The sequence below is a fragment of the Actinorugispora endophytica genome (assembly GCF_004363075.1).
In the GTDB taxonomy this organism is placed as follows: domain Bacteria; phylum Actinomycetota; class Actinomycetes; order Streptosporangiales; family Streptosporangiaceae; genus Actinorugispora; species Actinorugispora endophytica.
This window is the reverse complement of the sequence record NZ_SNYN01000003.1, coordinates 1-57,671: the sequence shown is the minus strand read 5'-3', so window position 1 is coordinate 57,671 and position 57,671 is coordinate 1. Positions and strand designations below refer to the sequence as shown.

Genomic DNA, 57,671 nt, shown 5'->3' with positions numbered 1-57,671 from the left:
TCGACGTCGCGCCCGCGGTCGAATCCGGAACGGCCATAGCCGTTGTCGGCGAGACCTTCCCGGTGAGCGCGACCGTGTTCCGCGAAGGGCACGACGCGCTCGGCGCGGGCGTGGTCCTCTACGATCCCGACGGCCGCCGACAACCCCTCGTCCTCCTGCGCGAACTCGCTCCGGGCACCGACCGCTACGGCGCGGACGTCACCGTCGTCTCCGAAGGGCGCTGGTCCTTCGCCATCGAGGCGTGGAGCGACCCGTACGCGACCTGGCGGCACAACGCCGAGATCAAGATCCCGATCGGCCAGGACGTCGACCTGGTGATGGAGGAGGGCGCCCGCCTCCTGGAGCGCGTCGCCCGCCGCGTCCCGCGCCGCCCCGCCATGGCCGAGATCGCCGCGGTCCTGCGGGACGAGTCCCGTCCGGCCATGGAGCGGCTGGACCTGGCCGTCTCCGCCGCGGTCACCGAGGAACTGGCCGCCCGGCCGCTGCGCGAGCTCGTCACCAAGTCCCGGCGCTTCCCCGTCACGGTCAGCCGCAAGCGCGCGCTTTTCGGCTCCTGGTACGAGTTCTTCCCGCGCTCCGAGGGCGCGGTGCTCGACACCGAGGACGGCGAACCCCGCTCGGGCACCTTCGCCACCGCGGCCGAGCGCCTGCCCGCGATCGCCGCGATGGGCTTCGACGTCGTCTACCTGCCGCCCGTGCACCCCGTCGGGCACTCCTTCCGCAAGGGCCGCAACAACGCCCCCACCGCGCAGCCCGGCGACCCCGGCTCGGTCTGGGCGATCGGCTCCTACGAGGGCGGACACGACGCCGTCCACCCGGACCTGGGCACCATCGAGGACTTCGACGCGTTCGTGGCCCGGACCCGCGAACTCGGCATGGAGGTCGCCCTCGACCTGGCCCTCCAGGCGTCCCCCGACCACCCGTGGGTCAAGGAGCACCCCGAGTGGTTCACGGTGCGCGTCGACGGCACGATCGCGTACGCGGAGAACCCACCGAAGAAGTACCAGGACATCTACCCGCTCAACTTCGACAAGGACCCCGAGGGGATCTTCGCCGAGGTGAACCGGATCGTGCGGCACTGGATGGCGCACGGCGTGCGCGTCTTCCGGGTGGACAACCCGCACACCAAGCCGGTGGCGTTCTGGGAGCGGCTGCTGGCCGACGTCGCCCGCACCGACCCGGACGTGCTCTTCCTCGCCGAGGCGTTCACCCGGCCGGCCATGATGCACACGCTGGCCAAGGCGGGCTTCCACCAGTCCTACACCTACTTCACCTGGCGCAACGAGAAGGAGGAGCTGGAAGAGTACCTGCGCGACCTCAGCGGCGACACGGCCGCGTACATGCGGCCGAACTTCTTCCCCAACACGCCCGACATCCTGCACGCGTACCTGCAGCACGGCGGGCGCCCGGCGTTCGAGGTGCGGGCGGTCCTGGCCGCCACGCTCTCGCCGACGTGGGGGATCTACTCCGGTTACGAACTCTGCGAGAACCAGGCGGTGCGGCCCGGAAGCGAGGAGTACCTCGACTCCGAGAAGTACCAGTACCGCCCGCGCGACTGGGACGCGGCCGAGGCGACCCAAATGACGATCACTCCGCTGATCAGCAGGTTAAACTACCTGCGGCGGAGCCACCCGGCCCTGCAAGAACTGCGTAACCTGCGGTTCCACCATGTGGACCAGCCCGAGATCATCTGCTACTCGAAACGGCTGGCGGCCGCCGACCAGGGACCTGACGACGTCGTCCTGGTCGTCGCCAATCTCAACCCGCACCACGCGCGCGAAGCGACCGTGCGGCTCGACCTTCCCGCGCTCGGGTTCGCACCGGACGACCGCATCACGGTCACGGACCAGTTGTCGGGCCTTTCGTACCAATGGGCAGAGGCCAACTACGTCCGCCTCGACCCGCACGTCCAGACCGCCCACGTATTCACCGTCACTTCTGCCGTAGGAGCTCCGAGCTGACCGCTCGCACCGGAGCCTCATCGGGGGAACGCAGTGGACAGCCAACACTGGTGGAGAAGTAGATGACCACACTCGAGCCGGTACCCGGCACCAGCACCACGCCTCTCGTGTCCGTGCCCAACACGTTCACGCACGAGAAGCCCCGCGATCCCTACTGGTACAAGCACGCGGTCTTCTACGAAGTCCTCGTCCGGGGCTTCCACGACTCCAACGGCGACGGTACCGGGGACCTGCGCGGCCTGATCGACAAGCTCGACTACCTCGAATGGCTCGGCATCGACTGCGTCTGGCTGCTCCCCCTGTACGAGTCCCCGCTGCGCGACGGCGGGTACGACATCTCCGACTACATGAAGATCCTCCCGGAGTTCGGGCAGATCGCCGACTTCGTGGAGCTGGTCGAGAAGGCGCACGAGCGCGGCATCCGCGTCATCGCCGACCTGGTCATGAACCACACCAGCGACCAGCACCCGTGGTTCAGGGCGTCCCGGGAGGACCCCGAGGGCCCGTACGGCGACTTCTACGTCTGGTCCGACAGCACCGAGCGGTACGCCGACGCGCGGATCATCTTCGTCGACACCGAGCAGTCCAACTGGTCCTACGACGAGGTCCGCGGGCAGTACTACTGGCACCGGTTCTTCTCCCACCAGCCGGACCTCAACTTCGAGAACCCGGCGGTGCAGGAGGCGATCCTGGAGGTCCTGCGCTTCTGGCTCGACCTGGGGATCGACGGGTTCCGCCTGGACGCCGTGCCGTACCTGTACGAACGCGAGGGCACCAACTGCGAGAACCTGAAGGAGACGCACGAGTTCCTCAAGCGGGTGCGCGCCGAGGTCGACCGCCTCTACCCGGACCGGGTGCTGCTGAGCGAGGCCAACCAGTGGCCCGCGGACGTCGTGGACTACTTCGGCGACTTCGAGTCCGGCGGCGACGAGTGCCACATGAACTTCCACTTCCCGCTGATGCCGCGGATGTTCATGGCCGTGCGGCGCGAGCAGCGCTACCCGATCTCGGAGATCCTCGCGCAGACGCCGAAGATCCCCCAGAACTGCCAGTGGGCGATCTTCCTCCGCAACCACGACGAGCTGACGCTCGAGATGGTGAACGACGAAGAGCGCGACTACATGTACACCGAGTACGCCAAGGACCCGCGGATGCGCGCGAACGTGGGCATCCGGCGGCGCCTGGCCCCCCTCCTGGACAACGACCAGAACCAGATCGAGCTGTTCACCGCGCTGCTGCTGTCCCTGCCCGGCTCCCCGGTGCTGTACTACGGCGACGAGATCGGCATGGGCGACAACATATGGCTGGGCGACCGCGACGGCGTGCGCACTCCCATGCAGTGGACGTCCGACCGCAACGCCGGGTTCTCCCGCTGCGACCCGGGCCGCCTGTACCTGCCGCTGATCATGGACCCGATCTACGGCTACCAGGCGATCAACGTCGAGGCCCAGCGCGACAACCCCAGCTCGCTGCTGAACTGGACCCGGAAGATGATCCAGATCCGCAAGCAGCACGCGGTCTTCGGCACCGGCGAGTTCACCGAGCTGCACGCGAGCAACCCCAGCGTGCTGGCGTTCGTGCGCGAGTTCGGCGGCGACCGGATGCTGTGCGTCAACAACCTGTCGCGCTTCCCCCAGCCGGTGGAGCTGGACCTGCGCCGCTTCGAGGGGGTCACCCCCATCGAGTGCACCGGCGGCGTGCACTTCCCGCCGATCGGCGAGCTTCCCTACCTGCTGACCCTGCCCGGACACGGCTTCTACTGGTTCCAGCTTCCACCGGTTCCCAGGGAAGAGGCACCGGTCAGCGCCGCGTCCACCGTCGCGTCGGTCGGTTCCGAGGCGCCCGCCACCGCGGCCGGGGCCGGCGCGGTCCGGCGACCTACCCGACGGTCCTAAGGAGAACGGATCTCTTTGACATGACCCGGCTTGAGGAGCTACTGGCCACCTGGATCCCGATGCAGCGCTGGTTCGCCGGCAAGGGGGTGCCCGTCGACGCGGTGCGGATCGAGTCCGAACACGTCCTGGTCCCCGGCGCGCCAGGCCTTCGGATGCTGGTGGTGGCGGTTGGCCAGAGAAGCAGGACCGACCGCTACCAGGTGCTCCTCGGGCTGAGGACCCCGGACGCGATCGGGGACGAGCTCGCGCACGCCGTGATCGGCCTGTGCGCGCCGCCCCCCGACCTGGGCGGCCGCGCGCCCGTGGTCGCGTACGACGCCGCGCACGACGCGAGCATGACGACGCACCTGCTGGAGCGGATCGCCGAGGACGCCGACGGCGGTCCGGTCCGGTTCCGCAGGACGTCCGGCAGCACCGTGCGCACCGGGCTGCGCAGCCTGGTGCTGACCGGGGAGCAGTCCAACACCACCCTCGTCTACGGCGAGGAGTACGTGCTCAAGACCTTCCGGCGGCTGTGGCCGGGCCGCAACCCCGACCTGGAGCTGACCTCGGCGCTGGCGGCCGCCGAATCCGACTACATCGCCCGGCCGTACGGCTGGATCGAGACGGACCTGGTCGACCCGGACACCGGCGCGGCGGTCCCCACCACGCTGGCGATGCTGCAGAAGTACCTGCGCAGCGCCACCGACGGCTGGGTGCTGGCCGCGACCAGCGTGCGCGACCTCTACGCGTCGCCGGGCGTGCCGCCCGGCGACGCCGGCGGCGACTTCGCCGGGGAGGCCGAACGCCTGGGCGCGGCCACCGCCGCGGTGCACCGGGACCTGTCCCGGGCGCTGCCCACGGACGTGCTCGGCCCGCGGTCGCAGGCCCGGATGGCGGGCGGCATGGTCGCGCGGCTGCACGCGGCGGTGGCCGAGGTCCCCGCGCTGGCCCCGCACGCCGACGCGCTGTACTCGGCGTTCGAGGCTCTCGGGGAGGTGGACACCGACCTTCCGGTGCAGCGGGTGCACGGGGACTACCACCTGGGCCAGGTGGTGCGCACGGACACCGGGTGGGTGCTGCTGGACTTCGAAGGGGAGCCCGCGGTGTCGGTGCGCGAGCGCCAGAGGCTGTCCAGCCCACTGCGGGACGTGGCCGGGATGCTGCGCTCGTTCGACTACGCCGCCCGGTACCAGCTCATCGGGCACCCCGAGAACGACGCGCTGGCGGAGTCGGCGCGGGCGTGGGCCCAGCGCAACCGCGACGCGTTCTGCGAGGGCTACGCCTTCGGCGGCGGCGTGGACCCGGAGAAGCACCAGGTGGTGCTGCGCGCCTTCGAGTACGACAAGGCCGTCTACGAGGTGATGTACGAGGCCCGGCACCGCCCGGGCTGGATCGGTATCCCACTGGACTCGATCATGGCGCTGACCAGGTGAGGTCCCCCGACCGGTCCCGGGACGCGCTTCCCGGAAGACCCCGAAGGCCCCTCGCGGGCACACGTCCAGAACGCCCCTCCCCGAACGCTACGGATGGCCGATGAACGACGCGCTCACCACCGAGATCGACCGGCTGGTCGCCGGACACCACCATGACCCGCACAGCGTGCTCGGCGCGCACCCGGGGCCGGACGGGGTCGCCGTGCGCGCCCTGCGGCCGCTGGCCCGGTCGGTGCACGTCCTGCTGGAGGACGGGGGCCGGATCGAGCTGACGCACCTGCGCCAGGGCGTGTTCACCGGCACCGTCCCCGGATCGCGGGTGCCCGACTACCGGCTCGCGGTGCGCTACTCGGACGACGGCGAGGAGATCGTCGTCGACGACCCGTACCGGTTCCTGCCCACGCTCGGCGACATGGACACGCACCTCATCCGCGAGGGGCGGCACGAGGAGCTGTGGCGGGCGCTGGGCGCGCACACCCGGCGCCACCCGTCGGCGCTGGGCGAGACCTCGGGCACGTCGTTCGCGGTGTGGGCGCCCAACGCGCGCGGCGTCCGGGTCGCCGGGGACTTCAACCACTGGGACGGCACCGCGCACCCGATGCGCTCGCTGGGCTCCGCCGGCGTCTGGGAGCTGTTCGTGCCCGGGGTCGGTGACGGCGCCCTCTACAAGTACCAGGTGCTGGGCGCCGACGGCGTGTGGCGCGAGAAGGCCGACCCGATGGCGTTCTCCGCCCAGGTGCCGCCGGACACCGCCTCGGTGGTGTTCACCTCCCGCTACGAGTGGCGCGACGACGCCTGGCTGGCCGAGCGCAAGATCGCGGACGCCACGCGCAGGCCGATGAGCGTCTACGAGGTGCACCTGGGCTCGTGGCGGCCGGGCCTGTCCTACACCGAGCTCGCCCAGCGGCTGGTGTCCTACGTCCGCGTCATGGGCTTCACGCACGTGGAGTTCCTGCCCGTGGCCGAGCACCCGTTCGGCGGCTCCTGGGGCTACCAGGTCACCTCCTACTACGCGCCCAGCTCCCGCTTCGGCGACCCGGACGGGTTCCGGCACCTGGTCGACGAGCTGCACCAGGCGGGGATCGGCGTCCTGCTGGACTGGGTTCCCGCGCACTTCCCCAAGGACGAGTGGGCGCTGGCCCGCTTCGACGGCACCGCGCTGTACGAGCACCCCGACCCGCGCCGGGGCGAGCACCCCGACTGGGGCACGCTCATCTTCGACTACGGCCGCACCGAGGTGCGCAACTTCCTGGTCGCCAACGCGCTGTACTGGCTGGAGGAGTTCCACGTCGACGGCCTGCGGGTGGACGCCGTGGCCTCGATGATCTACCTGGACTACTCCCGCGAGTCGGGCGAGTGGGCGCCCAACGCCTACGGCGGCCGGGAGAACCTGGAGGCGATCGACTTCCTCAAGGAGCTGACCGCCACCGCCTACCGCCGCAGCCCGGGGATCACCATGATCGCCGAGGAGTCCACGGCCTGGCCGGGCGTGACCCGGCCCACCGACGCGGGCGGGCTCGGCTTCGGCTTCAAGTGGAACATGGGCTGGATGCACGACACCCTGTCCTACCTGCAGAAGGAGCCGGTGCACCGCCAGTACCACCACAACGAGGTCACCTTCTCGATGGTGTACGCGTTCAGCGAGAACTACGTGCTGCCGCTCTCCCACGACGAGGTGGTGCACGGCAAGGGCTCCCTGCTGAGCAGGATGCCCGGCGACGAGTGGCAGCGCTGCGCCAACCTGCGGGCGCTGCTGGCCTTCATGTGGGCGCACCCCGGCAAGCAGCTGCTGTTCATGGGCGACGAGATCGGCCAGGGCGACGAGTGGTCGCACGAGGCCGGGGTGCAGTGGTGGCTGCTGCGGTACGGCCACCACGCGGGGGTGCAGAAGCTGGTGGCCGAGCTCAACCGGGTCTACCGGGACACCCCGGCGCTGTGGTCGCTGGACACCGCGCCCGAGGGTTTCACCTGGCTGGACGGCGGCGACGCGGGCGGCAACACGCTGTCCTTCCTGCGGTGGGGCGACGACGGCTCGGTGCTGGCCTGCCTGGTGAACTTCAGCGGCGGCCCGCACCCCGAGCGCCGTGTCGGCCTCCCCCACACGGGCCGCTGGCGCGAGGTCCTGAACACCGACGCCTCGGCCTACGGCGGCAGCGGCGTCTCCCAGCCGGGCCTCATCGAGGCGACCGAGGTCCCGTGGAACGGCCAGCCCGCCTCGGCCGTGGTGACCTTCCCGCCCCTGGGCGCGTCATGGCTGGTGTTCGACGGAGGGGAGGACCAGTAGCGCCCCGCCGGGCCGTGCCCCCGCCCGGTACCGCCCGGTGCGGCCGGACACGGCCCGGCGAGACCCCGCTAGCTGTTGTACTCCGTGACGTCCATCGACTCGGCGACCGCCAGGTAGACGCCCTCGTACTGCTGGTCCACCGACCACGCGTACACGGCCACGTCGCTCTGCGGCAGGAACCACAGCCGCACCTCGAACGTGTCGTTGTTCTCGCAGGTCACCGTCCACGTCGAGTAGTGCGACTTGAGGCCGTCGGCGTGCGTGGTGAGGCCGTCCCCGACCAGGGCGAGCTCGGCGCTCACGACCCCGACGTCCCCGGCCGCGGCCGTGTTGAGGCTGCGGCACTTGGAGGTGTCCGCCGCCCAACCGCCGTCCTGGTGGAAGGCGTCGCCCTTCTTCGGCCAGTTGCCGGGGTTCCGCTCCGCGGCCTTGGGAAGCACCTCGATCGCGCCGTACCCGCACTCGGACTGGCCCGGGGGGCGCATGCACAGCCGCCCGTCCGCCTGGTCGACCTCCCAGCCCTCGGGGGCGTTGATCCTCACGCCCTCGATCTCGAAAGGCGTGAAGCCCTCGGGCGCCGGTGCCTGCGCGGCCGGGACGACACCGCCGTACGTGGTGTCGGGCTCGGGAGCGGACGGGATCTCCGAAGCCTGGTCGGATCCGCCGCAACCGGCCGCGAGCAGCGCCACGGCCGCCAGGGCCGCCGCCGCGCGGACAGGGGCACGCCGTGTGGGGGTCCCGACCTCGAACCGCGCTCGGCCTGGCTTGCCGGACATGCGATTCCCTTCTCTACACGCTTGACCTCAACGACGATAGCGGGCGAATCTGGCGTTCTGTGCCACACCCCGTACGCCAACCGCCCCCCGTGCGAGAGGACTCCCGGTGCGCATCGTCGGCTACTTCCCCCAATGGGGCATCTACGACCGCCGCTACTTCCTGCGGGACGTCCACTCCAGCGGACAGGCCGCCAAGCTCACCCACCTCACCTACGCCTTCGGTGAGCTGGACGAAGACGGCGTCTGCGTCATGACCGACGAGGCGACCGGGGACGCCTGGGCCGACTACCAGTGCCGGTTCGGCGCCTCGGAGAGCGTGGACGGCAAGGGCGACTCCTACGAACAGCCCCTGGCCGGGAACTTCAACCAGCTGCGCAAGCTGAAGAAGCGGCACCGGCACCTCAGGGTCGGGATCTCCTTCGGCGGGTGGAACGCCTCCCGGTACCTCTCCAACGCCGCGCTCACCCCCGAGTCGCGCGCGGCCTTCGCCGCCTCGGTGGTCTCCACCTACTTCGACGGGAACCTCCCGGTGCTGCCGGGCGAACCCCAGGGCGGCCCCGGAGTGGCCGCGGGGATCTTCGACTACGTCGACCTGGACTGGGAGTGGCCCGCCTCGGAGGGCAACGCGCACAACGTGACCCGGCCCGAGGACCGGCGCAACTTCACCCTGCTGCTGGCCGAGACCCGACGCCAGCTGGACGCCTTCACCGAGCGGACCGGGCGCCCGACGGGCATCAGCGCCTACCTGCCCGCCGACAGGGCGCGCAGCGACGCGGGGATCGAGCCGGAGCTGTTCCGCTACCTGGACTTCGGGATCGTCCAGGGGTACGACTTCAACGGCGACTGGGACCTGACCACCAACCACGCCTCACAGCTCTACACCCCCCGCGACGACCCCTCCCCCGACCGGCTCAGCGTGGACGCCGGTGTCGTCAACTACCTGGAGCTGGGCGTTCCGCCGGACCGGCTCGTGGTCGGCGTCCCGGGTTTCGGCCGCGGCTGGCGCGGGGTCCGGAGCCGGCGGGACGGCCTCTACCAGCGCGCCGCGGACCTGGCCCCGGGCGCCTGGGAACCGGGCGACGAGGACTACAAGACGCTCGCCCGGCGCCCGGGCAGGCGTTTCCGCGACCCCGACAACGGCGCGGTGTGGCTCTACGACGGCGACGAGTTCTGGAGCTACGACGACCCCGGCCTCATCCGCCAGAAGGCCGCCTACGTCAGGGACCTGGGGCTGGGCGGCCTGAGCCTGTGGTCGCTGGACAACGACGACTCCCAGGGCTCCCTGGTGCGCGCCATGAACGGGTGAGCGGGCGTCCCGCCGCCTCCCGGCCCGCCTGTGGACGGTCCCGCACCCCGTCCGGCTCAGCGGCTAGCCTGGGGGCATGGTGGATGTCGCGAAGCTGCTCGAACCCGTGTCCAAGATCCGTCGGCGGCGCACCGCTCCGCTGGTCCTCGAACTCGACCTGGCCGAGGGGGTCTCCGACGAGGCCCCCGGCGACCCCCTCGGCCAGATCCTGGCGATGCGGCGGCAGCGGCTGTCCGACACCGTCGAGGGCATCCGGCGGGGCGCGCACGACCCCCGGGTCAAGGCGCTGGTCGTCAGGATCGGCGGGAACCCGATCGGCATGGCCAAGGTGCAGGAGCTGCGCCAGGCCGTCGACATGTTCCGCCGCTCGGGCAAGGCCACGGTGGCCTGGAGCGAGTCGTTCGGCGAGTTCGGCCCCGGGTCGATCCCCTACTACCTGGCCACGGCGTTCGAGGAGATCGTGCTACTGCCGTCGGGGGCGGTGGGGCTGACCGGCCTGAGCGCGGAGAACAAGTTCTTCCGCGACGCCGTCGACAAACTCGGCGTCGAGTACGAGATCGGCGCCCGGCACGAGTACAAGACCGCCGTCAACGTCTTCAAGGAGCGCGGTTTCACCGAGGCGCACCGCGAGGCCAGCGGGCGGATCGTCGAGTCGTTCACCGAGCAGCTCGTGGACGGCGTCAGCACCGGCCGGGGGATCTCCGCGGACGAGGCGCGCTCGCTCATCGACCGCGGCCCGTTCCTGGCCGCCGAAGCGCTGGAGGCCGGCCTCGTGGACCGCCTCGGCTACCGGGACGAGATCTACGCGGAGCTGCTGGGCCGCTGGCCGTCCGCCGACGGGCCCGCGCACCTTCAGTACGTCTCCCGCTACCAGCGCGCCCACTCCCTGGTCGACCGGGTCCCGGCGGTGCACCGGGGCGGCTACGTGGCGCTGGTCTCGGGGGTGGGCCAGGTCGTCCCCGGCCGCAGCAGGCGGTCCCCCCTCGGCGGCGGCGCGGCGATGGGCTCGGACACCGTGGCCGCGGCGTTCCGCGCGGCCCGGGCCGACCCGCAGGTGCGCGCGGTGGTGTTCCGGGTGGACAGCCCCGGCGGCTCGTACACCGCCTCGGACGTGATCTGGCGCGAGGTGGGCCTGACCCGCCGGTCGGGGACCCCGGTCGTGGTGTCGATGGGCGAGGTCGCCGGTTCGGGCGGCTACTTCGTGTCGGTCGGCGCGGACGCGATCGTGGCCCAGCCCGGCACGATCACCGGATCCATCGGCGTGTTCATGGGCAAGGCGGTGCTGTCCGGGCTGCTCGGCAGGCTCGGCATCACCAGCGACTCCATCGACGGCGGCGAGCACGCGGGCATGTTCAGCAGCGGCCGTCGTTTCACCGACTCCGAGTGGGAGCGCGTCGACGCGATGCTCGACCACATCTACGACGACTTCACCGCCAAGGTCGCCGAGGGCCGCGGCATGACCCGCGAGCAGGTCCACGAGGTCGCGCGCGGACGGGTGTGGACGGGCCGCGACGCCCTGGAGCGGGGCCTGGTGGACGAGCTCGGCGGGATGGAGACGGCGGTGCGGCTGGCCCGCGAGAAGGGCGGCCTGCCGTCGACCGCCGCGGTGCGCCACTTCCCGCGACTGGGCCCGCTGGAGCGGTTCGTCCCGGCCGAGTCGAGTGAGGACAGAGCCGCGACGGCGCGGGCGCGGCTGAGCGCGTGGGGGCCGCTGGCCGCCGCGTCGGCCCGCCTCGGGCTGCCCGCGGCGGGCCCTCTGGTGATGCCCGGGACCTGGGAGATCCGTTGATCACGGCGGCCGAGTTCGCCGAGACGCTGGCCCGGTTCGCCACCGGGGTGACGGTGGTGACGGTGGCCGACGACCGCGACGACATCGGCAGCACGGTCAACGCCTTCGCGTCGATCTCCGCCGAGCCGCCCGTCGTCATGCTCAGCGTGCTGTCGAGCAGCTACCTCGCCGAGGTGATCGAGCGGCGGCGCCGCTTCGCGGTGAACGTGCTGGGCGCCCGGCACAAGGCCATCGCGGGCCGGTTCTCCGCCGAGGGCCGCCCCAGCGCCCGCCTCCTGCTGGCCGGGGAGCCCCACCACCGGGGCGAGCGCACCGGCGCGCTCGTCCTGGACACCGCGATCGCCGCGCTGGAGTGCTCGCTTCTCCAGCAGGTGGAGGCGGGCGACCACACCGTCTACCTGGCCGCCGTGGACGCCCTTCCCCGCGTCGGCCCCACGGCCACCGACCCCGGTCCGCTGGTCCGGTACGGCAGCCGGTACCGCACTCTGGCCTGAACGAAACTCTCTAGAGAGGCAACTCTGGGTCACTCAAATGTTACGTCCATACTCCTGGCGCGTCAGTTCACTCCTGGGCCGCAACGGAGTCCAATGGGTACATGGAAACGATGTACACGATCCTCGGCATTCTCCTCGTGGGGTTGATCCTCGCCGCGATCCTGTGACCGGGTGATCCTCTCGACGATGAGGACACCGGCATCACGATCACCGGGTGGACTCCAGAGGCAGGACACCAGCTAGATCGCGCTGATCGCGACCCTGTCGTCGCAAAGGCGCCGCAGGTCGTCAGGGTCGCTGGTGACGACGAGCACCGGCCCTGGCTCCCGCATGGCGGTCACCGCGACAACCGCGTCAATGGCATGGTGGTGGCCGTGCAGTCCGGATCGGCCGAGGAGGTCACTGGCCGCCCGCGCGATTTCCAAGGTGACCTCTCTGACTTCGAGGCCGGAGAGCACCCAGTTCAGTCGTGCCGTCTTGATCCGGGTGTCTCGTGCCTCGATGACCGTCATGGAACTGATGACGACGGCGATGTTGTGATCACGCGCGTCATCGATGTAGGCGATCAGGTCCGCGTCCGAGCGCAGGAGCAGTGAGAGTGCCTGACTGTCGAGGACAAGGGTCCCCGAACTCACGCGCTCTGCTTTACGGACCATTCGGCGTGCCTCCGCTCGGCGTCATGCCACGCGGAGCGGACCTTCTTCCGAGACCTCTCCGGGACAGGCCCGTTCTCTGTCTCGTGCTCGGCGACAACCTCCGCCAGCACCTGGCGGCGCAGCTGCTGTTCGATCGCCTCCGCCACGTAACTGGAGAACTCCCTGCTCCCCACTCGCTTGCGGACCGCGGCCACGGTTCCCTCAGGGAGGGAAACGCTGACCTTGGTCGCGTTTCCCTCCCCTGGACGCAGTTCATCGATGTCACTCATGCAAGGAGATTACCACTGGCAGAACTTCCAAGAAGTAGGAAGAGCGGAGGTTCCTTCTTCTTCTCACTGAGATTTGATCACCCGGTTCTCGCAGCCGTCACCCTCGATGGTCGTGACGTCAGCGTCCTGAAATCGCGGATTTCAGGACGCTGACGTCACGACCATCGAGGAGTTCGACGCGGGAGCCGGCGGTCAAGCCCCGGTCAGACCAGGCCCGCCGACTCCAGCCAGTCCGCGGCCACCTCGTCCGGGTCCTCGTGGTCGATGCTGACGCGCTGGTTGAGCTCCAGCAGGACCTCGGTGGTGAGTTCCGCGGAGACGGCGTCGAGCGCCGCGCGCGCGGTGTCGTCGACGCTGTCGCTGTGGATCAGCGGGGTGACGTTCTGCGAGCCGAAGAGGTTCTCGGTGTCCTCCAGGACCACGAAGTCGTTGGCCACGATGGTGGGGTCGGTGGTGAACAGGTTCGCCACCTCGACGTCGCCGTCCCGGAGCGCCTGCCAGACGATGCCGATGTCCAGGGACCGGAACTCCTGGAACTCCAGGCCGTAGCGGTCCTGGAGTCCCGGCACGCCCTGGGTGCGGGTCTCGAACTCGGGCGGTCCGCCCAGGACCAGCTCCCCCGCCACCGGTTCCAGGTCGGCGATGGTGGCCAGGTCGTGCTCCCGCGCGGTGTCCCGGGTGACGCTCAGGGAGTCCTTGTTCTCCGCCTCTGAGGAGTCCAGGATCTCCAGGCCCTCGGGCAGCGCCTCGGCGACGGCCGCATTGGTGCCCTCGGTGTCGGACGCCGTGGCGTCGGGGTCCAGGTAGAACAGGATCGCGCCGTTGTACTCGGGGAAGACCGACAGGTTCCCCGAGGCGATCTGGTCGTAGTAGACCTCGCGGCTGCCGATGTTGAACCTGGTCTCCACGTCCACACCCGCGGCCTCCAGCGCCTGGGCGTAGATGTTGCCGAGCAGGGTGCTCTCGGGGAAGTCGGCGGAGCCGACGACGACCGTCCCGGCCTCGGGCGCGCCGTCGGCGCCCTCGCCCCCGGCGAACGGGTCGGTGCCACCGCCGCATGCGGTGAGCAGGAGCAGGAGCGGTACGCCCGCTGCGACGGGCCGTGCCAGAACTCGCATTGTGTCGCTCTCTTCTTGTATCGCGGAGGATCTCACGGAAACGCGGGGTGCGGGACCGGGCGGCTACCCCGTGGCCGCCCCGCGCAGACCGGGGGCCACCAGGAACCGGCGCAGCAGGGCGAACAGCGCGGTGACGAGCACGGCGAGCAGGACGACCAGCAGCGAGCCGCCCACCACCATGTCGAACTCCCTGCGCGCCTGGCCGTCCACGATGAAGCGGCCCAGACCCCCGATGCCGACGTAGGCGGCGATGGTGGCCGTGGAGACGACCTGGACGGCCGCGGTGCGCAGCCCCAGCAGGACCAGCGGGAGCGCCACGGGCAGCTCCAGTCTGAGCAGCACCTCCCAGCCGCGCATCCCCATGCCCCGGGCGGCATCCCTGAGCTGCGGGTCGACGCCGCGCACCCCCTCGTGGGCGTTGACCATGACCGGCGGTACCGCCAGCGCCACGAGGGCGACCATCACCGGGAGCAGGCCGATCCCGGCGGCGAGCACCACCAGCATGAGGACGCCGATGGTGGGCAGCGCGCGGGCGATGTTGGCCAGGCTCGCGGTGAGGAAGCCCCCGCGGCCGGTGTGCCCGGTGGCCAGGCCGATGGGGATGCCGATCAGGGCGGCGAGCAGCAGGGCCAGCGCCGAGTAGCCGACGTGCTCGGCCAGGCGCGCCGGGATGCCGGCGGCACCGGACCACTGCGCGGGGTCGCCGAACCACTCCCAGAAGGAGAGAAGGATGTTCACGTCCGGGCTCCCTCTCCCCTTCGGGCGCTCCCGCGCCCGGCCGCGGCCCCGTGGTCGCGCGTCCACGGCGTGAGCAGGCGCTGCGCCAGCACGAGCACCCCGTCCACGAGGAAGGCCAGCAGGACCGAGAGCGTGATCCCCACGACGATCGGGGTGGTGAACTGGCGCCGGAACCCGTCGGTGAGGATCAGCTGGCCGAGTCCGCCGAGCCCGACCAGGGAGGCGACGCTGACCATGCTGATGGTGGCCACGGCCGCCACCCGCAGGCCCGCGATGACCACCGGCAGCGCGATGGGGAACTCCACCTGGACGAGCCTGCGCAGCGGCGAGAAGCCCATCGCGACGGCGGCCTGGCGCACGTGGTCGGGGACCTGGCCGAGGCCGTCCACCACGTTGGGCACCAGGATCGCCAGCGTGTACAGGCTCAACGGGATGATCGCGGTCCACGGGCCGAATCCCGTGTAGGGCAGCAGCAGGAAGAACAGCGCGATGGACGGCACCGCGTACAGGACGTTGACGCCGGTGAACACCGGCGGGTAGAGCCACCGCCAGCGCGCGCAGGCCACGCCGAGGACCACGGCGAGCAGCAGGCCGATCAGGATCGGGGACAGTGACAGCTGGAGGTGCTCCAGCAGCCGCGTGCCGATCGGGTCGACCAGGTTCCCGGTGATCCAGTCCCACCGGACCAGCGGTTGGTCACCCATTCCGGCCCACCGGTCGGGTGGTCGGCGCGTCGTCGGTGCCGACCGCCCAGATGGCCGACCCCAGGTCGGTCTGGGCGACCACTCCGACGACCCGGCCCTCCTCGTCGACCCCGACGGCGCGCCCCGCGGGCGACAGCACGGCGGCGTCCAGGGCGGCGCGCAGGGAGTCGGTGGCGACGGTGAAGACGTGCCCGTAGCCGACGAGGTCGAGGTCGCCGACGGCGTCGACGGAGCCGACGGCGCCGCGCTCCAGGTCCCGGGCGGCGACCCAGCCGCGCGGGCGGCGCTCCCCGTCCACCGCCAGCAGCCACGGCTCGCCACTGCTCCGGGCCACTTCGCGGGCGCGGGCGATCGGGGCGCCCTCGCCGACGATCGCGTCCGTGTGGAGGTCGAGCAGACGCGCGGGGAAGAACGAGAGCCGCCGCACACCCCGGTCGTAGCCGATGAAGCCCTCCACGAACGCGTCCACGGGCTCGGCCAGGAGCCGCTCGGGCGCGTCGGCCTGGGCCAGGACGCCGCCTGGCCGGAAGACCGCGATGGAGTCCCCGAGCCGGACCGCCTCCTCGATGTCGTGGGTGACGAAGACGATGGTCTTGCGCAGTTCGCTCTGCAACCGGAGCAGCTCGTCCTGGAGGCCGGTGCGCACGACCGGGTCCACCGCGCTGAACGGCTCGTCCATGAGGAGGACGGGCGGGTCCGCGGCCAGGGCCCGGGCGACGCCCACGCGCTGCTGCTGGCCCCCGGACAGCTGGTGCGGGTAGCGCCCGGCCTGCTCGGGGTCGAGGCCCACCAGTTCCATCAGTTCCCGGGCGCGCGCACGGGCCCCGGCCTTCTTCCAGCCGAGCAGGAGCGGCACGGTCGCGATGTTGTCGACGACGGTGCGGTGCGGGAAGAGCCCGGCCTGCTGGATGACGTAGCCGATGGAGCGGCGCAGTACCGCGGGGTCCTGCGCCCGCACGTCCCGGCCGTCGATGGCGATCGAACCCGAGGTGGGTTCCACCATCCGGTTGATCATCCGCAGCGAGGTGGTCTTCCCGCAGCCCGAGGGGCCGACGAAGACAGTGATCCGCCCGGTGGGGATCTCGATGTGGAGGTCGTCGACGGCCGTGGTGCCATCGGGGTAACGCTTGGTGACGCCCGCGAAGGTGATCATGGGACGTGGACGTGTCCTTGGGAGAGCCGCCGTTCGGTCATGCGCACCCTCGTTCCCCCTGTTTCACACCCCAAACCACTCGGACCACCAAATCTAACATTTGCCACTTTTCTCTCTTTCCGGGAAAAGCGGACGTCCCCCGCTGTCTTGGCCTTTCCGGGGTCTCGGAGGCGGCGGTTCGAGGGCTGGTTCCGCCCCCGCTCGGAATGACCGTGGGCTTTCTGCCCGTTTCGGGGCCGGGAAGGGCAGAAAGCCCAAGACCGTCAACGGAACCACCGGTGCCCGAATCACCCCCACCCCGGGGACTCTCTAGTCGGCTTTCGCCACCCAGTCGGGCAGTTCGGACAGGCCGGAGAGGATGACGTCGGCCTGCTCGGCCTCGGGCCGCTCGGCGTGCAGGTAGCCCCAGGGCCCGCGGCGCAGCAGCGCGGCGCGCAGGCCCGCGGCCTTCGCCGGAAGGACGTCGTTGTCGAGGCGGTCGCCCACGTAGAGGATCTGGTCGGGGTCGGCGCCGGCCTCCTCGACGACCCGGGCGAAGAACTCCGGGGCGGGCTTCGCCACCCCCCACACGTCCGAGATGTGGACGGCGTCCACCGGCAGGCCCATGGCCTCCAGCGCGGGTCCCGCCTGCACCGGCTGGTTCCCGGCGACGAGCACCCGCACCCCCCGCGCGCGCAGGTCGCCCAGGGCGGCGCGCACGTCCGGGTAGAGGTCCTCCTCGTCGAAGTCCTCGCGCAGCGACTCCGGCTCGTCCCGCCGCCAGGCGGCGGTCTCGGCCCCCAGGTCGAACCCGGGCTTGACCAGTCTGAAGGCGTCCAGCATCGGCCGCCCTTCGGTGATGACCCCGCCGAGCACCCCGAAGAAGGTCAGGTGCGGCACCCCGAGGCGGTCGGCCCACCGGGCGAAGATCCTGGTCTCGTCGATCAGGGTCTCACCGACATCGAAAACTACGCTGCGGATCGTCACAAAAGGGACGCTAACACAAGGGAGCGCGCCGGTTCCGGCTGCCGCCCGCGGCTCCGGCGGCGGCCTTCGCGGCCACTGGGGAAGCTCCGGCGCGGGGGTGGTTCGGGCCCTGCCTCCCGGTGATCTTGACCTTTTCGAGGTCTCAACCGTCTCTGGGACCCCGAAAAGGTCAAGATCACCGGGAGGAACGGACACCACGGACGTCGGGAAGGATGGCTCCCACCCCCGGCCCCCGCTCGCCGTCGCCGTCCGCCGTCACCCCGTGATCCGTACGGCATGAGGCCGAAAGGCCCCCGAAACACCGGTGCCCGAGTCACCCCCGCGCCGGAGGTTCCCTACCCGCTCGGCGGGCGCAGCACCGCGAAGGCGTCGGTGATCTCCAGGCTCCGGGCGCGGAACCGGAAGAGCGCGGCGGGCCGCCCGCCCGAGCGCCCCGAGGGCACGCTCTGCCCGGTCTCCTCGATCTGCCCCCGGCGCAGCAGGACCCGGCGCAGGTTGGTGGCCGCCACGTCGTGGCCGAGCGCGGCGCGGTAGTAGCGCGAGAGCTCGGACATGGTGAACTCGGGCGGCGCGAGCGCGAAACCGATGTTGGTGTAGGAGAGCTTGGCGCGCAGGCGGCGCCGGGCCGAGCCGACCATGGCCGCGTGGTCGAACGCCATGGGCGGCAGCTCCGGGACCGGCCGCCACTCGGTGTCGACGGGGACGACCGGGTCGATCCCGGCGGGGACGAGCCCCAGGTAGGCGGTCGCGAGAGTGCGGCCGAAGGGGTCCCGGTCGGGATCGCCCCGGGTCTCCAGCTGTTCGAGGTGGGAGAGGTCGCGCACGTCCACCTTCTGCGCGAGCTGGCGGCGGATCGACTCGCCCAGCCCCTCCGCCGCGCCCAGCCGCCCTCCGGGCAGTGCCCACAGCCCCTCGCACGGCGGACGGCCGCGCCGCCACACCAGCACGCACAGCCGGTCCTGGCGGATCTGGAAGACCACGGCCAGCACTTCGTGGGCCGCCTTGGGCCCGCTCCCGGAGGAACGCTCCTGGAGACCGCTCACGAGTTTCTCGCCGACCTCGTCGATGTTCACCCCGGTCCCTTCCGTCCGTTGGAAGTCATGTTAAGCTGCGTCGAGTTTTTGCCTATCAGACGAAAACTAGATGTGACCACATCGGCACGTTCGGGACCGTCCCGCCGACCGGCGCGGCGGGCCTCCGGCCCGGCTGAAGGAAGAAGCACCGACATGGCAACGGTCACCGCCCCAATGGACACACGGGCCAGGCAGGAGTGGGCCGAGGAGGTCCGCCGCCTGGCCAGGGAGCGCGACGCGGTCATCCTCGCGCACAACTACCAGCGCCCCGAGATCCAGGACATCGCGGACCACACCGGGGACTCCCTCGCTCTGTCCAGGCTGGCCGCCGGCGTCGAGGCGAGCACCATCGTCTTCTGCGGCGTGCACTTCATGGCGGAGACGGCCAAGATCCTGTCCCCCGAGAAGACCATCCTGCTTCCCGAGCCCGAGGCCGGGTGCTCGCTCGCCGACACGATCACGGCCGACGACGTGCGCAAGTGGCGCGCGGAGCACCCCGAGGCGGTCGTCGTGGCGTACGTCAACACCACCGCCGCGGTCAAGGCCGAGACCGACATCTGCTGCACCTCCTCCAACGCCGCCGACGTCATCCGGTCCGTCCCCGAGGACAGGGAGATCCTGTTCCTGCCCGACCAGTTCCTGGGCGCGCACGTCAAGCGGGTGACCGGGCGGGACAACATCCACGTGTGGATGGGCGAGTGCCACGTGCACGCCGGGATCGACGGCCACACCCTGCGCCGGCGGGTCGAGGCCGAACCCGACGCCGAGCTGTACGTGCACCCCGAGTGCGGCTGCGCGACGTCGGCCCTGTACCTGGCCGCCTCGGGCGCGGTGCCCCAGGAGCGGGTCAAGGTGCTCTCCACCGGCGGCATGCTGAGCGCCGCGGAGAAGACCACCGCGGGCAAGGTCCTCATCGCCACCGAGACCGGCATGCTGCACCAGCTGCGCGCGGCCAACCCCACGACCGTCTTCGAGCCGGTGAACTCCCGCGCGGAGTGCCACTACATGAAGATGATCACCGCCGAGAAGCTGCTGGCGGCCCTGCGCCACGGCACCACCGAGATCACCGTTCCCGAGGACATCGCGGCCAGGGCCCGCCTGTCCGTCGAGCGCATGGTCGCCATCGGGTCGCCCTCGCGCGGCGGCGAGTAGCCTCCGGCCGCCCGGCGGAGGCCGGACAGGGGTCCCTGTCCGGCCTCCGCCGCCCCTGCTCGCACTACCCGGGGTAAGAGCAACCTTGCGGTTTGGATACATATCCTGGAACCCGGGGACAGCGGTGACCCCGGTCGCTAGCGTCTCGGGCATCCCCGGCTTTTCGCCCCTTCCGGGCGTCCGGGGACCCCACGTGGAAGCGGACGGGCGGAGGAGGCGTGACGACGCAGCGAGGATCGGGGCGGCACCGGGCCGAGGACGACGGCGGGTTCGCGGTCCTGCTGCGGGAGGGACGGGGGCACGAGCAGTGCTACGACGCGTTCTCCCCCGCGCTCTACCGCTACTGCTGGAGCCTACTGGGCCCCGGCCCGGGGGAGGAGGACGCCCCCGGCGCGGCCGTGTACGCGACCTTCCTGGCCGCGGTCGAACTGCTGCCGCGGCTGCGCGACCGGAACGCGGTCCGGCCCTGGCTGTTCGCGCTGGCCCGGACCGCCTGCCAGCACCGCGGCTTCGCCCGGAGCACCCCCTACGGGGCACTTCCCACCTCGGCCGAGGAGCGCCCCGTCGTCAACGCGGTGCTCCAGATGCCGCCCAGCCAGCGCGAACTGCTGGAACTCTCCATGCGGCACGGCCTGTCGCACACCCAGATCGCGACCGTGCTGGGCCTGGACCCCGAGACGACGGGCGAACTGTGCCGCTCCGCGGCGAAGCGGGCCGTGGACCTGCTCTCCGACGAGGTGGAGCCGGACGGCGCCATGCCCTTTCGGCCGGTCCCGGCGGACCTCCCCGGGCTGCTGTCCTCGGTCGCGCTGCCCGGTCCGCCGCGGAGCCTGCGCGAGCGGGTCGTCTCCGACTGCGCCGACCCGGACGCGGCTCCGAAGCGGCAGGCGGCCGGGACCCTGGTCAGGCCGCTGGGTCCGAACGGCTTCCCGTTGCACCGGACACGCGGCCCCGTCCCGTCCGCCCCGCAGGGCCCCGAGGAGGCGCCGCTCTTCGACGCCACCGAGGAGGACGCGGACCCCGCGAGGGTTCCCGCCGACCGGGTCACCACCTTCGACCTGCCCCTCCCGCACTACACGGAGCCGCTGTCCGAACTCGCGCCCGCGGTCGGCGGGGCCGCGCCCGACGAGCGCGACCAGCGGTCCCGCTGGCTGCTCCCGGCCACCGCCGGACTGGCCACCGCTCTGGTCGCCTTCGGGCTGTGGGGGGCGGGGGCCCTCCTGCGGGACGTCCCCGAGACCACCGTGGCCGAAGGGCCGCCCCCCGGCCAGGTGAACGCCACTCCCCTGTCCGGCGACGCCGCCGGGACTCCCGAGCCCGACCGGGACCACGGGCCTGCCGCGGCCGGGACCGCTCCGACCGCGTCGGCCCCGGGGACGCCGCCCCCGACCGGGGAGCGCTCCGCCACGGCGGATCCGACCTCCGGGCCGCACCACCCGGACACCCCGCCGTCCCCCGGGCCGCATCCCGGGCCGGAGTCGCGCCCCAGCCCCGAGGCGTCCCCGTCGACGGCCGCGCCGTCCCCGGACCCGGTCTCCGAGAAGCCGGACGACGCGGTGACCACCCTGCTCGACGGGGTTCGTGACCTTCTGGGCCTGGACAGAGACCAGAGGTAGGGGCCGGGACACGGCCCTGCCCCCTACCGAATGCAACGGGTTCTATTCCTTCGCCGGACCGGCGGTCCGCCCCGCTTCTCCCAGGAGATTCCCAGGGGCCGCGTGGAGCCGTCGACGGTCGGGGGATCAGAACCGGGCGAGCAGCGGCTCGGCCGCGACCTCCAGGCGGCGCTGGACCTCCTCGATGTCGCGGTGCCCCTTGAGGGTCTCCAGCATCTCGAAGATCCAGATGCCGGCCAGCGAGCCGACCAGGATGTACTCGGCGCTGTCGCGGTCGGGTTCGGCCGGGGGCCGACCGCCCTGCTCCCCGCCGTCCGGGCCCAGCGGCGCTCCGACGCAGACCCGCCACAGCAGGTCGGTGATACGCGGGCCGAGTTCGGCCCGGGCCTCGGTCATGATGAGCGAGCGCACCAGCGCGTCGGCGAGCTCGGGTTCGCGCATCAGCCCGCGGGTGGCCCGCATGAGCACGTCCACCGCGCGGCCGTACGCGGTCCCTGCCTGGGGCGGGCGGCGGCGGATACTGCTCTCGAGGAGGTCGAGCTCCTCGGTGACGACCGCGACCACCAGGTCCATCTTCGACGGGAAGTACCGGTACAGCGTGCCCAGCGCCACCCCGGCGCGCTCGGCCACCGCTCTCATCTGCATCGCCTCGACGCCCCCGCGAAGCGCCAGTGCCGCCGCCGTCTGCACGATCCTCTTGCGACGCTGGTTCTGGCTGCGCGACCGCGCCCCGATCGGTGCCTGGACCGCCACGGTGACTCCCCTCATCGTCCGGCGGGCCGCCCGCACGGCCCCGTCACCTCCGTGGAGTGACCGCACGGACCGTGTCGCGACACGACGTCCACCAGCGCCGGTCGCCCGGCATCCCATTCGATTGTTCCAAGAACACGTTATCTAATGATCCCCCGCAAGTTCAGCCCTCGACACCTGTGGATAACGCCTCACTAGCAGGCTACTGGCGCGTAACAACGACGGTGTGCGAGCACCACCCCTCCCTTCCGAACGAGAGAATAGAACTCGTTCTAGCAATGCTGAAGCGCCCTTCCGGACCACCGCCCGCCCGGGAGGCCGTGGAGAGGCCCGCCCGGACCCGACCGTTCACCGGCCGTTCGCCGGGAAAGTCCGGGTATTAAACTGGTGGGTAATGTCTGGGGCGGATGGCGAGCGGAGTGGTCAGTTGGCACCGTGGGAACGGGAGGCGCCCCGTACACCTTCCACTCCGCGCCCCGCGAACCGCCCGGCCGCCTCCGCCTTCCCGCTCCACTCCGCCGCCGACGGCGCACGGAGCCGCGCCCGCGCGGGCGGGCACGCCCGCAGCTCCTCGCCTGTGATGGGTTGTCAACCACATGCCTCTTGACCGTCCTCTGCGCATTGCCCTGCTCTCCTACCGCAGCAAGCCGCACTGCGGCGGCCAGGGCGTCTACGTCCGGCACCTCTCCCGGGAGCTCGCCGCCCTCGGACACCACGTGCGGGTCCTGTCCGGCCAGCCCTACCCGGAACTCGACGAGGGCGTCGAACTGGAGAAGATCCCCAGCCTCGACCTGTACAACGACGCCACCCCGTTCCAGACCCCACCCGTCAGGCAGTGGCGCGACTGGATCGACGCCCTCGAGGTCGCCACCATGTGGACCGCGGGCTTCCCCGAGCCTCTGACCTTCTCCCTGCGGGCGATGCGCGAGCTACGCGCCCGGCGCGACGAGTTCGACGTGGTGCACGACAACCAGACCCTCGGCTACGGCCTGCTCGGCATCCGGGCCGCCGGTTTCCCCCTGGTCACCACCATCCACCACCCCATCACCGTGGACCGCCGCATCGAGCTGGAGCAGGCCACCGGCTGGCAGCGCCTCTCCAAGCGCCGCTGGTACGGCTTCGTGGGCATGCAGGGCCGGGTGGCCCGGCGGCTCCGGCCGATCCTGGTGCCCTCGCAGTCCTCCGCCGACGACATCGTGCGCGAGTTCGGCGTGCGCCGCTCCGGAGTCGACGTGGTCCCGCTCGGCGTGGACACCCGGTTCTTCCACCCGCGCCCCGAGGTGGCGCGGGTCCCCGGCCGGATCGTCTGCGTGGCCAGCGCCGACAGCCCGCTCAAGGGCGTGGCGACGCTGCTGCGCGCCACCGCCAAACTCGCCACCGAGCGCGGCGTCGAGCTGACCGTCGTCAGCAGGCCCAAAGCCGGCGGCCCCACCGACCTGCTGGTGGACGAGTTGTCGCTGCGCGACCGCGTCACCTTCGTCAGCGGCATCGACGACACCGAGCTGGCCCGCCTGCTCTCCAGCGCGCAGGTCGCCGTGGTCCCCTCCCTCTACGAGGGCTTCTCGCTTCCCGCCGTGGAGGCCATGGCCGCCGCGACCCCGCTGGTGGCCAGCAGGGCCGGTGCGCTGCCCGAGGTGGTCGGCGAGGACGGCGCCGCCGGGCTGCTCGTCCCCCCGGGCGACCCCGAGGCGCTCGCGGCGGCCGTCGCCGGCCTGCTGGACGACGACGCCGAACGCGCCCGGATGGGCGAAGCGGCGTGGCTGCGGGTCCAGGAGCGGTTCACCTGGCGGACGGTCGCCGAGACGACCGCCCGCCGCTACGTCGAGGCCGTCGAGGCGGCGCGGGCACGGTCGAGCCGATGACCCGCGCGGTCCCGCCGCCACCGACCCACCACCGTTGCGTGCCGCTTCCGGACGACGCGATCCCGACCCGAAGGAGCCTCCACTGATCACCGTCGACTTCAACCTGTTCCCCGTCGGCCCCGGCGAACGGGTGCTGGACCTGGGCTGCGGCGGCGGCCGGCACGCGTTCGAGATCTACCGCCGGGGCGCCGACGTGGTGGCCTTCGACCAGAACGAGAACGACCTGGCCGACGTCGCCGCCATGTTCGCCGCGATGCGCGCCGAGGGCGAGGCCCCCGCCGGAGCCGAGGCCGAGACCGTCAAGGGCGACGCCCTGGCCATGCCCTTCGAGGACGACTCCTTCGACCGGGTCCTCGCCGCCGAGATCATGGAGCACATCCCGCACGACACCGCCGCCATGGCCGAGCTCCACCGCGTCCTCAGACCCGGCGGGATCGCCGCCGTCACCGTACCGAGCTGGCTTCCCGAGCGCGTCTGCTGGGCGCTGTCGGAGGAATACCACACCAACGAGGGCGGACACATCCGCATCTACACCCGCGCCGAGCTGGAGGCCAAGCTCAAGGCCACCGGGTTCGAGATCGGTCCGCACCACCACGCGCACGCCCTGCACGCGCCCTACTGGTGGATCAAGTGCGCCGTCGGCACCGGGAACGACACCCACCCGCTGGTCCGGGCGTACCACCGGCTCCTGGTGTGGGACATGTTCGAGGCCCCCCGGGTCACCCGGCTCGCCGAACGCGCCCTCAACCCGCTGATCGGCAAGAGCGTCGTCGTCTACCTGCGCAAACCGCTGCGCGCGGGGACCGCTGGATGAGGGCGCGCGTCCTTCCCGAGCTGCCGGGCGTGCTGAGCGCGGACGACGTCGCCCAGAGCGCCGACTACCTGCTCGGCGTCCAGGAGCCCTCGGGCGCGATCCCGTGGTTCCCCGGCGGCCACCTGGACGTCTGGGACCACGTGGAGTGCGCCATGGCGCTGTCGGTGGCCGGGCACGAGGCCGCGGCGGTGCGCGCCTACGAGTGGCTGGCGTCGGCGCAGAACCCGGACGGGTCCTGGCCCGCCAAACTGCGCCAGGGCAAGGCCGTCAACCCCGTCCGCGAGGCCAACCACGCCGCCTACCCCGCCGTGGGCGTCTGGCAGCACGTCCTGATCAGCGGCGACGACGCGTTCGCCGAACGGCTGTGGCCGACCGTGCGCGCGGGTATCGGGTTCGTCCTGGGCCTGCGCACCGCGCGCGGGGAGATCCGGTGGGCGCGCGACCCCGACGGCAACGCGGGCGACCACGCCCTGCTCACGGTCTGCGCGAGCATCCATCAGGGGCTGCGCTGCGCCGTCGCGCTGGCCGAGCACCTGGGCCGCCCCCAACCGGACTGGGAGCTGGCCGCCGCGCGCCTGGCCCACCTGGTGTGCGAGCACGAACCGATCTTCGCGGACCGCAGCCGCTACTCGATGGACTGGTACTACCCGGTCCTGGGCGGCGCGCTGCGCGGGGACGCCGCCGACGAGCGGATCGCGGCGCGCTGGGACACCTTCGTGGTTCCGGGGCTGGGCATCCGCTGCGTCAGCGACCAGCCGTGGGTCACCGGGGCGGAGACCTCGGAACTGGTGCTCGCGCTGGCCGCCATCGGCGAGACGGACAGGGGCACCGACCTGCTGGCCTCGATGCAGCACCTGCGCGACCCCGACGACGGCGCCTACTGGACCGGCTACCAGTTCGCCGAGGACGTCCGCTGGCCGGTGGAGCGCAGCACCTGGACGGCGGCCGCGGTGATCCTGGCGTCCGACGCCCTGTGCGGCGCCACGCCGGGAGCGCGCGTCTTCACCGACCCGCCCGGTGGAGCCGCGGCCGAGGACACCGGCTGCTGCGACCGCTCCCGCACCCTGCGGGTTCCCTAGCACTCCCCGTCTTCCCCGCTGATCTTGACGTTTCCGGGGTCTCGGAGGCGGTTGAGACCCCGGAAACGTCAAGATCAGCGGGGAAGACGGAGGGCCGCACCCCTGCAGGGGTGCGGCCCTCCGCCATCGGTCAGCCTGTCGGCGGCGACCCGTCGGTGCCGTCGCCGCCACCGCCGATCGTGCCCGGCTCCGTCGTGCCCGGCTCCGTCGTGCCCGGCTCCGTCGTCCCCGGATCGGTCGCGCCCGGCTCCGTCCCACCGGGCTCCGTCCCACCGGGCTCCGTCGTCCCCGGCTCCGTCGTCCCCGGATCGGTCGCGCCCGGCTCCTCCCCGGTTCCGTCGCCCTCGACGGGGGTCTCGGGCTCGGGCGGCGGCGCGGGAGCCCAGTTGTGGGTGGTCCCGCCGAAGGAGGGCTGGGGGAAGTCCTTGTACTCCTCGCCCTCCATCGCCTTCTGCATGAAGGCCCTCCAGACCGTGGCCGGAAGCGTGCCGCCGGACAGGGCGCCCCAACCGGGGACGGAGAACGGCTGGTTGTCACCGCTGTAGATGCCCACCGCCGAGGAGAACTGCGGCGTGTAGCCGACGAACCAGGCCGCGACGCTGCTGTCGGTGGTCCCGGTCTTGCCCGCCGCGGGGAGGCCGAAGTTGGCCGAGGTCCCGGTGCCCGACGTGACCACCTGGCGCATCGCGTAGGTGGCGTCGGCGGCCTGCTCCTCGGTGAGGACCCGGTTCCGCTCGACCTCGGGCCGCTCGTCCTCGCCCTCGCGGTTGAGGATGGACCTGACCACGTGCGTCTCGACGTGCTCGCCGCCGTTGGCGAAGGTGGCGTAGCCGCCGGCCTGGTTGGTGGGGCTCACGCTGTTCACACCGAGCGGCAGCACCGGGACCAGGTCGATCGTGTCCTCGGGCAGCCCCATGTCGTACGCGGTCTGGGCGACCTCCTCCAGTCCGACCCGCTCGGCGAGGTCGATGAACCCGAGGTTGTTGGAGACGGTGGTGGCCTGGATCAGGTTCATCCCCCCGCCGGGGGCGTTGCCCGCGTTCTGCACCGTCGAGCCGGCGATCGTCCTCGGCCCGGTGCCGTCCACCATGGTGTTCAGGCTCAGCCCGCTCCTGAGCGCCGCCGCGAGCACGTACGGCTTCATCGCCGAGCCCGCCTGCGCGGTGCCCAGGAACGCGCTGTCGTACTGGTTCTCGAAGTAGTCCTTGCCTCCGTAGAAGGCCACGACCTCGCCCGTGGCCGGATCGACCGCGCTCAGGCCGACCCGGACGCCCTCCGGAAGGTCGTCGACGGGGACGGTGCTCTCGACGGCCTCCTTGGCCGCGTCCATGAGGTCCCTGTCGAAGGTCGTGACGATCTCGAAGCCACCCCGGTTGATGTTGTCCTCGGTGTAGCCGAGATCCGCCAGCTCGTCCATCGCCTGCTGGAACATGTAGCCCTTGTAGCCGCTGAGGTCGATGCCGTCCTGCGGCCGCTCCTTCTCGGGCTTGGGGAACTCGTACTCCCCGGCCTCGGCCGGGGTGATGGACTCCATGTCGACCAGGCCGCCGACCACGTACTCCCAGCGGTTCTCCATCTCCGGGGTGGTGTCGCTGTCCGCGAAGCCGAACTTGGTGGGCTGCTGGATCGCCGCCGCAAGGAACGCCGCCTCGTCAGGCGTGAGGTCGCCGACGTCCTTGTGGTAGTACGCCTCCGCCGCGGCCTGGATGCCGTAGGCGTTCCGGCCGAAGTAGATGGTGTTGAGGTACTGCTCCAGGATCCATTCCTTGTCCTTGGACCGGTCCACCTTCAGGGAGATGATGATCTCCTTGAGCTTGCGCTCCAGTGTCTGGTCCTGGCTCAGGCCCTCGTAGTAGTTGCGCACCATCTGCTGGGTGATGGTGGAACCGCCCTGCACCTGCTTGCCGGTGACGGTGGACCAGACCGCCCGCGCGGTGCCGGAGACGGAGACGCCCGGCTCGTCCCAGAAACCGCGGTTCTCCGCGGAGAGGATGGCGTTCTGGACGTGCTCGGGAACCTCGTCGAGGCTCACGGGCTCGCGGTTGACCCCGCGCTCGGTCAGGACCGTCTCGCCGTCGGCGTAGTAGAAGGTCGAGCCCTCCGCGACGGCGTCCGCCTGGGTCGCGTCGGGGACCTGGATGACCGAGTAGAAGTAGGTGAACCCGCCCACCACCGCGACGACCATCACGAGCGCCGCCACCAGGCCGACGCGGGTGACGCGCCACCACAGCGGCTTCTTGCGCTTGGGCTTCTTCCCCGCGGCGCCGGCCTTGGCCGCGCCCTCGGGCGCCGCCCCGGAGGCGGCCTCGGCGGCCGGCCCGCCGGCGGGGTCCGGTGCGGGGACCGCTCCGGGTGCGGCCGGGCGGCCGACCGGATCGGTCCCGGGTCTCGAACCGGAGGCCTCGCCCGGGTCGTTCGACCCGCCCGGCTCCACCGGCTCCACCGGGGCGGCCGAGGCCGCCGGGATGACCGGGGCGACCGGCCGCTCCGCGGGTTCGGGACCGGACTCCGGCCCGGGGGCGCCGCCGGAGGCGGCCTCGGACTCGGGCAGGTCGGCCGGGTCGGGCTCCGGCCTCCGCTGGTCCCGCGCGGCCCGGCCCAGGTCGTAGCTGTAGGCGGCGGTGCTCTTCGCGGCCTCGGAGAGGGCCGCCCCGGACTCGGCGGGCTCGTCGGCGGAGTCGTCGGCGAAGACCGGTGTGAACTCGGCGGTGCCCTCGGGGTCCCAGTTGGTGTTGCTGCTCAGGTCCTCCCCGAAGTCCGGGGCGGCCTCGGCGCGGACGGCCGTGGCCGGGTCCTCGTCCCGGACTGTCGGCCCGGCCGCGTCACCGGAGTCCGCGGGCGCCTCGGCGGCGGGTGCGTCCGAGGCGGCCGCCTCGTCTGCGGCCGGACCGGCCGGGGCCTCCCGCTCCTCCGCCCCGTCGGGCTCGGGCGGCTCGACGGGCTCGGGCCCCGCCTTCTCCGCGTCGCCGTTCTCCCGCAGGTCGAGACCGTACTGGTCGGCCAGGTTGCGGGCCACCCTGTCGCGGAAGAAGCTGCCGCTGTCCTTGAAGGCGCTGTTCGCGAGGTAGGGGGAACCGTCGTCCGGATCATCGTCGGAACGAGCGCCGAACCAGCCGAACTCGTTCTCGTCGTTACCGGACGCGTCGGCCGGGTTCTGGTTCTCGGCGCCGCCAGGGCGCTCGTCAGTGCCGTCGCCAGGACGGTCATTGGAGTCAGGCTGCTTGGAATCCACGTCGCTCGTCGCAGAAGGAGAAGGGCCGGTGTCCGTTGTCTCGGTCTCGGGGCGCGGATCGATCCCGCCGTCGCCGTTGGTGATCTCGCTCAGTTCTTCGCCCCCTGGAATCTTCGCTCCCCACGCACTGCGGGCGCTAACGGATATGACGCGCAGACGGGTGCGATCGGTTCACGAAAAGTTCGGATTCGGGTCGGCGCCTGCGGGGGGTCCGCCGAAGCCCTCCCGCCTTACGATACCGGCCTCCGATGGCGGGAGGACCGTTTGCCGGGCCCCTCCGCGAGGGCCGGACGCCCCTCCGCGGCGCTCAGCGCGCGCGTTCCAGGACCCGCAGCGATCCCAGCGCCCGCACCTCGGTGAACTCGCCCGAGCCCAGGGCCCGGAGGTAGACGTTGTGGGGCGGTCGACCGCCGTCCGCCGGATCGGGGAACACGTCGTGGATGACCAGCGCGCCCCCGGGCAGGACGTGCGGACTCCAGCCGGCGTAGTCCGCCTGCGCGGCCTCCTCGGTGTGCCCGCCGTCGATGAAGAGCATCCCCAGCGGGGTTCCCCACAGCCGGGCCACGTCGGCGGAGCGGCCGACGACCGCGACGACCCTGTCCTCGAGGTCCGCGGCGGCCATGGTCTCGCGGAAGGCGCCCAGGGTGTCGAGCCGGCCGGTCACCGGGTTCACCAGGGACGCGTCGTGGTACTCCCACCCGACCTGGTGCTCCTCGGAGCCGTGGTGGTGGTCCACGGTGACCACCGTGCCGCCGCTCGCGCGCGCGGCCGCGCCCAGGAACACCGTGGACTTGCCGCAGTAGGTCCCGATCTCCACCACCGGTCCGAGCGGGGCGTAGGCCAGCGCGGCCTCGTACAGGGCGAGCCCCTCGTCGGTGGGCATGAAGCCCTTGGCCGTCTCGGCCACACGCAGCAGGTCGGCGGGCATGGGAATCGTCACGGGCGGTCTCACCTTCACGTACGGGCGGGGTCCCGAGAACGTTATCCGCCGCCGAAGGCCCGCAGCCGGGCGGCCGCCTCGTCCAGGACCCCGTCCTTCTTGCAGAAGGCGAACCGGACCAGGTGCCGGCCCTTCTCCTGGTCGGCGTAGAAGACCTGCGCGGGAACCGCCGCCACCCCGGCCAGGCGGGGCAGGGAGCGGGCCGTCTCGACCCCGTCGGCGAAGCCGAGCGGGCGGATGTCCGCCATCAGGAAGTAGGAGCCCTGGGCGGGCTCCACCCCGAACCCCGCGGCGGCCAGCCCCGCGGCGAGGCGGTCCCGCTTGCCCTGGAGCGCGTCGCGCTGGGCGCGCACCCATTCCGCCTCGTCGCGCAGCGCGTCGGCGACGGCCAGTTGCAGGGCGCCGTTGGCGGAGTAGGTCAGGAACTGGTTGACGGTCCGCACCGCGCGTACGAGGGGGGCGGGGCCCGTCACCCACCCCACCTTCCACCCGGTCACGGAGAAGGTCTTCCCGGCCGAGGAGACGCTGAGCGTGCGCTCGGCCATGCCGGGAAAGGAGGCCAGCGGCAGGTGCGCGACGCCGTCGTAGGTGAGGTGCTCGTACACCTCGTCGGTGAGCGCGACGATGTCGTTGTCGCGGCAGAGCTCCGCGATGAGGCCCATCTCCGCGGCGGTGAACACGGTCCCCGTCGGGTTGTGCGGGGAGTTCACGATGATCATCCGGGTGCGGGGGGTGACCGCCGCGCGCAGCTCGTCGGGGTCGAAGGCGAACCGGGTTCCGGCGCCGTCCGCGGAGGGCCGCAGCGTCACCGGGCGGCGCACGCCCTGGGCGAGCGCGACGGCCCCCGAGTAGGAGTCGTACATCGGCTCGAACAGGACGACCTCGTCGCCCGGCTCGACCAGCGCCAGCACGCTCGCCGCGATCCCGGCGGTGGCCCCGACGGTGACGTACACCTCGGTCTCCGGGTCGTGGTCCAGCCCGTACCGGGTCCTGCGGTCCTCGGCGACCGCGGTCCGCAGCTCGATCCGCCCCGATCCCGGCGGGTACTGGTTCACGCCCCCGGCGATCCGACGGGCCGCCCCCTCCAGCAGGGACCTCGGCCCGTCCGTGTCAGGGAAGCCCTGGCCCAGGTTGATGGCGCCGGTCTCGTCGGCCAGCCGGGTCATCTCGGCGAAGACGGTCTCGCCGAACCCGGCCATGCGCGTCACCAGAGGTTCGTCCACAGACCACACCCTAGTTCCCCGCCCCGGTCACGAGGCGATCCCCCTTCGGGTCCGGACCTTCGCGACCGCCTCGTGGAGGCGGGACATCTCCTCGTCGCTGAAGCGCTCGATGAAGCGGAGCATGGTCGCGCCCCGGTCCCCGCCCTCGCTCAGGACCTCGCTCATGACCCGCGCGGTGTGCTCCTCGCGCGTCTCGCGGGGCCAGTACCGCCAGGCCCGTCCTGCTTTCTCCCGGTCCAGCAGCCCTTTGTGGAACAGGATGTTGGTGACGGTCATGACCGTCGTGTAGGCGATGTCCCGGTCGTAGGTCATGGTCTCGCGGACCTCGCGGACCACGAGCGCGCGGTCGGCGGACCACAGGGCGTCCATGATGGCGGCCTCCAGTTCACCGAACTCCCGTGCCTTCACCTTCCCCACCTCCGGGTCAGAATGCTAGGAGCGGAGGCGTCCCCCTCGCGGCGAAACGCGGCCACCAGAACCGATCCGCATCCTCGCCGGCACAAAACCATCGGAATCACCGCTCCGGGACACCCCCGACGGCGTTTTCGGGAACGGCGGCGCCGTTTCTACGGCCGCGCCACCCGCCGCACCCGCCGGATGTCCGTGACGCGGGGGTTCGAGGGCCGGTCCCGCCCTCGCTCGGAATGATCACGGGCTTTCCGCCCTTCCCGGCCCCGGAACGGGCAGAAAGCCCAAGACCGCCGACGAAACCCCACACGGCGGAGCTTCCCTAGAGCAGGCCCTGAAGGTGGATCTCGTTCTGCTCGGCGAGGTTGCGCGGGATGACGTACGGGCGCTCGGCGTTGATCTCGGGCCAGTTGTCGTGGACGTCCTCGACGGTGGCGTCGTCGCCGAGCACCACGCCGGGGCCCTCCGCCACGAAGACCCTGGCGATCCGCCCGCCGCCCACCGAGTAGACCTCACCGGTGGTCGGGCAGTCCTCGTGCGCCAGCCACAGGACCAGGGGGGTGACCCGCTCCGGCCCGAGCCTGGCCGCGGCCTCGGGCGGGAGGAGGTCCTCGGTCATCCGGGTGTAGGCGAGAGGGGCGATGGCGTTGACGTTGACGTCGTACTTGGCGCCCTCGATCGCCAGCGTCTTGGTGAGCCCGACGACGCCCATCTTCGCGGCCGAGTAGTTGCTCTGCCCGAAGTTGCCGAACAGCCCGGACGGCGAGGTGGTGTTGACGATCCGGCCGAAGCCGTGCTCGCGCAGGTGCGCGAATGCCGCGCGGGACACCAGGAAGGTGCCGCGCAGGTGCACGGCGAGGACCTCGTCCCACTCCTCCGCCGAGATGTTCTTGAACGACCTGTCGCGCAGGATCCCGGCGTTGTTGACGACCACGTCCACCCGCCCGTAGGCGTCGTTGGCCGCCTCGACCAGCGACCGGGCGCCCTCCTCGGTGGAGACGTCGCCGGTGTGGGCCAGCGCCGTCCCCCCGTTCCCCCTGATCCGCTCCGCCACCGCGGCCGCGGCGGAGCCGTCCGCGCCGCCGTCCACGTCGTTGACGACGACCTTGGCGCCACGCGCCGCGAATCCGAGGGCGTGCGCGCGGCCCAGCCCGTGCCCGGCCCCGGTGATGACGACGACTCGCCCGTCGAACCGCAGATCGCCCATTGCTTCCTCCTCGGTGAGACACCCGGGGCGAGGCGCCCGGGCGCGGGGTCCAGAACTGCCTACCCGATTCAAACCCACCCGTACGACCGCCGCGCGGACGCGGTCCCCGAACCCGCCGCCACGGTTCGGGGACCGCGCCCGGGGACCGGCGGCCGGGCGGATCCGCCCGGCCCGGGAGGGTTGGCCGCGGCCGGAAGCGGGCATGGTCGCCTGCGACGCCGACGCTCCCCGCTCCCCGCGAGGCCCTCCGCGGAGACCGAGGTCAACGCGCCGGCGCCGAAACGGAATACCTCCGACTTGTGAATAAATGTTAGGTATATCCCAGCGCGGCACTGCCCCGAGGTCCACATCCGACCCCCTGGCAAAGTAGCCTGTTACCACGAGATGGCCCGCTGGGTTCTTTCCGGTGCGGTCAAGCAGCGCCCCGTTGTGCCCGATGAGCGGCCGTCTCTCCATCACATTCACAAGCGAGCTGCGGAAGAGGGCGATCTCCGCCGTGTCGTCTGAGGCGTCTCAACCCCTGACAGATTTCGGCCCGAACGAGTGGCTGGTCGACGAGCTCCACCAGAAGTACCTCGCCGACCCCAACTCAGTTGATAAGGCGTGGTGGAACTTCTTCGCGGACTACAAGTCCGGGTCCGCCACCAACGGAGCGACCGCTCCTGCTACGGGCGCCAAGTCCGGTGGGAGCGCTGCCAGCGGCGCGCCCCCGGCTCCCACCCCGACGGCCGCCAAGGCCACCGGCGCGCCGAAGGCCTCCGAGGTCTCCCGGCCCGCCGCTCCCAAGAGTCCCCCCGGCAAGTCCCCGGACTCCGGCGACTCCACCAAGGACGAGCCCGACGACGCGCTCAAGGTGTCCGAGGAGCGCCTTCGCGGCGCGCCGGCTCGCACGGCCACCAACATGGAGTCGAGCCTCACCATGCCGACCGCCACGAGCGTGCGGTCGATCCCGGTGAAGCTGCTGTTCGACAACCGGATCGTGATCAACAACCACCTCCGGCGCGGCCGGGGCGGGAAGATCTCGTTCACCCACCTCATCGGCTACGCCATGGTCAAGGCGCTCAAGTCGATGCCGGAGATGAACCACTCCTACGTCGAGATCGACGGCAAGCCGGGCGTTGCCAAGCCCGCGCACGTCAACTTCGGCCTGGCGATCGACCTGGTCAAGCCCGACGGCAGCCGCCAGCTGGTGGTGCCGAGCATCAAGGCCGCCGACACCATGAGCTTCAAGGAGTTCTGGAACGGCTACGAGGAGATCGTCCGCAAGGCCCGCGGCAACAAGCTGGGCGTGAGCGACTTCCAGGGCACCACCATCAGCCTCACCAACCCGGGCGGGATCGGGACCGTGCACTCGGTTCCGCGCCTGATGCCCGGCCAGGGCACCATCCTGGGCGTGGGGTCCATGGAGTACCCGGCCGAGTTCCAGGGCGCGGCCCCCGAGACCCTGAGCAAGCTCGCCATCAGCAAGGTCATGACCCTGACCTCGACCTACGACCACCGCGTCATCCAGGGCGCGCAGTCGGGCGAGTTCCTGAAGGTCATCCACCGCCTGCTGCTGGGCGAGGACGGCTTCTACGACGAGATCTTCGAGTCCCTTCGCCTGCCGTACGAGCCGGTGCGCTGGGTCCAGGACATCTCGATCAGCAGCGACAGCCAGCTCGACAAGCCCAGCCGGGTCCAGGAGCTCATCCACGCCTACCGCGTGCGCGGGCACCTGATGGCCGACACCGACCCGCTGGAGTACAAGCAGCGCCGCCACCCCGACCTCGACGTCCTCGAGCACGGCCTCACCCTGTGGGACCTGGAGCGCGAGTTCCCGACCGGCGGGTTCGGCGGCAAGCAGTCCATGAAGCTCCGGGACATCCTGGGCGTGCTGCGCGACACCTACTGCCGCACGGTGGGTATCGAGTACATGCACATCCAGAGCCCGGAGGAGCGGGAGTGGATCCAGGCGCACGTCGAGCGCGAGCACGAGAAGGTCGGCCGCGAGGAGCAGCTGCACATCCTGCGCCGCCTGAACAGCGCCGAGGCGTTCGAGACCTTCCTGCAGACCAAGTTCGTCGGCCAGAAGCGCTTCTCCCTCGAAGGCGGGGAGTCGCTGATCCCGCTGCTGGACGGTGTGATCGCCAAGGCCGCGAAGGCCGAACTGGACGAGGTCGTCATCGGCATGGCGCACCGCGGCCGGCTGAACGTGCTGGCGAACATCTGCGGCAAGTCCTACGGGCAGATCTTCGGCGAGTTCGAGGGCAACCTCGACCCGCGCAGCGCGCACGGCTCCGGTGACGTGAAGTACCACCTGGGCACCGAGGGCACGTTCACCACCCCCGAGGGCGAGAAGATCGCGATCTCGCTGGCCGCCAACCCCAGCCACCTGGAGACCGTCAACCCGGTCGCCGAGGGCATCGTGCGCGCCAAGCAGGACGTGCTCGACAAGGGCGCCAACGGCTTCACCGTGCTCCCGCTGCTGATCCACGGCGACGCCGCGTTCGCGGGCCAGGGCGTGGTGGCCGAGACCCTGAACCTGTCGCAGCTGCGCGGCTACCGCACCGGCGGCACCGTGCACGTGATCGTGAACAACCAGGTCGGGTTCACCACCTCTCCCACGGACAGCCGCTCCAGCGTGTACGCCACCGACGTGGCCCGCATGGTCCAGGCGCCGATCTTCCACGTCAACGGGGACGACCCCGAGGCCGTGGTGCGGGTCGCGCAGCTGGCCTTCAAGTACCGGCAGGCGTTCAACAAGGACGTCGTCATCGACCTGGTCTGCTACCGGCGCCGGGGTCACAACGAGACCGACAACCCCTCGTTCACCCAGCCGCTGATGTACGACGTGATCGACGCCAAGCGGTCCACCCGCAAGCTGTACACCGAGGCGCTGATCGGCCGGGGCGACATCTCGTTCGAGGAGGCCGAGCAGGCGCTGCGCGACTACCAGCAGCAGCTCGAGCGCGCCTTCACCGAGACCCGCGAGGCGGGGCGCAAGCCGGTCGAGCCGGGGTCGGTGATCAAGCCCGAGGTGTTCAACGAGGGCCGGATCGACCACTCGGGCACCGAGACCGCGATCTCGGAGGAGACCGTCAAGCGGGTGGTGGAGACGCAGGTCTCGCTGCCCGAGGGCTTCACTCCGCACCCGCGGCTGCTGCCCCAGATGCAGCGCCGCGCGCAGATGGTCGAGGAGGACCGGATCGACTGGGCGCTCGGAGAGACCCTGGCGCTCGGCTCCCTCCTGATCGACGACCACCCGGTCCGGCTGGTCGGCCAGGACAGCCGCCGCGGCACCTTCGGCCAGCGGCACGCCTCCCTGGTGGACCGCGAGACCGGCGAGGTGCACACCCCGCTCAAGGCGTTCGACAAGGGCACCTCCAAGTTCTACGTGCACGACTCCCTGCTGAGCGAGTACGCGGCGCTGGGCTTCGAGTACGGCTACTCGGTGGTCCGCCCGAACGCCCTGGTGGCGTGGGAGGCGCAGTTCGGCGACTTCGTCGACGGCGCGCAGACCATCATCGACGAGTACATCAGCTCGGGCGAGCAGAAGTGGGGGCAGCGGTCCAGCGTCACCCTGCTGCTTCCGCACGGCTACGAGGGCCAGGGCCCGGACCACTCCTCCGCCCGCATCGAGCGCTTCCTGCAGATGTGCGCGCAGGAGAACATGACGGTCTCGATGCCCAGCACGCCGGCGAACTACTTCCACCTGCTGCGCTGGCAGGTGAAGTCGCCGTACCAGCGCCCGCTGGTGGTGTTCACGCCCAAGTCGATGCTGCGGCTCAAGGCGGCGGTCTCGGCGGCCTCGGAGTTCACCTCCGGGTCGTTCCAGCCGCTGATCGCGGACGACAGCGGGATCTCGCCGAACGACGTGCGCCGCGTGGTGCTGTGCTCGGGCAAGGTCTACTACGACCTGGACGCGGCCCGTAAGCGCACCGGTGACAAGCACACCGCGATCGTGCGGGTGGAGCGGCTGTACCCGCTGCCGATCGAGGAGATCCGGCAGCAGCTCAAGGCCTTCCCGAACGCGGGCGAGGTCCTGTGGGTGCAGGAGGAGCCGGCGAACATGGGCCCGTGGCCGTTCGTCGCGCTGGTCTTCTCCGAGCAGCTCGACCGCCCGTTCACCCGGGTGTCGCGGTCGGCGAGCTCGTCGCCCGCCGCGGGTTCCGCCAAGCGGCACGAGGTGGAGCAGCAGGCCCTGGTGAACACGGTCTTCCCCCCGGCCGACTAGGCGGGGCGGGATGTACTACACCGATCGCGGGATCGAGGAGCTGGAGAAGCGCCGGGGCGAGGAGGAGGTCTCCCTCGCGTGGGTCGCCGAGCAGCTTCGGACGTTCACGGACCTGCACCCGGAGTTCGAGACCGCCGTCGACCGGCTGGCCACCTGGCTGGCCCGGGACGATGACGACGAGTGACATGGTGAAGATCCAGCAGGGCCCCGGCCGTTCGGCCGGGGCCCTGCCCTTTTCCCGACACCGATACCGCCCCCTCCCCCGGCCGCGGCGGTGTCGGCTTCCGGGAAGAACCCGGGGATTCCCCTCGACACCCCTGAGATCTCACGACATATCTTGAGATCGCGGCCATCGCGACATATCGTGTTCCCAGAGACGTTCACGACGAAGGGAACCGCGATGGCACGTTGGACCATCGACCAGCCGACCACTCGCACGCTTGACGGGATCGTGGCCCTGCGCGTGCGGATCATCGGCGGTCATGTCGACATCCTTCCCACCGACGACCCGGTGACCTTCGAGGTCACCGAGATCTCGGGGGAGCCGATCCTGGCCACCCAGGAGGCCGGGATCCTCACCATCACCTACGACGACCTGACCCGCAGCGGCCTGGTGGACCGGCTGCGCCCGGTGCAGCTGTCCAGCTACCGGGGGATGGCCGGCCGGTCCGCGGCCATCAGCCTCCGGGTACCGCACGACTGCCCGGTCGAGGTCACCACCGCCACGGCGTCGGTCGTGGCCGCCGGGCTGAGCGCCAAGACGCGCCTGCGCAGCGCCTCGGGCGGCGTCACCCTGGACGGGGTGGGCGGCGAGACCGAGGTCAGCACCGTCTCGGGCAGCCTGGAGGCCCGGAACCTCACCGGCAGGCTCGACTTCAACAGCGTGAGCGGCGACCTCGAGGTGGCCGGGGGCCGCTTCTCCGACTTCGCGGGCAAGACCGCGTCGGGGCGGCTGCTCGCCGACGTGGACCTGGCCCCGGCCGCCCGGGTCCGACTGGGCTCCGTCTCCGGGGAGGTCGCCCTGCGCGTGCCGGCCGAGACCTCCGCCAGTGTGGAGCTGCGCTCGGCCACCGGCACCCTGTCCTCCGCGTTCGGGCTCGACCGCCGCGACCTGCGGGGACGCAGCCACCTCAGCGGCAAGGTCGGCAACGGCGTCGACCCCGCTTCCATCACCACGACCACCGTGTCCGGTGCCGTGTCGCTTCTGCGCCGCGACGCCGACGCGCCGGCCGCGATCCCGAGGGGGGACGCATGAGCACCATCTTCGGCCACGGACGACTCCGGCTGTACCTGCTCAAGCTGCTGGACGAGAGCCCCAGGCACGGCTACGAGATCATCAGCCTGCTGCGCGACCGCTTCCTCGGCGTCTACTCCCCCTCCCCCGGCACCATCTACCCCCGGCTCGCCCGCCTGGAGGAGGAGGGGCTGGTCACGCACGAGGAGGTCAACGGACGCAAGGTCTACCGGCTCACCGACAAGGGGCGCGCCGAACTGCGCAGCCGCAGCGGCGACCTGGACGACCTGGAGCGCGAGCTCACCGAGTCGGTCCGGGACGTGGCCCGCGCGGTGCAGCAGGACGTCCGCGACACCATCAGCCACCTGCGCGAGGAGTTGAAGTTCGCGGCCAGGGGCACCCGCCGCGGCACCCGGTCGGACCGGACCGGTCAGCCCCCGCCGGCGGACGCGGGAACCGGTGACGTGTGGGGCGCCGCCGCCGAGGAGGCCCGGGCGGGGGACCCGAAGGGCGGCGGGGGCGCGCCCGGGAAGCCGGGCGGGACCGGTGAGCGGGAGCGCGAGCACGGCGGCTCCTGGTGGGAGCGCGAGAAGAAGTTCGCCTACGGCTTCGGATGGGGGACCTGGGGCAAGGGCACCGGGAAGGAGTGCGGTGGCGAGCGCGCCGACTTCGACCGGACGCTGCACGACTTCGCCGACCGGGTCCGCGACGTCGCCCGCGAGGCGGGCCACGTCGGCGAGGCGGCGGTCACCGACCTGCGCCGCATCCTGGACGAGACCGTCGAGGTGATCCGGCGCGACGCCGCCGGGTGGGGGCCCGCGGGGTCCGAGACCACCGCGAAGCCGTCCGGTGACACGAGCGAGACCGGGGGCGGAGCCGAGGGGCCCCCGCCCGCCGCCGAGGAGCCCCCCGGGCCGTCCGCCGGACCCTCCGCCGACACCGGCGGGGGCGCTCCGCCGCCTGCGGACCCCGCCCCGGGCGGCGAGGGGCCGGACAAGCCGGGGAACTGACCGAACGATCACCCCGAGAAGAGGGGCCGGAGCATTTCCGGCCCCTCTTCTCCGCGTTCCCGGGAATTACCGCCTCCCGATTCGCTACGCTTTATTTGATCATGGTGCGGCGGGAATCCCCTGGCGTGCCCGGCTGCCGTGAGAAGGGAACGCCGGCCCGGAAGGACTCCGGCTTTCCACCGAATCGGCCCCGTCCGGGAATCCGCCCGGACCCGGGGGACGCGTCCCCGAAAAACCCGGAGCCCCATGCGATTCCCCTTGCTCCCCAGACCCGAAAGAAGTTCGTCGGCACCGCTGTGAAGTACCCTTCTTCTCGATCCCGAAAAGCCTCCCCCCGGCAGAAGGAGGATCCTGGTGGCCACCGACAACCCCAGCGCCCGACGGCGCCGCCTGGGCGTCGAACTGCGTCGTCTACGCGAGAACGCCGGCCTGACCGGCGAGGAAGCCGCGGAGCGGATGTCCTGGTCGGGCAGCAAGCTCTCCCGTATCGAGCGCGGTCAGGTCTCGAGCAACTCCGACGACGTCCGGGACCTGCTCGAGCTCTACGCGGTCACCGACCCCGGCATCACCCAGGCGCTGATCCTGCTCGCCCGCGAGTCGCGCCGCCGCGGCTGGTGGCACGTGTACGGCGATGTGATGCCCGAGCGGTTCGACGTCTACCTCGGCCTCGAACCCGAGGCCCACGCGCTCCGCTTCTACCACCCGCAACTGGTGCCCGGACTGTTCCAGACCCAGGAGTACACGCGGGCGCTGCTGGAGGCGCACCCCGCGCCGGTCGAACCGCACGAGGTCAGCCGGCGGACCGAACTGCGGCTCCGCCGCCAGGCGCTTCTGACCAAGGAGGACCCGCCGAACGTGTGGGTCGTGCTGGACGAGGCGGCCGTCCACCGCGTCATCGGCGGCCCGATCGTCATGGCCGAGCAGCTGCAGCACCTGGACCGGATGAGTCGTTTGTCCCATATCACCCTACAAGTCTTGCCGTTTGACCGAGGGGCGCATCCCGGCCTGAACGGCGCATTCGACATCCTCGAATTCAGGGAACCGGATATCTACGCGCCACGGCTGGTCCATTTGGAGAATCTGACCAGCAGCCTCTACGTCGAAAAGGCGAAAGAAGTGCGGTTCTACTCGGTCGCTTTCGAGCACCTGCGTACCGCCGCGCTGCACCCCGAGGAGACCCGGGGGCTCCTCGCCGACAACGAAAAGCGAATGCGATCGATGGCGAAGGAGCAGCAACCGTATGAGAACGAATAGGGAAGGGGGCGCGGCATGGCCGCGTTCGAAACGGAGAGCGCCCAATGGCGCACGAGCTCCTACAGCGGGACCGGTGGGGGGCAGTGTGTGGAGGTCGCGGACACACCCGGCGCCGTGGGCGTCCGCGACTCCAGGGCCCCGCAGGGCGTCGTCCTGAGCTTCCCCGCCGATGGGTGGACGGCCTTCCTCAAGGCCACGATCCACGGCGGTCTCTAGCCGTCACGTCCGACGGCATCCCGCGGCACCGGGAGACGTGATCCGTCCGTCTCGACGCGGCCGCGACACGGGGGGACCCTTTTGCGGAAGGATCCGGAGCGGGAGTACCCCGCTCCGGATCAGTTACTCTACGCAGTCATTCGACTACGCTCGAGCGACTCCGTCCTTGCGGGCCTGTTCGGCGACGGCCCTGGAGACCGCCGGGACGACCCGCTCGTCGAACGGGCTGGGCAGGATGTAGTCGGGGGCGAGGTCGTCCCCGACCAGATCGGCCAGCGCCTCGGCCGCCGCGACCTTCATGTTCTCGGTGATGTCCGTGGCGCGCACGTCCAGCGCGCCGCGGAAGACGCCGGGGAACGCCAGCACGTTGTTGATCTGGTTGGGGAAGTCGCTGCGCCCGGTGGCCACGACCGCCGCGTACTTGCGGGCGACGTCGGGATGCACCTCGGGGGTCGGGTTGGCCATCGCGCAGATGATGGCGTTCTCGGCCATCGTGGCGACGACCCGCTCGGGCACCTCGCCCGCGGACAGGCCGACGAAAACGTCGGCGCCGACCAGCGCGGACTCGATGGAGCCCTGGATCCCGGCCCTGTTGCTGATGGCCGCGAGGGCGGTCTTCTGCTCGTTGAGGCCCGCGCGGCCCTCGTAGACGATGCCCTTGCTGTCGGCCACGGCGAGGTCGCCGATGCCGCCGTTGATCAGCATCCGCGAGACCGCCAGCCCCGAGGCCCCCGCCCCGGACACGACGGCCCTCAGGTCGCCGAGCTCACGCCCGGTCACCCGGGCCGCGTTGCGCAGCGCGGCCAGCGCCACGATGGCGGTGCCGTGCTGGTCGTCGTGGAAGACCGGGATGTCCAGGCGCTCGCGCAGCCGCCGCTCGATCTCGAAGCAGCGGGGGGCGGAGATGTCCTCCAGGTTGACGCCGCCGAAGGACGGCGCCATGCGGACGACCGTCTCGACGATCTCGTCGACCCCGGTGCACGCCAGCGCGATCGGGACCGAGTCGACGTTCGCGAACTGCTTGAACAGCAGCGCCTTGCCCTCCATGACGGGCAGGGACGCCTCCGGACCGATGTCGCCCAGGCCGAGCACGGCGGTCCCGTCGGTGACGACGGCGACGACCTTGCTCTTCCAGGTGTAGGCGTCGACCAGGTCCGGGTCGTCGGCGATGGCGGTGCAGACACGGGCGACGCCCGGCGTGTAGGCGAGGGCCAGGCCCTCGTGGTCGCTGACCTCGACGGTCGAGTGGACCTCGAGCTTTCCGCCCCGGTGCAGGGCGAAAGCCGGATCCTCGTCGAGCTGGGAATAGCGGTCGCTGGTCAAGTGAAAACCCCTCGGTGGTCATGCGCGTCCACGTCGGCCATGACGGGGACGTGCCTGCGTTGAGAAACAGCGCGCGGAGACGGTGCTAGGGGAGGACCCGTCCACGCTGGTCGGCCATGACCAGTTGGCGGCGGTCCGGTCTCCGCTGTGCTCGTACAAGCGGGGCGCTGCTGGTGTCACGGGGGTGACCCGTTATTCAATCATCTCATAACGGTGACCGCAGGCACATGCCCAGTGGTGACGATGGACCCTCCGTGCTCAATACGCTTTTCCGTGCGATGCGCCAGCAGCCGTCGCTCCCACTCGGCCGGCCCACCGATCAGCCGGCCCATCCGCAGGAGAAGGAGACTGACGTGAAGGCTCTCTGGAACTCACCGGAGTCCACGGGGACCCCTGGAACGAGTAGACCCGTTTCCCGTGTGCGTCTGCCCTACCTGACCGCGCTGCCCGTGGCCGCGGTCCTGGCCTTGAGCGCCTGTGGCGGCGGCGACGCCTCCGACCCCGAGGACTCCCCCGTCGTCGAGGCCGACGAGGAGCTCGCGGCGATGGTCCCCGCGGACCTCGCCGAGGAGGGTGTCATCACGATCGGCGTGGACAGCGAGTACCCGCCCGCCGAGTTCCTGGACACCGACGGCCAGACCGTCATCGGCTTCGACGTCGAGCTGTTCGACGCCGCCGCCGCCAAGCTCGGCCTGGAGACCGACTGGCAGTCCGCCCCGTTCGACGCCATCATCACCGGCGTGGACTCCGGCAAGTACGACGTCGGCGTCTCCTCGTTCACGATCAACAACGAGCGGCTGGAGAACGTGAACATGGTCAGCTACCTGACCGCGGGCACCCAGTGGTTCGGCCTGGCCGGGAACCCCAACGACGTCGACCCCGACAACGCCTGCGGCAGGCGGATCGCGGTGCAGGCCGGGACCGTCCAGGTCCCCGACATCGAGGCGCGCAGCGAGCAGTGCGAGGAGGACGGCGAGGCCCCGATCGAGATCCAGCAGTTCGAGAGCCAGACCCAGGCGACCACCTCGGTGGTGTCCGGGCAGAGCGACGCCAGCCTGGCCGACCTCCCGGTGTCCGGCTACGCCATCGAGCAGACCGGCGGCGGCAAGCTGGAGACCTACGGCGACCAGTACGAGGCCGCCCCCTACGGCGTGGTCACGCCCAAGGAGGACACCGAACTGGCCGAGGCGATCGCCGCCGGGTACGCCGCCATCATCGAGGACGGCACCTACGGCGAGATCCTCGCCGAGTGGGGGATCGGGAACGGCGCCATCGAGACCCCCGAGGTCAACCCGAGCGTGGAGCAGTAGGACCCCGTGAGTTCCGAGAACGAGAACCTCCGGGCCGCGGGGCCTCCGCGGCCCGGGGCGCCCGAGGCCATCAGGGCGGTCCCCGTCCGCTACCCGGGCCGCTGGGTCGCCGCGGCCCTCATCCTGCTGCTCGCCGCCATGTTCGTGCACATGCTGATCACCAACGAGGCGTTCAACTGGCCGTTCATGGTGGCGAACATGTTCACCGAACCGGTCCTGATCGGTGTGCGCACCACCCTCGTCCTGACCGTGCTGGCGATGCTCATCGGCATCGTGCTCGGCGTCGTCGTCGCGGTCATGCGGCTGTCCGGCAACCCCGTCCTCTCCTTCGTGGGCTGGCTGTACACCTGGTTCTTCCGCGCGGTCCCCCGCCTGGTGCTGTGCGTGCTGTTCGGCAACCTGGGCGTGCTCTACAGCCGCGTCGAACTGGGCCTGCCCTTCGACAACTACTGGATGCCGCTGCTGGGGCTGAGCGGAGACGCCCGCTTCCTGTCCTTCGACACCCGCGACATCCTGACCGCCTTCGTCGCGGCGCTGCTGGCGCTGGCGCTGTCCGAGGGCGCCTACATGGCCGAGATCGTCCGCGCCGGCCTGCAGTCGGTGGACCCCGGCCAGACCGAGGCCGCCCAGGCGCTGGGCATGCGCAGGTCCACCCTGCTGCGCCGGATCACGCTGCCCCAGGCCCTGCGGGTGATCGTGCCGCCGACGGGCAACGAGACAACGGCGATGCTCAAGGACACCTCCCTGGTCGCCTACGTACCGCTGACCACGGAGCTGTGGTTCCAGTTGCAGGCCATCGGCAACCGGACCTTCGACCCGTTCCCGATGCTGGTCGCGGCCTGCATCTGGTACCTGTCGATCACCAGCGTGTTCATGCTCGGCCAGTACTTCCTGGAGCGCTCCTTCACCAAGGGCGACCGCCAGGCGCAGGCCGAGGTCACGATGACGCAGGTCCGGGCCAAGAACTAGGGAGGCTTGACGATGACGGAGGAGAGCACTCCCGCGGCCGACGAGCGCGTGGTGGTGGCGGAGAGCGTCCACAAGTCCTACGGCAGGCTGGAGGTGCTGCGCGGAATCGACCTGGAGGTCCGGCGCGGCGAGGTCTGCTGCGTGGTGGGCCCCTCGGGCTCGGGCAAGTCCACGTTCCTGCGCTGTATCAACCACCTGGAGAAGATCAACGCGGGGCGGCTGTGGGTCAACGGCCACCTGATGGGCTACCGGCAGAAGGGCGGCAAGCTCCACGAGCTGCGGGAGTCGGAGGTGGCCGCGCAGCGCCGGGACATCGGCATGGTGTTCCAGCGGTTCAACCTGTTCCCGCACATGTCGGTGCTGGCCAACGTGATGGAGGCACCCGTCCAGGTCAAGCGGGTGGCCAGGAGCAGCGCCCGGGAGACCGCGATGGAGCTGCTGGACCGGGTCGGCCTGGCCGACAAGGCCGGCTCCTACCCCGGCCGGCTGTCGGGCGGGCAGCAGCAACGGGTGGCCATCGCCCGGGCACTGGCGATGAACCCGTCCCTCATGCTGTTCGACGAGCCCACCAGCGCGCTCGACCCCGAACTGGTCGGCGAGGTCCTGGACGTGATGCAGGGGCTGGCCGCCGATGGGATGACCATGGTCGTGGTGACCCACGAGATGGGCTTCGCCCGCGAGGTCGGCGACACGCTCGTCTTCATGGACGGCGGGGTCGTGGTCGAGAGCGGCGTTCCCCGGGAGGTCCTGGGCAACCCGCGGCACGAGCGGACCAGGGCGTTCCTGTCCAAGGTCCTGTAGGCACCGGGGCCGGGGTGCCGGTCCGTCCACGCGGGGCACTCCGCTAGCGTGGACGGACCAGCGCCCCTTTCGTCACGTTGTGAGGCATTCGATGATCCGCCCGGCCCGTCCCGAGGACGTCCCCGCCATCACCCGGCTGGTCCGGGACCTGGCCGAGTACGAGAAGGAGCCCGAGTCCGCGACCGCCACCGAGGCCGACTTCTCCGCCGCCCTGTTCGGCGAGCACCCCGCGGCCTTCGCGCACGTCGCCGAGCACACCGCCGAGGACGGCTCCGTCTCCGTGGCGGGCTTCGCCCTGTGGTTCCGCAACTTCTCCACCTGGACCGGACGGCACGGCATCTACCTCGAGGACCTGTACGTACGCCCCGAACTGCGCGGGCACGGCTACGGCAGGGCCCTGCTGACCGAACTCGCCCGCGTCTGCGTCGCCCGCGGGTACCGGCGCCTCGAGTGGTCGGTGCTGGACTGGAACGCTCCTTCCATCGGCTTCTACCGGTCCCTGGGCGCGGTTCCCATGGACGGCTGGAGCGTCTACCGGCTCGACGGGGACGCCCTCACCGGTCTGGGCCGCGCCTGACGGGCCCCGACCGCACCCCCTGCCCCGGAACCCGCCGCGCCGCTCCCCGCCCGGGGACACGGAGCAGCGCACTTGTCACGTACCTGGGGGGAACAAGATAGATTGCTTTCAAGCGGCAATCTCGCTTCCCTAAGGAGGGACGTGACCGAAGACACCGCTGTACCGACGGCGGGCGCCATGGGCGTGAGGGATGCGGTAACGGTTCGCATGCCTGCCGACAGCGCCTACCTGTCCGTGTTGCGCACGGCTACCGCAGGACTCGCGGCCAGACTCGACTTCACACTGGACGAGATCGAGGACCTGCGCATCGGCGTCGACGAGGCCTGCGCGATGCTGCTCTCCCAGGCCCTGCCCGGTACAGACCTGACGACGGAATTCGAACTCACCGGTGACGGAATGCGCATCAGCGTCTCGGTCCTGACCGCGGACGGCCGCCTTCCGGCGCGCGACACCTTCGCATGGACCGTGCTCTCGGCCCTCGCGGGTGACGTCGACGCCGCTGTCGGTCCCGACGACCGGGTGTCCATCGTTCTGCACAAACGCCGCGACGTGGTGGAGTCGGCGTGAGCGAGAGGGGGTCCGCTCTGACGGCGAAAACGGAGCACTCGACGCCTGACCGGGCCCGTGCGCGGGAGCTGTTCGAACGCCTGAGCGAGCTCGACCCGGACGCGCCCGAGCGTCAGCGCATCCGGGACGAGCTCGTGGAGCTGCACCTTCCACTGGTGGAGTACCTGGCCCGGCGCTTCCGCAACCGCGGCGAGTGGCTCGACGACCTGACCCAGGTCGCCACGATCGGGCTGATCAAGTCCATCGACCGGTTCGACCTGGGCCGCGGGGTGGAGTTCTCCACCTACGCCACTCCCACGATCGTCGGCGAGATCAAGCGGCACTTCCGGGACAAGGGCTGGGCGGTGCGGGTCCCGCGCCGCCTGCAGGAGCTCAAGCTCTCGCTGACCAAGGCGGTCGGTGAGCTGTCCCAGCGGCAGGGCCGCGCGCCCACGGTCGCCGAGCTCGCCGAGTACCTGAAGATGACCGAGGAGGAAGTGCTGGAGGGCCTGGAGTCCGCCAACGCCTACTCCACCGTCTCCCTCGACGCGCCCGACAGCGGCGACGAGGACGCGCCCGCGGTCGCCGACTCGCTGGGGATCGTGGACGAGTCCCTGGAGGGCGTCGAGTACCGCGAGTCCCTCAAGCCGCTGCTGGAGCAGCTTCCACCCCGCGAGAAGCGCATCCTGCTGCTGCGCTTCTTCGGCAACATGACCCAGTCGCAGATCGCCACGGAACTCGGCATCTCGCAGATGCACGTGTCCCGGCTGCTGGCCCGCACACTCGCCCAGCTGCGCCAGGCGCTCACCACCGACGACTGACCGCCCCGTGTGCGCGGAGGCGCCCGGCCGATGCGGCCGGGCGCCTCCGCGCACTCACCGCTTCGAGGAGGCGCCCTCGGCCGGGAAGAGCGTGGCGGTGGTCGCCGGGGCGAGCACCAGCGCCGCGGTGACCAGAGCGAATCCGCCCAGCCCGACACTGAGCCCGTACTGCTCGCTGGTCCACAGGTAATAGGCGACCACCAGGGCGAAGATCTGGGTCAGCACGACCGGGGTGCGCGCCCACTCCCTGAGGTCGAACAGGCCCCAGGCGACGTAGCCGAGCACGGCGCCGCCCCCGAAGGCGAAGACCGCCAGTGGAAGCGCGTAGGTGACGTCGGTGGCATTGCCCAGCAGGGTGTTCAGCAGGACGAACCCGCCGAGGACCAGCAGGACCAGGGCCAGCAGCGCCTCGAGCGCGGCGGCCAGGACGAGGGTGATGGGTCGTCTGGACACGGGTTCACTGTAACCCCGCCTTCGCCCCGGACTTCCCCGGAGACGTGATCACTGCCCCTAGACTGTGCGCGTGCGCGCCTTGTTCATCTCGAATCCGCAGGCCACCACGACGACGGCCCGTTCGCGGGACGTGATCGTGCGGGCCCTCGCCAGCGACATCGAGCTCGACGTCGCGCAGACCGAGTACCGCGACCACGCCAAGGAGATGGCCCGTAAGGCCGCCGACGAAGGCTATGAGCTGGTCGTCAGCCTCGGCGGGGACGGCACCGTGAACGAGGTCGTCAACGGTCTGCTGTCGGTGCCCGACGAGGCGAAGCGCCCGGCGTACGCGGCGCTTCCCGGTGGCAGCGCGAACGTCTTCATCCGTGCCCTGGGGCTGCCCTCCGACCCGATCGAGGCCACCGGCGCGGTGCTGGAGGCGCTGCGCACCGGTTCCCGCCGCACGGTGGGCCTGGGCCAGATCGACGAGCCCGGCGACGGGCGCTACTTCACCTTCTGCGCCGGGTTCGGCTGGGACGCCGACGTGGTGCACGAGGTCGAACGGCAGCGGCGGCGCGGCCGGCGCGCCTCCCCCCTCCTCTACACGAGCATCGCCACGCAGCTGTTCCTCAAGGGCGGGGTCGGACGCGACCCGTCACTGAGCGTGGAGGTCCCCGGCCGGGAACCGGTGCGGGACCTGTACTTCGCGCTGGTGACGAACACGACCCCGTGGACCTACGCGGGCGCGGTCGCGGTCCAGCCGACCCCTCGGTCGCGCTTCGAGCTGGGACTGGACGTGCTCGCGATGACGCGCATGAACACCCCGGTGGCCGCCGGCGTGCTGCGCCGGATGCTGTCGGAGCGGGGGGTCCCGCCCCAGGGGCGCGGATATCTCACCTGGCACGACCAGAGCGAGTTCACCATCCGCTCGCGGCGGCCTCGCGCCTTCCAGATCGACGGGGAGTACCTCGGGCACCGGAAACGGGTCAACTTCCGGTCGATTCCGAAGGCATTACGAATGGTCGGTTGACGACACGTGAACAGCCGCCCCAAGGCGCTTGTGACGCACACGACACCCCGTCCGCCAGGATAGTGCACTCGGCGCACTTGAAAGCTCCTGGTATCCCTGTCACGCTCAGAGTATCGCCGCACGTTACGGGCACGTTAACGGTCGGTTCCGAGGTCAGTGGCCGCAACACGAGAGTCACCCGCGCTTCGCGGTCATTCGGATTCGCCCACGACGACCCGTGCGGGGCGCAAGTGAGATCGGGGACCGACAACGACGTGGCCCCGAAACGACGTTTCACTTCGTGAACTGATTCACAAAGCTCACGCCCCCAGATCGCCTCACTGTGAGGAGTGGACCCGCATGGACTGGCGCCACCACGCTGCCTGCCGTGACGAAGACCCCGAGCTCTTCTTCCCCATCGGGAATTCCGGGCCGGCACTGATCCAGATCCAGGAAGCCAAAGAGGTGTGCCGCCGCTGTCCGGCGGTGAGCGCCTGTCTGCAGTGGGCGCTGGAGAGCGGCCAGGACGGCGGCGTCTGGGGCGGCATGAGCGAGGACGAGCGCCGCGCGCTCAAGCGCCGCCGCTCCGCGCGACCGGTTCCCCGGCTGCGCAGCGCGGCCTGACCGAGACGACGACAGTCGTGTTCTGAGCAGGGTCCGCCGTGCACCCCGCCGAGAACACGACCCCCGAGGGGCGGTCCCGCGACCGCCCCTCTTCTCATGGGTACGCGCCCGACTGCCGTCAAGGCGGGCGGTTTCGGGGCCCGGTGTTCGTTCTCTCCGCCGATCGTGACCTTTCCGGGGCCTCGGAGGCGGATGAGGCCCCGGAAAGGTCACGATCGGCGGGTAGGCCACCACGAAGGCGACCTGGCCAGCGGACTACGGGCGCGGGACACCGGGGAGGCTCCGGCACAGGGGTGGTTCGCGTGCCGGAGGCTCCCTAGTTGTAGGGCTGCACCTCGTGGTCCACCGGCAGGTCCAGGAGGACCTTGGTGCCGCCGTCGTCCTTCGGGGCCATCTCCAGGCGGCCGGCGAGTTCGCCCGTGACCAGGGTCCGCACGATCTGAAGCCCCAGACTGCTGCTGCTCTCCAGGTCGAAGTCGGCCGGCAGGCCGACACCGTCGTCGATGACCTGGATGAGCAGCCGGGCCGAGGCCCTCTCCTCGGGATCGGGCAGCGGGGCCTCGCGGTGCACCCGCACCTCGATGCTGCCGGGGCCGTGCTTGAGCCCGTGCTCGATGGCGTTCTGCACCAGTTCCGTCAGCACCATCGACAGCGGGGTCGCCACCAGCGCGGACAGCAGCCCGAAGTGCCCCACCCGGCGCGGCACGACCGCCACCGCGCCGGTGGAGGAGACCTCCGCGGCCATCTCGATGACCCGGTCCGCGATGTCGTCGAAGTCGACGGTCTCGTCCGGGGTGTGCGAGAGCATCTCGTGCACGATCGCGATCGAACCGACCCTGCGCACCGCCTCGTCCAGTGCCGCGCGCCCCTCCGGGTGCTGGAGCCTGCGCGCCTGAAGACGCAGCAGGGCCGCGACGGTCTGCAGGTTGTTCTTGACCCTGTGGTGGATCTCACGGATCGTGGCGTCCTTGGTCATCAGCTCGCGCTCGCGTCGACGCAGCTCGGTGACGTCGCGGACCATGATCAGGGCGCCGATCCGGTCCCCGCTGATGATCAGCGGGATGGCGCGCAGCTGGATGGTGGACCCCCGCGCCTCCACCTCCGCCTCCTTCGGGACCCGCCCCCCGGCCGTCCAGGTCAGGGACTCGTCGCGGGGGTCGGCGGCGGCGGACAGCTCCAGCGTGGTGCGGGCCAGTGAGGCGCCGACGAGGTCGGCGGTCAGGCCGAGCCTGCGGTAGGCCGAGAGCGCGTTGGGGCTGGCGTAGACCACCCGCCCCTCCTTGTCCAGGCGGAGCAGGCCGTCGCCGACCCTGGGCGAGCGCACCATCAGCGGCCCCTGGTCGCTGAACGGGAAACCGCCCTCGGCGATCATCTGCGCCATGTCGCCGGCGCTCTGCAGGTAGGTGAGCTCCAGGCGGCTGGGGGTGCGCGCGGAGCTGAGGTTGGTGCTGCGCTGGATCACGCCGAGCAGGACGCCGTCCCTGCGCACCGGGACCGTCTCCTCGCGCACCGGGACCCCGCCCGACCAGTCCGGGTCGCCTTCGCGGCAGATCCGTCCCTCCTTCCAGGCGCGGTCGATCAGCGCGCGCTTGGCGCTCATCTGCGGGGTGACCGAGTCGTCGCCCGCGCCGTCGGGGGCGTCGCGCAGGAACTTCTCGACGAGGTCGTCCTGGAAGGCGGTCGGCCCGGTGGTGGGGCGCATCTGGGCGACCGCGACCCAGCCGCTGTCGTCGCGCAGGCGCACCCACAGCACCAGGTCCGCGAACGACAGGTCCGCGAGCAGCTGCCAGTCGGAGACCAGTGAGTGCAGCCACTCCAGGTCCGCCGTCTTGAGCGCCGTATACCTTCTGATCAGATCACTGAGGTGAGGCACTCACAAATCATCCCACGAGTGAGGGCATACTCAAGGGGCGCGTCTTTCTACCAATGGCCTAGACCAGTTCTGGCCTTTCTGGTGATCCAGGTATGTGTCGGCCCCCTGACACTGCGAAGATGCGGCAAATGCTGAACGGGTGGGAAGCGGTGGAGGAAACCGACGTGACGGCTCAGCGAACTCTCGAGGACAGCCCCCGAGTTCCGAAGTACTACCAGGTCAAGAAGCAGCTTCTGGAGCTCATCGAGGCGATGCCCGCAGGCAATCCGGTCCCCCCGGAGCGCGCTCTGGCCACCCAGTTCGGCACCTCGCGCACGACGGTGCGCCAGGCGCTCACCGAGATGGTGGTCGAGGGCAGGCTGCTGCGGATCCAGGGCAAGGGCACCTTCGTGGCCAAGCCCAAGGTGGCCCAGGTGCTCCAGCTCACGAGCTACACGCAGGAGATGCGGTCGCACGGCCTGCACCCCGCGACGCGGATCCTCGATGTGAGCTACATCAACGCGGACGAGGAGCTGGCCGAACTGCTGGCCATCCGCTCGGGCGGCAGGGTGCTGCGGATCGAGCGCCTGCGGCTGGCCAACGGCGAGCCGATGGCCGTGGAGACCGCCCACCTGGCGGCCCGCCGCTTCCCGGGCCTGCGCCGCCAACTGGACCGGTACGCCTCCCTCTACGAGGCTCTGGCCAGCGCCTACGACGTCCGCCTGGCCGAGGCCGAGGCGACCATCGAGACCGTCCTGGCCACCCCCAACGAGGCCCGCCTGCTCGGCGTGGACGTGGGCCTGCCGCTCGTGCTGCACTGCCAGCACAGCTTCGACGCCGACGGCCACCCGGTGGAGTGGGTCCGCTCCCTGTACCGGGGCGACCGGTACAAGTTCGTGACCCGGCTCCGGCCGCCGAGGGACTAGGGAGCGCTTCCGGGGCCCCGCAGTGTCCGGAACCACCGGGCACTGTGGGGCAGGTCACCCAATCGGGGTTACCCGCTGGTAGGTTACGCCTTGGCAGACGGTGGCGCGCATCCCGCGTCCGCCCCTCGGCCACGGGACCCCACAAGGAGCGTGACGCGACACAATGGGCACCTCTTCTTCCTTTTCTTCCTTCTCCGGACGGCTCGCCGGCCACGGCGGCGCTCACGCCGTCGAGATCGCCCGGCACCACGGCGTGGACACCATGTTCACGCTCTCGGGCGGGCACGTCTTCCCGATCTACGACGGCGCGGTCAAGCCCGAACCCGCCGTCCGGCTGCTGGACGTCCGGCACGAGCAGACGGCGGTGTTCGCCGCCGAGGGCGTCGGCAAGCTCACCCGGCGGGCCGGATGGGCCGTGGTGACCGCCGGGCCCGGCGTCACCAACGCCGTCAGCGGGGTGGCCACCGCGCACTTCAACGGCTCGCCCCTGGTGGTCGTCGGCGGGCGCGCCCCCGACAGCCGCTGGGGCCAGGGCCTGCTCCAGGAACTGGACCAGCCGCCGCTGTTCGCCCCGATCACCAAGCGCGCCTGGACCGTGCACGAGACGGCCGGGATCGGCCCGGCCGTGGACGAGGCGTTCACCCTCGCCAACTCCGCGCACCGGGGCCCGGTGTTCCTGGACGTCCCGATGGACCGCCTCTACGACCAGGCCGAGGTCGAACTCGACGGACGCGGCCCGGCGGCCGACCGCGCGCCCGACCCCGAGGCGGTGGCCGGCATCGCCCGGCTGCTCGGCGAGGCCAGACGGCCGGTGCTGGTGTACGGCTCGGACGTGTGGCTCGACGGGGCCGAGCGGACCGCGCTGGAGGTCGCCGAGGAGCTCGGCGTCCCGGTGATCACCAACGGGCAGGGGCGCGGGGTGCTCCCGGGCGGGCACCCGCTGCTGGCCAACCGGGCACGCGGTCTCGCCCTGGGCAACGCCGACCTGGTCGTCGTCGTGGGCACCCCGCTGGACTTCCGCCTCAACCACGGCCTGTTCGGCGGCCGCGACGGCGCTCCGCCGGCCAAGACCGTGCACGTCACCGACTCCCCCGCCCGGCTCGCCACCCACCTGACCCTCGCGGGGGCCGCCTCGGGCGACCTGTCGCTGGTCCTGCGCGGCATCGCCGACGGCGCCAAGCCCGGCCCCGAGGTCGAGCGGTGGCGCGCCTCGGTGTCCGAGACCGCCGCGGCCGCGGCCGCCACCGACCGCGAGGCCCTGGGGAGCGGCTCCGCGCCCATCCACCCGGCCCGGATCTACGGCGAGCTCAACCGGCTCCTGGACGACGACGCGGTCGTGATCGGGGACGGCGGCGACTTCGTCTCCTACGCGGGCAAGTACATCGAGCCCGCGAAGCCCGGCAACTGGCTCGACCCCGGCCCGTTCGGCTGCCTGGGCACCGGCATGGGGTACTCCGTCGCGGCCCGGCTGTCCCGGCCCTCCTCCCAGGTCGTGGCCCTGTTCGGGGACGGCGCGATCGGGTTCTCGCTGGCCGACGTGGACACCCTGGTCCGGCACCGGTTGCCGGTGGTCATGGTCTGCGGCAACAACGGCGTCTGGGGACTGGAGAAGGCCCCGATGCGGATGATCTACGGCTACGACGTGATCGCCGACCTGACCCCGCAGACCCGGTACGACGAGGTCGTCCGGGCCCTTGGCGGCGGCGGCGAGCTGGTCACCGACCCGGCCGAGATCGGCCCGGCCCTGCGCCGCGCCTTCGACTCGGGCGTCCCGTACCTGGTCAACATCGCCACCGACCCGGAGAACGTCTACCCCCGCAAGACCATGGGCGTCTGACCGCCCTGTCGGGTCCCCCGCCGTGGTCCTGCGGTCTCCTCCGAAGCGCACCGGGGAAGCACAGGACCACGGGGAGGAGGGCGCGACGGCGCCCCGGACGCGCGTCCGGCTACTCCACGACCGCGAGCAGGTCGCCCTCCCGGACCACGTCGCCCTCGGCGACGACGATCTCGACGACCCTGCCGGGGTCCTCGACCAGGACCGGAATCTCCATCTTCATGGACTCCAGGATCACCAGCGTGTCTCCCTCGGCGACCTCGTCCCCCTGGTGCGCCGTGACCTTCCAGACGCTCGCGACCGTCTCCGCGCGGATCTCAGTCATCGGTCTCGATCCCCCTCCCCTGTCCCCGTGTGCGTTGGCCAACCGATGCTGGAGGAGTACCCGGAAGCGGCCTCACCAGCGTGCCGCCGGCCGATTCAGCACCGCGGCCAGCGCTTCGACCACCGCGTGGTCGTACTCCCGGTCGGTGTCCATGCGCAGCCGCTGGAGCACCGCCTCGGTGCGGTCGCGGTCCTTCGACTCCCCCACCAGGTCGTCGAAGGCGTTGGTCACCTTGATGATCCTGCTGCCCAGCGGAGGCGGGCCGTCGTCGCCGCAGCCCGCGGCCGGTTCGCACTGGCGGCGTACCAGCTCGGCGACGCTGTCCAGGACCCCGGTCTCGCGGATGATCGCCGAACCCAGTTCGGCGATGCGGCGCTGCTCCCGGGGCGAGGCCAGCACGGTGGCCCCGCTGGGGATGGGATCGCGCAGCGAGAGCTGGCCGATGTCGTGCATCAGCGCGGCGTACTCGAGTTCCAGCAGGTCCGACTCCGGCATCCCCAGTTCGCAGCCGATCGCCTGGGAGAGTCCGCTGACGCGGCGCGAGTGCCCCGTCTCGACGTATCCGCCGACCTCGGTGACCCGGGACAGCGCCCGCACGGTCTGCAGGTAGGTGAGCCGGATCTCGGCGTACCGGCGGAACGCGACCTGGGTGACCAGCAGCGGAGCGGTGAAGACCAGAAGCGCGGTCAGCCCCATGACGTGCGCGGACAGCGCCATCAGGATGGCCGAGGCGCCGATCGCCATGCCGATCGCCAGTTGGGCGCGCATCTCGTCGAGCACCGCGACGCGGAACCGGGTGCGCAGCCGGTCGGCGCGGACCGCCGCGGCGGCGACCGAGTCCAGCGCCCACGCCGCCACCACGACCACCGCCATGAGCACCAGCGACAGCCACCACAGCGGGCCGTCCTGGTCCACCGCGGCCGCGAGGGACTTGAAGACCAGGACGACGGCCGAGACGTTGAGCAGCCTCCGCGCCAGATCCCCCCAGCGGGGCACGCGGCCCACCATGATGTGCGGCAGCTCGCCCAGGGCCAGACCGACCGCGACCACCGCGATGACCTGCCAGGCCGAGTGGGTGACGGGGTCGTTCCCGATGGTGAACAGGAACGCGTAGGCCATGGCCGAGGCCGAGGCGATGGGCGCGACCTCGCGGTGGCCGGGCAGCGTGATGCGGGCGAACTCGCCCAGCGACACCAGGATCCCGAACGCCAGGGCCACCCTCGGGTGCTCGAACCCCGTCGCGGCGGTGGTCCACAGCAGCGATCCGGTGGCGACGAGCAGGGCCGCCCCGATCAGCAGCGGCCTCGTCGGACCGACGGTCCGCCACTGCCCGCCGCGTACGCCCTGCGGCACCCGGGCGGTCGACACGCTGTCGGTCATGATCTGGAGGTCTCTCCCGCCACCCGGACCGGGGCACCGGTGCCGGCCTTGCCCTGCTCCCGTTCGGCGATCTGCTCGCACTCGTCCTTCATCGGCTCGACGAGGTCGGGAACCTCCCAGCCCTCGCGGTCCACCGCGCGCACCAGCGCCTCCACCATCCGGGGGTCGAACTGGGTGCCCGCGCACCGGCGCAGCTCCGCGATGGCGTCCGCGGCGCTCCAGGCGGTGCGGTAGGAGCGGGTGGAGGTCAGGCAGTCGAACACGTCGGCGACCGAGACCAGCCGGGCCGCCTCGGGGATCTCCTCCCCGGCCAGCCCCATCGGGTACCCGCCGCCGTCCATGCGCTCGTGGTGGTGCATGATCCCGGCGAGCGCCTCGTCGAGGAAGTCGATCTCGCGCACGATCTCGTAGCCCCGCATGGGGTGCAGCTGGATCGCGGCGAACTCGTCCTCGGTGAGCTTCCCGGCCTTCTGCAGGATCTTGGTCGGCACGCCCAGCTTCCCGATGTCGTGCAGCATGCCCGCGTAGCGCATCGTCTGCGCGCGCTCGACCGGCATGCCCAGCTCCTCGGCGATCATCCCGGCGGCCTTGGCCACCCGCATGCAGTGGCCGCGCGTGTAGTAGTCCTTGGTCTCCACCGCCTGGCACAGGGTGGCCAGCGTGGCGTCGTGCGCGCGCTGCTGGAAGACGTACTGGTCGAAGGCCCATCGCGCGATGAACAGCGGCAGCAGCACCAGCAGCACCGCGAACGGGCCGACCGCCCCCCAGATGGCGGCGATGAACAGACCCAGCATGGCGTACCCGATGGAGGACAGCTCCAGGGTGGCCAGTGGCCGCCACCGCATGCGGCGCGGCCGCTGGATTCTCAGCTCGCCCAGGCACCACATCAACCCGGTCACGAGCACCGTGTTGCAGGCGGAGTAGACCAGGACCGCCACCATGAACGGCAGGATGGCCCACGGGAAGGCCTCTTCCCCCGGAACTCCCACCCTTCCGCCGAGCAGCTTGAAGACGTACCCCGAGACGTACCCGGCGAGGCCGAACTGCGCTCCGTTGAACAGCCGCTTGACCAGGTCCTGCCGACGAATGACGAGAACGGAGGAGAAACCGACGATGGCCGCGCCGAACGGTCCGACCAGGACCGCGGCGGCGAGTGAGGCCGCCGAGCTCGGCGAGATCCCGGTCTTGCCGCTGTCGACCATCGTGCCGATCGACTCGGCGACCACGAACAGGGTCGCCAGGAGCACCAGGGTGCCGAGGTCGACCCCCTTGATGGGGCCGAAGATCACCTCGAGCAGTACGACGACGGCGGCACCTAGTGCGACAAGGCCGACGTACAACCGCGCGGCCACTGGTAGGGCACGCAATTCCCGCTCCTTCTCATCCTGATGCCAGCCGTTCCGTCATAGTTTCAGAGATTTGGTCCTACCACCAGCTCCAGCCACTGATCGTGGTAACGGACATGGCCAGGGCTGCCATGAAGAACATGAACTTGCCGAACATCCAGGTCATCACTATCCCGCCTTTCTAGCGCCCCCGCGCTTTCGCCCCCGTGGACGGCGACACGAATTGTCCCCATACGATGGATGCAGCGGCCAGTTTAACGGTAGCCACCGGGCTCGACATTCAACCGAGCCAAACTCGCGTCCGGGCACGACAAAGACGCGCCACAGCGTTTTCAAAATGCGGAAATACGAATCCCATTCGTAATTGACCGAGTAACGCTCCGCAATCGTTCGACTTTTCAAAGACGGAGTAATAACGCCGAGCGGCAGGCGATTCCCCTGATCGAGTGACGCCCACACAGACCAGCACAGATCACTGTGAGTAGTCAAGTGTAAGTTTTCAGCGAAGTATCGGTCCGGTAAGAATCCGGGATCCGTCCCGGCTCCAACCGCGCTCGCCGCCCGGCGTGTCCCCCACGCCCGGTCACGGAAACGGCCGGCGCGAACGACCGAAACCGGAGCCCCCCGCCCACCGCCAACAGTCCTGAATCGGGCATAACCCGCCGAATAACGACGCGCGGGGGGGGGCGCCCGGGAAACCCCCGGCCGCCCCCCCGCGGTGGTTTTTGTGGGGGAAAACCGGAGGCCCTCGCGCCAACGGGGGGGCCCCCCGGGCCGCGGCCCCATGTG

General features: G+C 71.1%; 49 protein-coding genes (1 of these 49 running past the window's edge). 28 read left to right on the top strand and 21 right to left on the bottom strand.

The features are described 5' to 3' along the window. The 4 genes from EV190_RS06370 to glgB all read left to right on the top strand — a co-directional run. Positions 1–1,961 carry the 3' portion of an alpha-1,4-glucan--maltose-1-phosphate maltosyltransferase gene (locus EV190_RS06370; RefSeq protein WP_133740531.1) on the top strand. It extends 22 nt beyond the left edge of the window, so only the last 1,961 of its 1,983 coding nucleotides appear in the window; its start codon lies off the left edge, out of view; the stop codon is at positions 1,959–1,961. A 62-nt stretch (positions 1,962–2,023) separates the two neighbouring features. After that, positions 2,024–3,856, top strand: coding sequence for a maltose alpha-D-glucosyltransferase (gene treS, locus EV190_RS06365; RefSeq protein WP_243742399.1), 1,833 nt, complete (start codon positions 2,024–2,026; stop codon positions 3,854–3,856). 20 nt (positions 3,857–3,876) lie between these two features. Then, on the top strand, positions 3,877–5,271 hold the full coding sequence (locus tag EV190_RS06360) for a maltokinase N-terminal cap-like domain-containing protein (protein WP_133740530.1): 1,395 nt from the start codon (positions 3,877–3,879) through the stop codon (positions 5,269–5,271). 100 nt (positions 5,272–5,371) lie between these two features. After that, entirely contained in the window at positions 5,372–7,555 is a 2,184-nt protein-coding gene (gene glgB, locus EV190_RS06355) for a 1,4-alpha-glucan branching protein GlgB (protein WP_133740529.1), read from the top strand. Between the two features lie 68 nt (positions 7,556–7,623). On the opposite strand, the gene EV190_RS06350 is transcribed toward glgB, so the two are convergent. Then, the gene (locus EV190_RS06350; RefSeq protein ID WP_133740528.1) at positions 7,624–8,331 is read right to left on the bottom strand and encodes a hypothetical protein; all 708 of its coding nucleotides are present in this window, start codon (positions 8,329–8,331) and stop codon (positions 7,624–7,626) included. A 106-nt stretch (positions 8,332–8,437) separates the two neighbouring features. Between EV190_RS06350 and EV190_RS06345 the strand changes: the two genes are divergently transcribed. The 3 genes from EV190_RS06345 to EV190_RS06335 all read left to right on the top strand — a co-directional run bounded on the left by EV190_RS06345 (position 8,438) and on the right by EV190_RS06335 (position 11,920). After that, entirely contained in the window at positions 8,438–9,637 is a 1,200-nt protein-coding gene (locus EV190_RS06345) for a glycoside hydrolase family 18 protein (RefSeq protein ID WP_133740527.1), read from the top strand. Positions 9,638–9,713: 76 nt separating this feature from the next. After that, entirely contained in the window at positions 9,714–11,426 is a 1,713-nt protein-coding gene (gene sppA / locus EV190_RS06340) for a signal peptide peptidase SppA (protein WP_133740526.1), read from the top strand. Beyond that, positions 11,423–11,920: a flavin reductase family protein gene (locus tag EV190_RS06335; RefSeq protein WP_133740525.1), complete on the top strand. Its 498-nt coding sequence runs from the start codon at positions 11,423–11,425 to the stop codon at positions 11,918–11,920. The genes sppA and EV190_RS06335 overlap by 4 nt, the downstream gene beginning before the upstream one ends. A 239-nt stretch (positions 11,921–12,159) precedes the next feature. On the opposite strand, the gene EV190_RS06330 is transcribed toward EV190_RS06335, so the two are convergent. From EV190_RS06330 to EV190_RS06295, 8 genes are all read right to left on the bottom strand, one after another. Beyond that, complete coding sequence (locus EV190_RS06330; protein WP_133740524.1) at positions 12,160–12,576, bottom strand: DNA-binding protein; 417 nt, start codon at positions 12,574–12,576, stop codon at positions 12,160–12,162. Then, positions 12,552–12,845: a hypothetical protein gene (locus EV190_RS06325; protein WP_133740523.1), complete on the bottom strand. Its 294-nt coding sequence runs from the start codon at positions 12,843–12,845 to the stop codon at positions 12,552–12,554. Before EV190_RS06325 ends, EV190_RS06330 begins: the two co-directional genes overlap by 25 nt. Before the next feature lie 203 nt (positions 12,846–13,048). Then, on the bottom strand, positions 13,049–13,963 hold the full coding sequence (locus EV190_RS06320; RefSeq protein ID WP_133740522.1) for an ABC transporter substrate-binding protein: 915 nt from the start codon (positions 13,961–13,963) through the stop codon (positions 13,049–13,051). Positions 13,964–14,026: 63 nt separating this feature from the next. Beyond that, positions 14,027–14,701, bottom strand: a complete 675-nt coding sequence (locus EV190_RS06315; RefSeq protein WP_133740521.1) for an ABC transporter permease — start codon at positions 14,699–14,701, stop codon at positions 14,027–14,029. Beyond that, positions 14,698–15,405, bottom strand: a complete 708-nt coding sequence (locus EV190_RS06310; RefSeq protein ID WP_133740520.1) for an ABC transporter permease — start codon at positions 15,403–15,405, stop codon at positions 14,698–14,700. The genes EV190_RS06315 and EV190_RS06310 overlap by 4 nt, the downstream gene beginning before the upstream one ends. Beyond that, positions 15,398–16,558 carry an ABC transporter ATP-binding protein gene (locus EV190_RS06305; protein ID WP_133740519.1) on the bottom strand — a complete coding sequence of 387 codons (1,161 nt, stop codon included), beginning with the start codon at positions 16,556–16,558 and terminating at the stop codon, positions 15,398–15,400. The genes EV190_RS06310 and EV190_RS06305 overlap by 8 nt, the downstream gene beginning before the upstream one ends. 309 nt (positions 16,559–16,867) lie before the next feature. Further along, entirely contained in the window at positions 16,868–17,524 is a 657-nt protein-coding gene (locus EV190_RS06300) for an HAD family hydrolase (protein WP_208113074.1), read from the bottom strand. A 335-nt stretch (positions 17,525–17,859) separates the two neighbouring features. Beyond that, positions 17,860–18,567 carry an NUDIX hydrolase gene (locus EV190_RS06295; RefSeq protein WP_133740735.1) on the bottom strand — a complete coding sequence of 236 codons (708 nt, stop codon included), beginning with the start codon at positions 18,565–18,567 and terminating at the stop codon, positions 17,860–17,862. A 183-nt stretch (positions 18,568–18,750) separates the two neighbouring features. On the opposite strand from EV190_RS06295, the gene nadA reads away from it, so the two are divergent. Continuing rightward, positions 18,751–19,749, top strand: coding sequence for a quinolinate synthase NadA (gene nadA / locus EV190_RS06290; protein WP_133740518.1), 999 nt, complete (start codon positions 18,751–18,753; stop codon positions 19,747–19,749). A gap of 218 nt (positions 19,750–19,967) precedes the next feature. After that, entirely contained in the window at positions 19,968–21,365 is a 1,398-nt protein-coding gene (locus EV190_RS06285) for an RNA polymerase sigma factor (protein ID WP_133740517.1), read from the top strand. Positions 21,366–21,491: 126 nt separating this feature from the next. On the opposite strand, the gene EV190_RS06280 is transcribed toward EV190_RS06285, so the two are convergent. Next, positions 21,492–22,118 (bottom strand): TetR family transcriptional regulator, encoded by a 627-nt coding sequence (locus EV190_RS06280; protein ID WP_133740516.1) that lies wholly within the window; start codon positions 22,116–22,118, stop codon positions 21,492–21,494. A 593-nt stretch (positions 22,119–22,711) separates the two neighbouring features. On the opposite strand from EV190_RS06280, the gene EV190_RS06275 reads away from it, so the two are divergent. The 3 genes from EV190_RS06275 (at position 22,712) to EV190_RS06265 (ending at position 25,870) form a co-directional block, all read left to right on the top strand. Then, positions 22,712–23,977, top strand: coding sequence for a glycosyltransferase family 4 protein (locus EV190_RS06275; protein ID WP_133740515.1), 1,266 nt, complete (start codon positions 22,712–22,714; stop codon positions 23,975–23,977). A gap of 82 nt (positions 23,978–24,059) precedes the next feature. Then, the gene (locus tag EV190_RS06270) at positions 24,060–24,791 is read left to right on the top strand and encodes a class I SAM-dependent methyltransferase (RefSeq protein WP_133740734.1); all 732 of its coding nucleotides are present in this window, start codon (positions 24,060–24,062) and stop codon (positions 24,789–24,791) included. Further along, positions 24,788–25,870: a prenyltransferase gene (locus tag EV190_RS06265; protein ID WP_133740514.1), complete on the top strand. Its 1,083-nt coding sequence runs from the start codon at positions 24,788–24,790 to the stop codon at positions 25,868–25,870. The genes EV190_RS06270 and EV190_RS06265 overlap by 4 nt, the downstream gene beginning before the upstream one ends. Before the next feature lie 130 nt (positions 25,871–26,000). Here EV190_RS06265 and EV190_RS06260 read toward each other — a convergent pair whose 3' ends face one another. The 5 genes from EV190_RS06260 to EV190_RS06240 all read right to left on the bottom strand — a co-directional run bounded on the left by EV190_RS06260 (position 26,001) and on the right by EV190_RS06240 (position 32,880). Further along, positions 26,001–29,102, bottom strand: a complete 3,102-nt coding sequence (locus EV190_RS06260; RefSeq protein WP_243742398.1) for a transglycosylase domain-containing protein — start codon at positions 29,100–29,102, stop codon at positions 26,001–26,003. 307 nt (positions 29,103–29,409) lie between these two features. Continuing rightward, positions 29,410–30,030, bottom strand: a complete 621-nt coding sequence (locus EV190_RS06255; protein WP_133740733.1) for a class I SAM-dependent methyltransferase — start codon at positions 30,028–30,030, stop codon at positions 29,410–29,412. Between the two features lie 53 nt (positions 30,031–30,083). Further along, a complete protein-coding gene (locus EV190_RS06250; RefSeq protein ID WP_279536607.1) occupies positions 30,084–31,265 on the bottom strand; it encodes a pyridoxal phosphate-dependent aminotransferase in 1,182 nt (393 codons plus the stop codon). 27 nt (positions 31,266–31,292) lie between these two features. Then, complete coding sequence (locus tag EV190_RS06245) at positions 31,293–31,673, bottom strand: BlaI/MecI/CopY family transcriptional regulator (protein WP_133740512.1); 381 nt, start codon at positions 31,671–31,673, stop codon at positions 31,293–31,295. Positions 31,674–31,995: 322 nt separating this feature from the next. Next, positions 31,996–32,880 (bottom strand): SDR family oxidoreductase, encoded by an 885-nt coding sequence (locus EV190_RS06240; protein WP_133740511.1) that lies wholly within the window; start codon positions 32,878–32,880, stop codon positions 31,996–31,998. A 496-nt stretch (positions 32,881–33,376) separates the two neighbouring features. On the opposite strand from EV190_RS06240, the gene EV190_RS06235 reads away from it, so the two are divergent. From EV190_RS06235 to EV190_RS06215, 6 genes are all read left to right on the top strand, one after another. Next, positions 33,377–37,093 (top strand): multifunctional oxoglutarate decarboxylase/oxoglutarate dehydrogenase thiamine pyrophosphate-binding subunit/dihydrolipoyllysine-residue succinyltransferase subunit, encoded by a 3,717-nt coding sequence (locus tag EV190_RS06235; protein WP_133740510.1) that lies wholly within the window; start codon positions 33,377–33,379, stop codon positions 37,091–37,093. A 10-nt stretch (positions 37,094–37,103) separates the two neighbouring features. Then, positions 37,104–37,277: a DUF6104 family protein gene (locus tag EV190_RS23305; RefSeq protein WP_166655394.1), complete on the top strand. Its 174-nt coding sequence runs from the start codon at positions 37,104–37,106 to the stop codon at positions 37,275–37,277. A gap of 216 nt (positions 37,278–37,493) precedes the next feature. After that, positions 37,494–38,348, top strand: coding sequence for a DUF4097 family beta strand repeat-containing protein (locus EV190_RS06230; protein ID WP_133740509.1), 855 nt, complete (start codon positions 37,494–37,496; stop codon positions 38,346–38,348). Continuing rightward, positions 38,345–39,337, top strand: a complete 993-nt coding sequence (locus EV190_RS06225) for a PadR family transcriptional regulator (protein WP_133740508.1) — start codon at positions 38,345–38,347, stop codon at positions 39,335–39,337. Before EV190_RS06230 ends, EV190_RS06225 begins: the two co-directional genes overlap by 4 nt. 354 nt (positions 39,338–39,691) lie before the next feature. Beyond that, positions 39,692–40,591, top strand: a complete 900-nt coding sequence (locus EV190_RS06220) for a helix-turn-helix domain-containing protein (RefSeq protein ID WP_243742397.1) — start codon at positions 39,692–39,694, stop codon at positions 40,589–40,591. Between the two features lie 15 nt (positions 40,592–40,606). Beyond that, positions 40,607–40,807, top strand: a complete 201-nt coding sequence (locus tag EV190_RS06215; protein WP_133740506.1) for a DUF397 domain-containing protein — start codon at positions 40,607–40,609, stop codon at positions 40,805–40,807. Positions 40,808–40,951: 144 nt separating this feature from the next. Here the strand turns inward: EV190_RS06215 and EV190_RS06210 are convergent, their stop codons facing one another. Further along, a complete protein-coding gene (locus EV190_RS06210; RefSeq protein WP_133740505.1) occupies positions 40,952–42,130 on the bottom strand; it encodes an NAD(P)-dependent malic enzyme in 1,179 nt (392 codons plus the stop codon). Positions 42,131–42,549: 419 nt separating this feature from the next. On the opposite strand from EV190_RS06210, the gene EV190_RS06205 reads away from it, so the two are divergent. From EV190_RS06205 to EV190_RS06180, 6 genes are all read left to right on the top strand, one after another. Continuing rightward, positions 42,550–43,440 carry an ABC transporter substrate-binding protein gene (locus EV190_RS06205; protein ID WP_243742396.1) on the top strand — a complete coding sequence of 297 codons (891 nt, stop codon included), beginning with the start codon at positions 42,550–42,552 and terminating at the stop codon, positions 43,438–43,440. Between the two features lie 6 nt (positions 43,441–43,446). Further along, positions 43,447–44,409 carry an amino acid ABC transporter permease gene (locus EV190_RS06200; protein WP_394345497.1) on the top strand — a complete coding sequence of 321 codons (963 nt, stop codon included), beginning with the start codon at positions 43,447–43,449 and terminating at the stop codon, positions 44,407–44,409. Positions 44,410–44,421: 12 nt separating this feature from the next. Next, entirely contained in the window at positions 44,422–45,210 is a 789-nt protein-coding gene (locus EV190_RS06195) for an amino acid ABC transporter ATP-binding protein (RefSeq protein WP_133740504.1), read from the top strand. A gap of 91 nt (positions 45,211–45,301) precedes the next feature. Continuing rightward, entirely contained in the window at positions 45,302–45,787 is a 486-nt protein-coding gene (locus tag EV190_RS06190; RefSeq protein ID WP_133740729.1) for a GNAT family N-acetyltransferase, read from the top strand. 141 nt (positions 45,788–45,928) lie between these two features. Continuing rightward, positions 45,929–46,354, top strand: a complete 426-nt coding sequence (locus EV190_RS06185) for an anti-sigma factor (RefSeq protein WP_133740503.1) — start codon at positions 45,929–45,931, stop codon at positions 46,352–46,354. Further along, on the top strand, positions 46,351–47,154 hold the full coding sequence (locus EV190_RS06180) for an RNA polymerase sigma factor SigF (RefSeq protein ID WP_133740502.1): 804 nt from the start codon (positions 46,351–46,353) through the stop codon (positions 47,152–47,154). Before EV190_RS06185 ends, EV190_RS06180 begins: the two co-directional genes overlap by 4 nt. Before the next feature lie 54 nt (positions 47,155–47,208). Here EV190_RS06180 and EV190_RS06175 read toward each other — a convergent pair whose 3' ends face one another. Beyond that, positions 47,209–47,607 (bottom strand): hypothetical protein, encoded by a 399-nt coding sequence (locus EV190_RS06175; RefSeq protein WP_133740501.1) that lies wholly within the window; start codon positions 47,605–47,607, stop codon positions 47,209–47,211. Positions 47,608–47,677: 70 nt separating this feature from the next. Between EV190_RS06175 and EV190_RS06170 the strand changes: the two genes are divergently transcribed. Further along, positions 47,678–48,616: a diacylglycerol/lipid kinase family protein gene (locus EV190_RS06170; RefSeq protein WP_133740500.1), complete on the top strand. Its 939-nt coding sequence runs from the start codon at positions 47,678–47,680 to the stop codon at positions 48,614–48,616. Positions 48,617–48,955: 339 nt separating this feature from the next. Further along, positions 48,956–49,219 (top strand): WhiB family transcriptional regulator, encoded by a 264-nt coding sequence (locus EV190_RS06165; protein ID WP_133740499.1) that lies wholly within the window; start codon positions 48,956–48,958, stop codon positions 49,217–49,219. Between the two features lie 316 nt (positions 49,220–49,535). Here EV190_RS06165 and EV190_RS06160 read toward each other — a convergent pair whose 3' ends face one another. Next, complete coding sequence (locus EV190_RS06160) at positions 49,536–51,092, bottom strand: sensor histidine kinase (protein WP_133740498.1); 1,557 nt, start codon at positions 51,090–51,092, stop codon at positions 49,536–49,538. Between the two features lie 164 nt (positions 51,093–51,256). Between EV190_RS06160 and EV190_RS06155 the strand changes: the two genes are divergently transcribed. After that, a complete protein-coding gene (locus EV190_RS06155; RefSeq protein WP_133740497.1) occupies positions 51,257–51,997 on the top strand; it encodes a GntR family transcriptional regulator in 741 nt (246 codons plus the stop codon). A 163-nt stretch (positions 51,998–52,160) separates the two neighbouring features. Next, a complete protein-coding gene (locus EV190_RS06150; RefSeq protein ID WP_133740496.1) occupies positions 52,161–53,834 on the top strand; it encodes an acetolactate synthase in 1,674 nt (557 codons plus the stop codon). 109 nt (positions 53,835–53,943) lie between these two features. Here EV190_RS06150 and EV190_RS06145 read toward each other — a convergent pair whose 3' ends face one another. From EV190_RS06145 to EV190_RS06135, 3 genes are all read right to left on the bottom strand, one after another. Continuing rightward, positions 53,944–54,156: a biotin/lipoyl-binding carrier protein gene (locus EV190_RS06145; RefSeq protein ID WP_133740495.1), complete on the bottom strand. Its 213-nt coding sequence runs from the start codon at positions 54,154–54,156 to the stop codon at positions 53,944–53,946. Positions 54,157–54,228: 72 nt separating this feature from the next. After that, on the bottom strand, positions 54,229–55,536 hold the full coding sequence (locus EV190_RS06140; RefSeq protein WP_133740494.1) for an HD-GYP domain-containing protein: 1,308 nt from the start codon (positions 55,534–55,536) through the stop codon (positions 54,229–54,231). Beyond that, entirely contained in the window at positions 55,533–56,876 is a 1,344-nt protein-coding gene (locus EV190_RS06135) for an HD-GYP domain-containing protein (protein ID WP_133740728.1), read from the bottom strand. The genes EV190_RS06140 and EV190_RS06135 overlap by 4 nt, the downstream gene beginning before the upstream one ends. Between the last annotated feature and the right edge of the window lie 795 nt (positions 56,877–57,671).

Bases quoted from the DNA above. Each gene is read 5' to 3' on its own strand.
- EV190_RS06325 (WP_133740523.1), bottom strand. From the start codon at position 12,845: ATGAGTGACATCGATGAACTGCGTCCAGGGGAGGGAAACGCGACCAAG.
- EV190_RS06190 (WP_133740729.1), top strand. From the start codon at position 45,302: ATGATCCGCCCGGCCCGTCCCGAGGACGTCCCCGCCATCACCCGGCTG.
- EV190_RS06360 (WP_133740530.1), top strand. From the start codon at position 3,877: ATGACCCGGCTTGAGGAGCTACTGGCCACCTGGATCCCGATGCAGCGC.
- EV190_RS06225 (WP_133740508.1), top strand. From the start codon at position 38,345: ATGAGCACCATCTTCGGCCACGGACGACTCCGGCTGTACCTGCTCAAG.
- EV190_RS06265 (WP_133740514.1), top strand. From the start codon at position 24,788: ATGAGGGCGCGCGTCCTTCCCGAGCTGCCGGGCGTGCTGAGCGCGGAC.
- EV190_RS06330 (WP_133740524.1), bottom strand. From the start codon at position 12,576: ATGGTCCGTAAAGCAGAGCGCGTGAGTTCGGGGACCCTTGTCCTCGAC.
- EV190_RS06320 (WP_133740522.1), bottom strand. From the start codon at position 13,963: ATGCGAGTTCTGGCACGGCCCGTCGCAGCGGGCGTACCGCTCCTGCTC.
- treS (WP_243742399.1), top strand. From the start codon at position 2,024: ATGACCACACTCGAGCCGGTACCCGGCACCAGCACCACGCCTCTCGTG.
- sppA (WP_133740526.1), top strand. From the start codon at position 9,714: ATGGTGGATGTCGCGAAGCTGCTCGAACCCGTGTCCAAGATCCGTCGG.
- nadA (WP_133740518.1), top strand. From the start codon at position 18,751: ATGGCAACGGTCACCGCCCCAATGGACACACGGGCCAGGCAGGAGTGG.
- EV190_RS06240 (WP_133740511.1), bottom strand. From the start codon at position 32,880: ATGGGCGATCTGCGGTTCGACGGGCGAGTCGTCGTCATCACCGGGGCC.
- glgB (WP_133740529.1), top strand. From the start codon at position 5,372: ATGAACGACGCGCTCACCACCGAGATCGACCGGCTGGTCGCCGGACAC.
- EV190_RS06145 (WP_133740495.1), bottom strand. From the start codon at position 54,156: ATGACTGAGATCCGCGCGGAGACGGTCGCGAGCGTCTGGAAGGTCACG.
- EV190_RS06255 (WP_133740733.1), bottom strand. From the start codon at position 30,030: ATGCCCGCCGACCTGCTGCGTGTGGCCGAGACGGCCAAGGGCTTCATG.
- EV190_RS06150 (WP_133740496.1), top strand. From the start codon at position 52,161: ATGGGCACCTCTTCTTCCTTTTCTTCCTTCTCCGGACGGCTCGCCGGC.
- EV190_RS23305 (WP_166655394.1), top strand. From the start codon at position 37,104: ATGTACTACACCGATCGCGGGATCGAGGAGCTGGAGAAGCGCCGGGGC.
- EV190_RS06350 (WP_133740528.1), bottom strand. From the start codon at position 8,331: ATGTCCGGCAAGCCAGGCCGAGCGCGGTTCGAGGTCGGGACCCCCACA.
- EV190_RS06275 (WP_133740515.1), top strand. From the start codon at position 22,712: ATGCCTCTTGACCGTCCTCTGCGCATTGCCCTGCTCTCCTACCGCAGC.
- EV190_RS06215 (WP_133740506.1), top strand. From the start codon at position 40,607: ATGGCCGCGTTCGAAACGGAGAGCGCCCAATGGCGCACGAGCTCCTAC.
- EV190_RS06230 (WP_133740509.1), top strand. From the start codon at position 37,494: ATGGCACGTTGGACCATCGACCAGCCGACCACTCGCACGCTTGACGGG.
- EV190_RS06195 (WP_133740504.1), top strand. From the start codon at position 44,422: ATGACGGAGGAGAGCACTCCCGCGGCCGACGAGCGCGTGGTGGTGGCG.
- EV190_RS06310 (WP_133740520.1), bottom strand. From the start codon at position 15,405: ATGGGTGACCAACCGCTGGTCCGGTGGGACTGGATCACCGGGAACCTG.
- EV190_RS06305 (WP_133740519.1), bottom strand. From the start codon at position 16,558: ATGATCACCTTCGCGGGCGTCACCAAGCGTTACCCCGATGGCACCACG.
- EV190_RS06140 (WP_133740494.1), bottom strand. From the start codon at position 55,536: ATGACCGACAGCGTGTCGACCGCCCGGGTGCCGCAGGGCGTACGCGGC.
- EV190_RS06165 (WP_133740499.1), top strand. From the start codon at position 48,956: ATGGACTGGCGCCACCACGCTGCCTGCCGTGACGAAGACCCCGAGCTC.